The organism is Bartonella rochalimae ATCC BAA-1498 (genome assembly GCF_000706645.1).
GTDB classification, from domain to species: domain Bacteria; phylum Pseudomonadota; class Alphaproteobacteria; order Rhizobiales; family Rhizobiaceae; genus Bartonella; species Bartonella rochalimae.
This window is the reverse complement of sequence record NZ_KL407338.1, coordinates 130,748-188,418: the sequence shown is the minus strand read 5'-3', so window position 1 is coordinate 188,418 and position 57,671 is coordinate 130,748. Positions and strand designations below refer to the sequence as shown.

46 protein-coding genes, 1 tRNA gene and 2 pseudogenes (2 of these 49 running past the window's edge) are annotated in these 57,671 nt (G+C 34.9%); 25 read left to right on the top strand and 24 right to left on the bottom strand.

Annotation, left to right across the window (positions count from 1 at the left end; translation table 11 throughout):
* Positions 1-958, top strand: partial view of a phosphoribosylamine--glycine ligase gene (purD, locus tag O99_RS05555; protein ID WP_035007075.1) — the 3' portion only. 317 nt of this gene lie to the left of the window's left edge; the window shows 958 of its 1,275 coding nt (coding positions 318-1,275); its start codon lies off the left edge, out of view; its stop codon occupies positions 956-958.
* A gap of 4 nt (positions 959-962) precedes the next feature.
* Here purD and O99_RS05550 read toward each other — a convergent pair whose 3' ends face one another.
* The 6 genes from O99_RS05550 to O99_RS05525 all read right to left on the bottom strand — a co-directional run bounded on the left by O99_RS05550 (position 963) and on the right by O99_RS05525 (position 6,742).
* The gene (locus O99_RS05550; protein ID WP_148664927.1) at positions 963-1,502 is read right to left on the bottom strand and encodes a YcxB family protein; all 540 of its coding nucleotides are present in this window, start codon (positions 1,500-1,502) and stop codon (positions 963-965) included.
* Positions 1,503-1,653: 151 nt separating this feature from the next.
* Positions 1,654-2,181, bottom strand: a complete 528-nt coding sequence (locus O99_RS05545; RefSeq protein ID WP_035007073.1) for a DUF6101 family protein — start codon at positions 2,179-2,181, stop codon at positions 1,654-1,656.
* Between the two features lie 146 nt (positions 2,182-2,327).
* The gene (locus O99_RS05540; protein WP_035007071.1) at positions 2,328-3,737 is read right to left on the bottom strand and encodes an FAD-binding oxidoreductase; all 1,410 of its coding nucleotides are present in this window, start codon (positions 3,735-3,737) and stop codon (positions 2,328-2,330) included.
* Positions 3,738-3,739: 2 nt separating this feature from the next.
* Positions 3,740-4,702: an L-threonylcarbamoyladenylate synthase gene (locus O99_RS05535; RefSeq protein WP_035007069.1), complete on the bottom strand. Its 963-nt coding sequence runs from the start codon at positions 4,700-4,702 to the stop codon at positions 3,740-3,742.
* On the bottom strand, positions 4,702-5,340 hold the full coding sequence (locus tag O99_RS05530) for a ribonuclease HII (protein ID WP_035007067.1): 639 nt from the start codon (positions 5,338-5,340) through the stop codon (positions 4,702-4,704). Before O99_RS05530 ends, O99_RS05535 begins: the two co-directional genes overlap by 1 nt.
* 625 nt (positions 5,341-5,965) lie before the next feature.
* The gene (locus tag O99_RS05525) at positions 5,966-6,742 is read right to left on the bottom strand and encodes an energy transducer TonB family protein (protein ID WP_235692228.1); all 777 of its coding nucleotides are present in this window, start codon (positions 6,740-6,742) and stop codon (positions 5,966-5,968) included.
* A 244-nt stretch (positions 6,743-6,986) separates the two neighbouring features.
* Here O99_RS05525 and O99_RS05520 point away from each other — a divergent pair, with 244 nt between their 5' ends.
* The 8 genes and pseudogenes from O99_RS05520 (at position 6,987) to O99_RS05485 (ending at position 15,203) form a co-directional block, all read left to right on the top strand.
* Entirely contained in the window at positions 6,987-9,188 is a 2,202-nt protein-coding gene (locus O99_RS05520) for a TonB-dependent hemoglobin/transferrin/lactoferrin family receptor (RefSeq protein WP_035007064.1), read from the top strand.
* Positions 9,189-9,437: 249 nt separating this feature from the next.
* Positions 9,438-10,481 (top strand): hemin-degrading factor, encoded by a 1,044-nt coding sequence (locus O99_RS05515; RefSeq protein ID WP_035007061.1) that lies wholly within the window; start codon positions 9,438-9,440, stop codon positions 10,479-10,481.
* Between the two features lie 16 nt (positions 10,482-10,497).
* On the top strand, positions 10,498-11,400 hold the full coding sequence (locus tag O99_RS05510) for a heme/hemin ABC transporter substrate-binding protein (RefSeq protein ID WP_035007058.1): 903 nt from the start codon (positions 10,498-10,500) through the stop codon (positions 11,398-11,400).
* Positions 11,401-11,405: 5 nt separating this feature from the next.
* Entirely contained in the window at positions 11,406-12,503 is a 1,098-nt protein-coding gene (locus tag O99_RS05505; RefSeq protein WP_035007057.1) for a FecCD family ABC transporter permease, read from the top strand.
* Positions 12,500-13,294: a heme ABC transporter ATP-binding protein gene (locus O99_RS05500; protein ID WP_035007056.1), complete on the top strand. Its 795-nt coding sequence runs from the start codon at positions 12,500-12,502 to the stop codon at positions 13,292-13,294. The genes O99_RS05505 and O99_RS05500 overlap by 4 nt, the downstream gene beginning before the upstream one ends.
* Before the next feature lie 67 nt (positions 13,295-13,361).
* Positions 13,362-13,789, top strand: a pseudogene (locus O99_RS05495) (lambda exonuclease family protein); the annotation flags it as partial.
* Positions 13,790-13,905: 116 nt separating this feature from the next.
* The gene (locus O99_RS05490; protein ID WP_035007055.1) at positions 13,906-14,154 is read left to right on the top strand and encodes a hypothetical protein; all 249 of its coding nucleotides are present in this window, start codon (positions 13,906-13,908) and stop codon (positions 14,152-14,154) included.
* Between the two features lie 2 nt (positions 14,155-14,156).
* Positions 14,157-15,203: pseudogene (locus O99_RS05485) on the top strand (tyrosine-type recombinase/integrase).
* 76 nt (positions 15,204-15,279) lie between these two features.
* On the opposite strand, the gene O99_RS05480 reads toward O99_RS05485, so the two are convergent.
* Positions 15,280-15,370 (bottom strand) — tRNA-Ser (locus O99_RS05480).
* 338 nt (positions 15,371-15,708) lie between these two features.
* On the opposite strand from O99_RS05480, the gene O99_RS05475 reads away from it, so the two are divergent.
* From O99_RS05475 to O99_RS05430, 10 genes are all read left to right on the top strand, one after another.
* Positions 15,709-16,944 (top strand): porin, encoded by a 1,236-nt coding sequence (locus O99_RS05475; RefSeq protein ID WP_035007054.1) that lies wholly within the window; start codon positions 15,709-15,711, stop codon positions 16,942-16,944.
* 586 nt (positions 16,945-17,530) lie between these two features.
* On the top strand, positions 17,531-19,357 hold the full coding sequence (gene thiC / locus O99_RS05470; RefSeq protein WP_035007053.1) for a phosphomethylpyrimidine synthase ThiC: 1,827 nt from the start codon (positions 17,531-17,533) through the stop codon (positions 19,355-19,357).
* Positions 19,354-20,304 (top strand): FAD-dependent oxidoreductase, encoded by a 951-nt coding sequence (locus O99_RS05465; RefSeq protein WP_035007052.1) that lies wholly within the window; start codon positions 19,354-19,356, stop codon positions 20,302-20,304. Before thiC ends, O99_RS05465 begins: the two co-directional genes overlap by 4 nt.
* Positions 20,305-20,307: 3 nt before the next feature.
* Positions 20,308-20,505, top strand: a complete 198-nt coding sequence (gene thiS / locus O99_RS05460; RefSeq protein WP_035007049.1) for a sulfur carrier protein ThiS — start codon at positions 20,308-20,310, stop codon at positions 20,503-20,505.
* A 4-nt stretch (positions 20,506-20,509) separates the two neighbouring features.
* Complete coding sequence (locus O99_RS05455) at positions 20,510-21,283, top strand: thiazole synthase (protein ID WP_035007047.1); 774 nt, start codon at positions 20,510-20,512, stop codon at positions 21,281-21,283.
* A complete protein-coding gene (locus O99_RS05450) occupies positions 21,280-21,885 on the top strand; it encodes a thiamine phosphate synthase (RefSeq protein ID WP_035007045.1) in 606 nt (201 codons plus the stop codon). Before O99_RS05455 ends, O99_RS05450 begins: the two co-directional genes overlap by 4 nt.
* Positions 21,876-22,634: a hydroxymethylpyrimidine/phosphomethylpyrimidine kinase gene (locus O99_RS05445; protein WP_035007044.1), complete on the top strand. Its 759-nt coding sequence runs from the start codon at positions 21,876-21,878 to the stop codon at positions 22,632-22,634. The genes O99_RS05450 and O99_RS05445 overlap by 10 nt, the downstream gene beginning before the upstream one ends.
* Positions 22,635-22,761: 127 nt before the next feature.
* Complete coding sequence (locus O99_RS05440) at positions 22,762-23,583, top strand: uracil-DNA glycosylase (protein ID WP_035007043.1); 822 nt, start codon at positions 22,762-22,764, stop codon at positions 23,581-23,583.
* A gap of 83 nt (positions 23,584-23,666) precedes the next feature.
* Positions 23,667-26,294, top strand: coding sequence for an aminopeptidase N (pepN, locus tag O99_RS05435; RefSeq protein WP_035007042.1), 2,628 nt, complete (start codon positions 23,667-23,669; stop codon positions 26,292-26,294).
* Between the two features lie 293 nt (positions 26,295-26,587).
* Positions 26,588-28,897, top strand: coding sequence for an ATP-binding protein (locus O99_RS05430; protein ID WP_035007041.1), 2,310 nt, complete (start codon positions 26,588-26,590; stop codon positions 28,895-28,897).
* A 4-nt stretch (positions 28,898-28,901) separates the two neighbouring features.
* Here O99_RS05430 and O99_RS05425 read toward each other — a convergent pair whose 3' ends face one another.
* The 13 genes from O99_RS05425 to O99_RS05365 form a co-directional block, all read right to left on the bottom strand.
* Complete coding sequence (locus O99_RS05425) at positions 28,902-29,459, bottom strand: methylated-DNA--[protein]-cysteine S-methyltransferase (protein WP_078692419.1); 558 nt, start codon at positions 29,457-29,459, stop codon at positions 28,902-28,904.
* Between the two features lie 933 nt (positions 29,460-30,392).
* A complete protein-coding gene (locus O99_RS05420; RefSeq protein WP_035007040.1) occupies positions 30,393-33,317 on the bottom strand; it encodes a bifunctional [glutamine synthetase] adenylyltransferase/[glutamine synthetase]-adenylyl-L-tyrosine phosphorylase in 2,925 nt (974 codons plus the stop codon).
* A gap of 100 nt (positions 33,318-33,417) precedes the next feature.
* Positions 33,418-34,809: a sensor histidine kinase gene (locus O99_RS05415; protein ID WP_035007038.1), complete on the bottom strand. Its 1,392-nt coding sequence runs from the start codon at positions 34,807-34,809 to the stop codon at positions 33,418-33,420.
* Positions 34,806-35,492, bottom strand: a complete 687-nt coding sequence (locus O99_RS05410; RefSeq protein ID WP_035007037.1) for a response regulator transcription factor — start codon at positions 35,490-35,492, stop codon at positions 34,806-34,808. Before O99_RS05410 ends, O99_RS05415 begins: the two co-directional genes overlap by 4 nt.
* Before the next feature lie 78 nt (positions 35,493-35,570).
* Entirely contained in the window at positions 35,571-37,076 is a 1,506-nt protein-coding gene (locus O99_RS05405; RefSeq protein WP_035007035.1) for a Do family serine endopeptidase, read from the bottom strand.
* Positions 37,077-37,290: 214 nt separating this feature from the next.
* Positions 37,291-37,719: a cytochrome c-type biogenesis protein gene (locus O99_RS05400; protein ID WP_035007034.1), complete on the bottom strand. Its 429-nt coding sequence runs from the start codon at positions 37,717-37,719 to the stop codon at positions 37,291-37,293.
* Entirely contained in the window at positions 37,716-39,680 is a 1,965-nt protein-coding gene (locus tag O99_RS05395; RefSeq protein ID WP_035007032.1) for a heme lyase CcmF/NrfE family subunit, read from the bottom strand. Before O99_RS05395 ends, O99_RS05400 begins: the two co-directional genes overlap by 4 nt.
* A complete protein-coding gene (ccmE, locus tag O99_RS05390) occupies positions 39,670-40,167 on the bottom strand; it encodes a cytochrome c maturation protein CcmE (protein WP_035007030.1) in 498 nt (165 codons plus the stop codon). The genes O99_RS05395 and ccmE overlap by 11 nt, the downstream gene beginning before the upstream one ends.
* 153 nt (positions 40,168-40,320) lie before the next feature.
* Complete coding sequence (locus O99_RS05385; protein ID WP_371326051.1) at positions 40,321-41,010, bottom strand: tetratricopeptide repeat protein; 690 nt, start codon at positions 41,008-41,010, stop codon at positions 40,321-40,323.
* Positions 41,011-41,168: 158 nt separating this feature from the next.
* Positions 41,169-41,588: a hypothetical protein gene (locus O99_RS05380; protein ID WP_035007026.1), complete on the bottom strand. Its 420-nt coding sequence runs from the start codon at positions 41,586-41,588 to the stop codon at positions 41,169-41,171.
* Between the two features lie 205 nt (positions 41,589-41,793).
* Positions 41,794-43,203: an ATP-binding protein gene (locus tag O99_RS05375; RefSeq protein WP_035007024.1), complete on the bottom strand. Its 1,410-nt coding sequence runs from the start codon at positions 43,201-43,203 to the stop codon at positions 41,794-41,796.
* On the bottom strand, positions 43,200-43,868 hold the full coding sequence (locus tag O99_RS05370; protein ID WP_035007022.1) for a response regulator transcription factor: 669 nt from the start codon (positions 43,866-43,868) through the stop codon (positions 43,200-43,202). Before O99_RS05370 ends, O99_RS05375 begins: the two co-directional genes overlap by 4 nt.
* 18 nt (positions 43,869-43,886) lie before the next feature.
* Positions 43,887-44,123, bottom strand: a complete 237-nt coding sequence (locus O99_RS05365) for a hypothetical protein (RefSeq protein ID WP_035007020.1) — start codon at positions 44,121-44,123, stop codon at positions 43,887-43,889.
* Between the two features lie 332 nt (positions 44,124-44,455).
* Here O99_RS05365 and O99_RS05360 point away from each other — a divergent pair, with 332 nt between their 5' ends.
* The 3 genes from O99_RS05360 to O99_RS05350 are packed head-to-tail and all read left to right on the top strand — an operon-like array spanning position 44,456 to position 47,754.
* Positions 44,456-46,618 (top strand): transglycosylase domain-containing protein, encoded by a 2,163-nt coding sequence (locus O99_RS05360; protein WP_084155975.1) that lies wholly within the window; start codon positions 44,456-44,458, stop codon positions 46,616-46,618.
* 10 nt (positions 46,619-46,628) lie between these two features.
* Positions 46,629-47,222 carry a DUF1214 domain-containing protein gene (locus O99_RS05355; RefSeq protein ID WP_035007017.1) on the top strand — a complete coding sequence of 198 codons (594 nt, stop codon included), beginning with the start codon at positions 46,629-46,631 and terminating at the stop codon, positions 47,220-47,222.
* A complete protein-coding gene (locus O99_RS05350) occupies positions 47,215-47,754 on the top strand; it encodes a DUF1254 domain-containing protein (protein WP_035007015.1) in 540 nt (179 codons plus the stop codon). The genes O99_RS05355 and O99_RS05350 overlap by 8 nt, the downstream gene beginning before the upstream one ends.
* 482 nt (positions 47,755-48,236) lie before the next feature.
* On the opposite strand, the gene O99_RS05345 is transcribed toward O99_RS05350, so the two are convergent.
* Positions 48,237-48,527, bottom strand: coding sequence for a hypothetical protein (locus tag O99_RS05345; protein WP_035007398.1), 291 nt, complete (start codon positions 48,525-48,527; stop codon positions 48,237-48,239).
* 1,079 nt (positions 48,528-49,606) lie between these two features.
* Here O99_RS05345 and O99_RS05340 point away from each other — a divergent pair.
* The gene (locus O99_RS05340; protein WP_407636709.1) at positions 49,607-50,038 is read left to right on the top strand and encodes a DUF5330 domain-containing protein; all 432 of its coding nucleotides are present in this window, start codon (positions 49,607-49,609) and stop codon (positions 50,036-50,038) included.
* 113 nt (positions 50,039-50,151) lie between these two features.
* A complete protein-coding gene (locus O99_RS05335) occupies positions 50,152-50,562 on the top strand; it encodes a SufE family protein (RefSeq protein ID WP_035007009.1) in 411 nt (136 codons plus the stop codon).
* A gap of 105 nt (positions 50,563-50,667) precedes the next feature.
* Here the strand turns inward: O99_RS05335 and O99_RS05330 are convergent, their stop codons facing one another.
* Entirely contained in the window at positions 50,668-51,105 is a 438-nt protein-coding gene (locus O99_RS05330; RefSeq protein WP_035007008.1) for a MucR family transcriptional regulator, read from the bottom strand.
* A 520-nt stretch (positions 51,106-51,625) separates the two neighbouring features.
* Between O99_RS05330 and O99_RS05325 the strand changes: the two genes are divergently transcribed.
* Positions 51,626-53,719: a S9 family peptidase gene (locus O99_RS05325; protein WP_035007006.1), complete on the top strand. Its 2,094-nt coding sequence runs from the start codon at positions 51,626-51,628 to the stop codon at positions 53,717-53,719.
* A gap of 81 nt (positions 53,720-53,800) precedes the next feature.
* Here the strand turns inward: O99_RS05325 and O99_RS05320 are convergent, their stop codons facing one another.
* Together O99_RS05320 and O99_RS06655 are read right to left on the bottom strand one after the other, a co-directional pair.
* Positions 53,801-54,403: a superoxide dismutase gene (locus O99_RS05320; RefSeq protein WP_035007005.1), complete on the bottom strand. Its 603-nt coding sequence runs from the start codon at positions 54,401-54,403 to the stop codon at positions 53,801-53,803.
* A gap of 2,190 nt (positions 54,404-56,593) precedes the next feature.
* Positions 56,594-57,671 carry the 3' portion of an outer membrane protein gene (locus O99_RS06655; protein WP_051668869.1) on the bottom strand. Its footprint extends 38 nt past the window's final position, so the window shows 1,078 of its 1,116 coding nt (coding positions 39-1,116); its start codon lies beyond the right edge, outside the window — the gene reads right to left on this strand; the stop codon is at positions 56,594-56,596.

Here is a 57,671-nt window from a genome sequence, read left to right as displayed (position 1 = left end):
AAAAGACCTGTGTTACAAAAATAATATTCCTACAGCTCCTTATCAACGCTTTGATAATGCTTTGAAAGCTAAATCTTATATTCATCAACAAGGTATTCCTATCGTTATTAAAGCTGATGGTTTAGCTGCCGGTAAAGGCGTTGTAGTTGCTATGACAATGGAAGAAGCATTTGATGCAATTGATTCTTGTTTTGAAGGGACATTCGGCGATGCAGGAAAAGAAGTAGTTGTTGAAGCTTTCCTCGAAGGAGAAGAAACAAGTTTTTTCTGCCTTTGTGATGGCAAAATAGCTATCCCCTTTGGATCTGCACAAGATCATAAACGTATTGGTGATGGTGATACAGGTGTCAATACAGGTGGCATGGGAGCCTATTCACCAGCTCCTATCATGACGGAAGAAATGGTTAACCGTACTCTTCAAGAAATTGTTACACCAGCTCTACGCGGTCTAGCTGAAATGGATATATCTTTTAAGGGAATTCTCTTCGTTGGGTTGATGATAACACAAAAAGGTCCCCAATTAATTGAGTTTAATGTGCGATTTGGTGATCCTGAGTGCCAAGTTTTAATGATGCGTCTAAAAGATGATATTCTTCCACTTTTTCTTGCAGCGGCTCAAGGAAACCTTGAAAAGAAAAATCTTCAATGGTCTGAAGAAACTGCTTTAACAGTTGTTATGGCCGCTAATGGCTACCCTGTTTCTCCTCAAAAAGGGAGTGTAATTCGCAATATTGATAAAGTAAATTCTCTCCCTAATGTAAAAGTTTTTCAAGCTGGTACAGCCTTATGCAATGGAGAATTAATTGCGAATAGCGGACGTGTTTTAAATATAACAGCAACAGGAAAAACCATAAAAATCGCTCAAAAACGCGCTTACGAAGCGGTGGAATGTATTGATTGGCCAGAAGGTTTTGTACGCCGTGATATTGGATGGCGAGCTATCATGCGAGAAAATTAGATTTTTAAAGTCTTTTTTTAGGACTCGTAATTTCACGTGATAGAATAGTGCGTAAATCAGCTAACTGCTCTTTAGTCATGATAGCTTTAGGAAGAATGTTGAATTTTTCCTCTGAAATATAGAGTGCTAAAAAATTTGGATACTCATGCCAATCATAAAACAGACGAAAAGGATAAGTGCCCTGTATATAAGAGTTTCGAATCGCAAGCGCATGATCATCCCATTGCCATACTTGTTTAAGACCTATTTGCTGATTATTTTTTACTAAACGATACGCTTTATGCGTTACTAAAACATAATAATTCAGTGCCCAAATAACACAAATAATTGCAGCATAAATGCAAGCCGTTTTGATAAGAGACTTTCCCCAATAATGCGTCCAATTTTGTCCCTCAATCATGATGAGAAAACCACAATAAACAGAAACACAAATCAGCCACAATATTAATAAATGTAAAAATGTCTTCAATCTTCTGGTATAACGACGACAATGCGCTTTTTGCGCTTCTATTGCCTTCTTTTGATCAAGTTCGAAGACAAGCATACGCCTTTTAATTTTTTCTGAATGTTTCAAATACTTACAATTCTTTTCTATTTTTATTAGATAGGAATTCAATTATCATGAATAAAAAGTCAAAACGCAAATGAAATAAATATACATGACTGCACAACATATAAAAATGAACGTATATTTTCTACAATGCAGTCTGATTGTTAATCATCAAACGTAAACCTAATGAATTATGCCCACGAAGTAAAAAACGCTTCTGTGCAGAATTAGGTGATACCATATGAAAAAATTGATGCATAATAGAACGATCTTGAACCTTGACAATATTGCTATACTCATCAATCATAAGCATAGGAAGATTGTAAATCTGCGTCCACAATCGCCAATCCAGAAAAACATTATTTAATTTTCTAGAAACTAACAGTGGAATACAAATCTCCTCATCTACATGAAATAGCTCTAATGTTATGGCTTTCTCACCTGAGAGAGTATCAACTATACGGGCTACAACCCCTCTAAAATGGTGAGCTGGGATCAAACGTGACAGTCTTGAAGAAGCCCCCAATTTAAAAAAAACACCACATTTATTTAACGAACAAACTATTTGATTACCCGTTTTTGATACAAAATATGTCGTTATTTGTGGCAAATGATACGGATCTAGTCGAAACTCAAGCACCGCCTTTGCCTGATTAAAGCATTGATTAGCCATACATAATATTCCCAATTTTTTCAATAAGCCACACAATCTAGCAGATTTTCTTCATTAGATTATTAACAAAGTTATATAAAAAACTTAGTTTCTTTTTGGTTATTAAATTCTAAATAAAAATACAAAAAATATTTATTCTTCTGAAATTATAATATTTTTCCAGGATTCATAATTCCTAAAGGATCAAATATCTTCTTAATCTCTTGCATAATTTCTAATGAAACAGATGACTTAAAAGTACGTAGTTCTTCTCGTTTAAGCTGACCAATTCCATGTTCAGCAGAAAATGTGCCATGATATTGTATTGCTAAACAATGAATACGATGGTTTATTTTCGGCCATAATTTTAAAAATGCTGCAGTATCCGCTCCAACTGGTTGTGTAATATTATAATGAAGATTCCCATCACCCACATGTCCGAAACAAACTACTTGTGCACCTGGAATTATTTCTTCAACAATAAGAGCAGCCTCAGTAATAAAATCAGAAATGGAAGCAATAGGTACAGCAATATCATGTTTTATAGATCCTCCTGCTAATTTCTGTGCAGGTGATATACTTTCACGCAATTGCCAAAAAAAATCTTGCTGTTTTAATGATTGAGCAACAACTGCATCGTCAATAATAGAATTCTTTAAAGCCATTTCTAAAACAATATGCAATGCTGATAATGCATCGTTGTCACTTCGTGATGATGACATATTAATCAAAACATACCATTCATGCTCACGATCAAAAGGAGATCGGGAACACATCTTATAATTTAAAGCCATTTGAAAACTAAGTTTTCCCATGAGCTCAAAACCAGTCAATAATGTCCCCCCGTGGCATTGAGCAAGAGATAAAAGCTCTACAACTTTCGCTGGACTATCTAAACCTACAAGAGCAACTTCTTTCCCCTTTGGTTTTGGAAAAAGCTTTAAAACTGCTGCGGTAATAACTCCTAAAGTCCCTTCCGCACCAATAAAAAGATCTTTCAAATTGTAGCCGCTATTATCTTTCTTCACAAATCGCAAATCATCCAAAATACGTCCATCAGGTAAAACGACTTCTAAACCAAGACACAAATCACGCATATTACCATAAGCTAATCCCCCCGTTCCTCCAGCATTAGAAGATAGGTTACCTCCTATCTGACACGATTCTTCAGAAGCCAAAGAAAGAGGAAAAAAACGATTCATTTTATCAGCTTTTTTTTGTAACGTTTTTAGAATAACTCCAGCCTCTACTATAGCGAAATTATCCTTAAGATCCAATGATCGAATCTTATTCAAACGTTCCATAGATAAAATAACACTGTGCCCACTATCATCTGGCAACTGAGCACCTACAAGACCAGTATTTCCTCCTTGAGGAACAATCGGCGTACACGTTTGACTAGCCAAATGCATAATCAATGATACTTCTTTTGTAGAAGATGGCCGTAAAAGTAATGGCGATTTACCATGAAAAAGTCGACGATTTTCAAATAAATAAGGTGCAATCAGTGCCTGATCTGTTATAGCATATTCAGAACCGACAATGCTTTTAAAAGACTCAATTAAACCTTGCTCCATTTTTATTTCCCTTTTGGAGCCGCAGCGCGTATTAAACGATCATTAATAGCTTCCCCTAATCCGTAGAATGGAATAGGCTCCACTGCAATGCACTTCACTTCAAGTGAATCCAATTGCTGCATATATTGAAATAAATGGAATGCAGCTTCTTCTAATCGACCACTTGTACTCAGGTTCAGAACAGCAACGGCATTTTCAACACCTTCAATACGTTTAGGTCCAAATGCTAAAAGTGCTTCACCGCTTTTCACCTTTTTTACATTTAAACGCATAGAAGTATTAGGTGCATAATGTGATTTTAACATCCCTGGAGCTTCAATTGCAGTTTGCTGCTCCAAACGTTTTACAGACTTCTTTGCCACTTTTTCAATTTCTTCAATAGCTAATCCTCCTGGACGCAATAAATAAATATTTTCATCACAAATTTTAATAATCGTTGATTCAATCCCTATTTTTGAAGCTCCACCATCAATAATTAAAGGCACTGATGTTCCTAAAGATGTAAACACAGATAAAGCTGAAGTAGGACTCAATTTTCCTGATTGATTAGCACTAGGCGCTGCTAAAGGACGTCCAAAATGACGAATAACTTCTGCAAAGCCTCCCTTTGGAGAGCGAATAGCCAATGTATTAAGGCCAGCAGTTGTTAAAGGGTGAATATTATGATGAGCCTTTAATGGCAAAACTACAGTTAAAGGACCTGGCCAAAATGCTTCCATTAATCGACGTGAAAGCAAATCAATTTTCACATAACATTCTGCCATAACTATGTCACTTACATGAACGATAAGAGGGTTAAAGAGTGGTCGTGCCTTTGTAGAAAAAATAGACGCCACAGCCTTTCCATTTGTCGCGTCTCCAGCTAATCCATAAACAGTTTCTGTCGGCAAAGCTACTAATTGTCCTTGTTGAAAAATCGCAACTGCTTGGTTTATTGCAGCATTATTAAATGGTAAGATCGTCATTAAATACTATCCTTATAGCGTTCTTTAAGAGGAGAAAAACTATAACGATGTAATCTTACAATAGGCCCATACTTATCGATAGCTGCTCGATGTGCTACTGTTCCATAACCTACGTGCTTCTCTAAACCATAATTTTGATAAATCCGCCCAGCATATTGCATCATCCTATCACGAATTACTTTAGCAATAATAGACGCTGCCGCAATTGAAACTGAAGACTGATCACCTTTAATCAAAGCAACTGCAGGACAGGGCAGATCAAAAGGAATATCACGCCCATCAATCAACGCATAATGCGCTGAAATAGCAAGCCCTGTAATACAATGCCGCATTGCCTCTAAAGTCGCTTTTCTAATATTAGACTTATCAATTGTCCGAGCACAAAGACTAGCAACCGAAATCGCTAATGCATTTCGCAAAATTTCATAATAAAGTCTATTACGCTGTTGGCTAGAGAGTTTTTTTGAGTCATTCAAGCCTTCAGGAATACGGTCTTTATCTAAAATAACTGCTGCCGTCACTACAGGCCCAGCTAAAGGTCCACGACCAACTTCATCAACGCCTGCTATATAAAAGAAACCTTTTTTTTGCAAATCAAGTTCATATGAAAAATTTGGCTGAAATGGTACATCAAACATATCTAACAATCGCGAATATAAAAAAACATGCACCCATTTTTACATCACTACCTATTTTCTGCAAGCGCTATAGTAAGTAGTGTAAACTATTACCACATAGCGTAACAGTTAAATAATTTACCTTAGTTATATAAATGCATTGCTCATTTTCTATGTACAATAAAATAGTTTTACTTTTAAAAGGAATGATTTTCTTCTTTGCTCACCTTTTCTATTTCTTTCAATTGAGTATCTAAAAGGAGTATCCACATAAATTTCAGTTTCTCCTTTTAGTGTTTATTGAATAACATACATTCTTTTCAAAGACATAATTCAAAGTAATCTCAATTTCGTAAATCTCGCAAAGTTCGTTTTGTCATAAGGTTAAGCGTTTTTAATAATCTTCTCTTCCCTACCCCCTACATAATTACAACTGTATCTTTGTCATAAGCGTAAACATTTTTAGTCCCGTAGATAGGTAGTTAGACATACTAATAATGCTATAAACTTTTCTATCTCTATAAATCTAACAGAAACCATCTCAGTTATTCCCTCCCGATAACCAAGAATATCATAAGTTTCAATATATTACCCTTCTGAAAAATCCAAATACGATATATGATTTTATATAGTCATTTTACTTTCTTTACTCGAACACCAAAGATACTCTAATAGTTTTATTCACCATTTCACGTGGTGGTGGAGGAAACATGTCAATACGTTTAAGTGCTGTCATAGCCAACCAATCAAGTTCCCGATTACCAGAAGAAAGCATAATACGGCTGGCAAAAATATCTCCTTGTTCATGCACTTTAAATTCTAACTGCACGACTCCTTGTGCACTACTAATACGCTGTCCTATAATGTAACTTTTTTGTTTTTCTAACTGTATTTGTACCTTTGCTAACCAACGTTCTGATAATGCACTGTCAAATGCCATTATATGATTATCCCTACTTTCAGAAAATGAATGTGCTTTTTTTTCATTACTTTTCTTCGCTGTAACATTCAGTGTTGATGATCGCTTTTTTATAAAAACTTTACGATTTATTTCTGATGGAGAAGATTTTTCCAAAGGTTTCAACACTTTCAAATCATTTTTTTCTGCGATAGACTGCAACTCTTCCGTAATCTGCCCCTCTTTTGATAGAGAATTTTCTGATTGAACTTTACTGAATTCTGATTTTGATATTTCTTCTTGTTTTAAAATATCAAACTCTACTATTTCTGTATCTAAATTAACATCGGAGTGCATAATCTCTGGTACAACAATTAACATAGCCATCGGTGAGAACATAAAATCATTCATATAAATACTTTTAAAATAAAATCGTGCTCCTATTCCAATATGTAAAGCAAAAGAACACAAAAAAGCACCTATCCAAAGAGCTAATACTCGCCCAATACTTACACTCTTCATCATCTCATCTACCACCATTCTAAGCTAAATAATCGAAGCTCAGTTCTATTAAAACATGTCATCTTTAAAGCACAACTTTTTTCTTGACGATTTTTATCATGTTTAATATGATTATATTAGTAATTAAGTGTTTAGCTTACCAATTATGTGATTACAGTGTGTAATTAGTAAGATGAATATTTTTTGTGTGTGTTTTATATACGAAAGCTTAAGTAGGGGGTGTTTTTAAGAAAAATGATGGTGAACTATGCGAATAAAGCGAAATATCTATAAAAAGTATATGATTTCAGGTATGCTCTCAGTTTGTATACCTTCATTTGTTTTTGCACAAAATGGTAATAATAAGGATTCTATAACTAAACTTAAACCAATCGTAATTGAAAAAAAAATAGAAAATTCTTTGAATAAAGCGACGGTTTTGACTGATCGTGAAACTACCCAAAATATTGATAAAAAACAAATAAATGATATTCACGATATTAGCCATCTTAATCCCTCTATAAACTATAATACAGATAATAACAGTTTCGTAATTCGTGGTTTAAATGCCAATCGTGTTTTAACAACAATAGATGGTGTTCCTCTCCCATGGCTGAATGATGGAGTACGTGGTATTAAAGGTGGAAGTTCTGCATTTGCTTTTAATGCGCTTTCTACAATTGATATTATTCGTGGTTCAGATTCTAGTTTTTATGGTTCTGGTGCATTAGGTGGAATTATTGCCTTGCGTACTCTTAATCCTGAAGACCTCCTTACAAAAGAAAAGAATTGGGGAGCCCTTACAAAAGGCAGCTACAATTCTGCTGATAAAAGTTGGCATGTAAATCAAGCTTTTGCAGTGCGTGCTAACCAAACCTTGCTTCTTTTTCAGGGCTCTCGTGCAGAAGGTCATCAACGTAAGAATATGGGTACTGTAGAGGTTGATGGAGATAAACGCACACGCGAAAATCCTGCTGATTTTGACAAAAATAATCTGCTCTTTAAAGTCCATCAATATCTTAATGATAATCATCGATTTGGCTTTACAGCAGAACGTTTTTCTTACAACAAAGACACTCATTCATTGAATGCTTCAACTGAAATATTTTCTCCAAAATCTGTTTATAATGAGAGGAATACACGTCGTAAACGTTTTTCTGTTTCTTATGATTATAACGGCAATGGAGATGCTGTTTTTGATGCATTTCATGGGCAACTTTATTGGCAAAAGCAATCAAATAATCATATCTTAAATGGATATCGCATACAAATGCCCAAAGGAGATTATTTAAGAGATAACTTTATGCGCAATACGGATTATGGCTTTAACACTTATAGCTTTAAAAAAGTGGATATTGGTTCTATGAGTCATAAGTTAAAGTTTGCTGCAAATGTTTTTGCATCTAAATTTCATCAATATGCATCAGGTAAAGATAATTGTCATTTAAGAGGCAATGAGCGTGGGTGTGTATTCCTAGGTACAAATAAATCAGATGCACCTGACACAAATAGCCAAGGTTTTGGTCTGACTCTCGAAAACGAAATAGGTTTTTCTAATAATAACCTTCGTTTTATCCCCGGAATACGTTATGATTGGTATAAACATATCCCTCAAAGAACACCTGCTTTTGAAAAAGCATTAGGTTCCAGGATAATGCCTGAAGAAAGTAGCGGCTCACATTTTTCTCCTAAAATGCGGATAGAATGGAATGCTAATAATCAAGTGTTATTTTATACTCAGTGGGCGCAAGCTTTTCGCGCGCCGAGCGTTTCAGAGCTTTACTTAACCTTTGTCAAATCTCCTTTTTACTATATGATTGGAAATCCTGATCTTAAACCAGAAACCAGTAATGGATATGATATTGGTGTACAATACAATAACATGCATTTAAATGGTTCTTTCAGTGTTTTCACCAATGAATATAAAAACTTTATTGATGTTATAGATAAAGGACCTTCAAAAGAATTTATGTATGCGCGCAAACATTATGTAAACCGTGCGCATGTGCGTATTTCTGGTGTCGAAACGAAAGCACATTTCACCTTGATGAATGGCCTTTATAGTAATTTTGCCCTTGCTTATACACAAGGAAAAGATCTCGATAAAGATGAATATCTCAATTCAATTCCAGCTTTTAAAACAGTCTTTGGATTGGGATATGAAAAAGAACTTTGGGGAACAGATATTATACTGACTTTGGCTGCTAAGCGTGATAAAGTAGAAGGAAATTCTGATTACAACAAAGTTCCAGGCTATGGTGTCGTTGATATATTGGGTTGGTGGAAACCTTTCGGTGAGAAAGGCCCAATTATAAGAGCTGGTGTTTATAATCTTTTTGACCAAAAATACTGGAATGCAGCTGATCTACCTTCCCCTTCTCCTATTCCTAGACGCCAATCGTTACCACCAAAAGATTATTTTAGTCAGCCTGGTCGTAACTTTAAGATATCTTATGTACAAGAATTTTAATTATTGTTGTCAGTCTTTAAACTATTGAGGAAATTATAATTGATAAAAAGGTATGTTATTGCATTTTAATCCTTACTTTATTCTAACCCAAAATTTGGGAAAAGGATTGTAAATATTTTTAATTTATCAGATTCAATTTTTATTATTGATAGGGGCAATTGATTGACAAGCTGAGCCATTGTTTACAATGGCTCAGCATAATTTTTTAAAATGAAGTAAAATTGACTCTAAATAAAGTAAGGAAAGCCTATGTCTTATACAGCTGAAATGATTATAAAAATGCGTGAAGAAAAAAAAGATATGCGTAATCGTGATTTTGCTAATTCGATTGGTATATCTGAAGCGGAATTCATAGCAGCATATCGTACAATTGGAAAAGCAAAAAGATTAAAAGTTGATATTCCTACTCTCCTTGAAAATGCTCCTAAAATTGAAACCGTTATGGCATTAACACGCAATGAATATGCTGTTCATGAAAAAACAGGATGTTTTGAAAAAATTGTTCTGAATGAACATATCCCTATGACATTTGGAGAAATTGATTTGCGGATTTTTCCCCAAAAATGGGAATTTGGTTTTGAATATGAAATGATGGTTTTTGGAAAGCCGACAAAAAGTTTACAATTTTTTGATCAATATGGTACCGCTATTTTTAAAGTCTATTCTAAAGACATGACAAATATGGAACAATGGAATATACTTGTTGAAAAATTACTTCATGAAGATCAATCATCTGCTCTTCATATTCCTCCAACTCCTGCACCTATACAACACAATACAGAAAATTTAGACATTGAGAAATTTCGTGATCGTTGGAGAAACATGACTGATGTGCATCAGCTCCATGAAATTACTTCCGAATTTAAAATTGGTCGGCATGATGCTGTAAAACATGCTAGCAACGAGTTTACTAATGAATTAAGTGCAGAATCCATTGAAATGATGCTGAATAAAGCCGTTGAACAAGAAATACCAATTATGTGTTTTGTTGGTAATAAAGGCTGCATTCAAATTTTCAGCGGTCCAATTAAAAATATTAAACAAATGGGACCTTGGCTCAATATTCTTGATGACAACTTTCATTTACATATGCTTATTTCTGGTGTTAACAAAGTATGGCATGTTCGCAAACCTATAAGTGAGGGTTATGTTAGTTCTCTTGAAGTTTTTGATCAAAATGGTGAAATGATTGTCCAATTCTTTGGTCTAAGAAAAGAGGGTCAAAAAGAATGCGAAAAATGGCGCTCTTTACTAAATGATTTGCCTTTGTACCAAGAGACAAATATTACTTAAAGGATAAGACCTAGATATGTTGAGACCTTTTTTGCATAAACTATCAGGCCTTTCTCTTTTATATTTGTTGTTGTTCTTTACTTGTTTCTCTAAACAAGTAATGGCTGAACTGACAACAAGTTTTCCTGAAAATGCCCGAATTATTTCCATTGGTGGTGCTCTTACAGAAACTGTTTATGCATTAGGGGCTCAAGATCAACTTGTTGCTCGTGACAGCACAAGCATCTATCCACAAGCTGCACTCAAACTTCCTGAACTTGGGTACATGCGCCATCTTTCTCCTGAAGGTATTTTATCTCTTTCTCCAGAAGGTATATTACTTATTGAAGGAAGCGGTCCTCCTTCAACAATTGAGATTCTCAAAAAAACATCAATACCTCTCGTAATCATACCAGAAAACTTTTCACGTGAAAGTGTCATAGAAAAAATTCGCCTTGTTGGTAAAGCTCTACATCGAGAAGTTCAAGCAGCTGAACTGATTAAAAAATTGAACAATAACTTTATAAACAATGATATGCTTTTAACAAAAATAACTAAACCAAAACGCGTTCTTTTTATTTTTTCATTACAAAACGGAGGTGTTATGGTATCTGGAACAGATACTGCAGCTGATGGTATGATCAAACTTTCAGGAGGTATAAATGCCATTTCTGATTATAAAGGATATAAGCTTTTAAATAATGAAGCTTTATTAAATTCAAATCCTGATTTCATATTGTTTGTCAATCACAATGGAAATTCAACTAAAATTGATACAATTTTAGCTATACCAGCAATTCAAGCAACACCTGCAGCTAAAAATCATGCTATTAAACAAATAGATGCCATGTATTTTTTAGGTTTTGGTCCACGCACTGCAGAAGCATCAAAAGAGCTAATTAATATGCTTTATGGCACAGAACAAAATGGCAAGAGTTGATAGAAATGGTTAAGCATATTTCTACAACGCACATCTCTGAAATAATAGACAATACAAAAGTACCCCCCACAAATCGAGGAAAAATTGCGCTATTAATTTTAATAGTAATTCTTATCTTCAGTATTTTTAGTGGACTATTCAGTGGTGCATCAAATGCTTCTCTCATTAATCTCATTCATGTAATTCTTACGCAAAATTTTTCAGCAGCTAGCAAGACGTATGACTACCTTATCCTCATTGAGATCAGATTACCTCGTATTATCTTAAGCTCATTGGTCGGAGCCGCTCTCGCTGTTTCTGGTGTTCTTATGCAGGGACTCTTTCGTAATCCTCTCGCAGATCCTGGAATCGTAGGTGTATCAGCAGGTGCAAGTCTCGGCGCTGTATTAACCATTGTTATTGGTATTTCCTTCCCACCTTTCTTTATTCCTTTTCTAGAATCTTACAAAATTGTCATAGGTGCATTTCTTGGTGGACTTTTATCAACAATGATTCTCTATGTAATAGCAACACGACACAGTTTTACCTCTATTGCAACGATGCTTCTTGCAGGCATTGCTCTTAGTGCTTTCAGCAGCGCTATTGTTGGAAGTTTAATTTTTACTGCTAATGATCAACAATTGCGTGACATTACTTTTTGGAATCTTGGTTCCCTTTCGGGTGCTACGTGGTTAAAAGTTTGTCTCATTTTACCTATTGTTTGGATTGGCTTGCTTTTTTCTCCCTTTTTATCACGTGCACTTAATGCACTCGCACTCGGAGAAGCTGTCGCTCAACATATTGGTTTTCATATTCAACGGATTAAAAACATTGCTGTTTTACTTGTTGCTCTAATGTGCGGAGGAGCAGTTGCTGTCAGTGGTGGAATTGGTTTTATTGGTATTGTTGTTCCACATATTCTACGTCTGCTTATTGGTCCTGATCACCGCTATCTCATCCCTTGTTCAGCTCTCTTAGGAGCAGTATTACTGACTTTTTCTGATACCTTTGCACGTTGTATTATTGCTCCAGCAGAATTACCCATTGGAATTGTCACAGCACTTTTTGGTGCACCTTTTTTTCTTTGGATCCTTATATACCAACGAGGAATAAATTTTTCATGATTGAAGCGATCAATGTCTGTATTCAACGCAGAAAAACAAATATTCTGAAGCATATTCACTTTCAAGCTAAAAGTGGCACCCTCACCATCATTATTGGTCCAAATGGCTCTGGAAAAAGTACCTTTATACAAGCGCTTAGTGGAGAAATTCCTTATAATGGTAAAATGACCCTAAATGGCCATGATATTAAACAAACAAAAGCAAATAAAATGGCAATGATGCGTGCAGTTTTGCCTCAATCAACAACACTAGCATTTCCATTTTTCGTTCATGAAGTAGTAAGACTTGGTCTTTCTATCAACCAGATTAACATCACAAAAGCTCAATTTAAAAACCTCCCTCAAAAAGCTTTAAAACGTGTTGGTCTGGCAGACTATGAAAACCGATATTATCACCAATTATCTGGTGGTGAACAAGCTAGAGTCCAGCTTGCCCGTGTTCTTTGCCAAGTATGGGAGCCTATTTATAATGGAGTTGCTCGTTGGCTGATATTAGATGAACCCATTGCCAACCTTGATATACAACATCAGCTTATTGTCATGAATATTATAAAAAATTTTGTTCGTTGTGGTGGTGGCGTTCTTGCTGTTCTACATGATCTCAATCTTGCCGCTCACTATGCCGATAAAATCATACTATTAAAACAAGGAGAAATTTGTTGTGAAGGAGATGCCTCCACTGTTTTAACAACAGAAAATCTGCGTAAAGCTTATAATTGCTCGCTCACAGTTTCCGAAATACCTAAAAAAAACATCCCTTTTATATTACCACAAACAGCATCTCATTTATAACATATATAATACAACGGCTTTTCCTGATGACTTTATTGTCTGAAAAGCGAAACTGCCTTTCAACAGGGGCATTGAACATGAAGAGGATGCCCTCAAAGAATATAGCTTTATCTATGATAGAGAAGTTACATGTGGTTTCATCCCATATCCTACAATCGAAATGGCCAGTGCAAGCCCTGATGGTCTCATAGGTGAGAATGGGCTCATAGAGATTAAATGTCCCCAATCTGTAAACCACCTTCGTTTCTGGATGACAGAAAAAATCAAACCAGAATATTTAGCATAAATGCAATTTCAAATGGCTTGTACAGGACGTCAGTAGTGTGATTTTTGAGCTATGATCCCGGGTTTTCAGGACAATCTGCTCACTTACGTCTCAAGGTTCAGCGGATCCATCGCAATGATGAACAGATAGAATCCATCAATCAAGCAGTGGAAGCATTTTTAAAAGAAATCGAACAAGATATCAAAAAGATTACAGCTCAAGCGGCTTAAAGTTATGGGGACGCTCCAGCCATCCCCCTCCAGCGTCCCTGCCCTTTCCTAACAACTTTAAAAACATGCGTGCTTCACGCCACAGGCGAATTGCATCTCAATTGAAGGAGAAAAACATGGCACACCGCCTTCCCACCATAACTCAACCCGCTATTGCTCGCGCCTTGCAAGAAGCAAAAAAACAAGGATGTGAACTCATAGAAATTAAACCATCTGGAGAGTTATTAATTCATATCAATAAAACTGTAGTATCACCAACAATAAATGATGTGTATAGCATCAATAATTTTCCTTCACTTGAAAACGAGCAAGAAGAATTTCGTACTAACCCATCTTGCCTTTCTGTTGATGGCATAAAATTCTAACCATGCCAAAGCGTCGTCCACCACATCTTGTGCGTGAACGTACACGCCATGGTAAAATCATATGGTATGTCCGTATTGATCATGGACAACGTCGCAGAGTGCACGGAACCTATGGAACACAAGAATTTGTTGACAATTATACGCTTGCTCTGAAAGACGCGCAAAATGGCTCCTTAAAAACAATAAGACGCACAAGACTTACGGAAGGGTCTTTTGATTGGTTGTTGCATCAATATTTACAAAGCATATCATGGCACAACCAATCAGAATCCACTAAAAAAGTTAAGCACAGGATTCTGAACAATGTGTATAAACATATTGGTGATCGCACGTATACGCATATAAAAGTATAGAAAAACATCATATTCTTGATGCTGTAGAAAGAAGATGTGCAACACCTGCAGCAACAAAACATTTCTTAACGGCTTTGAATGGTCTTTTTAATTGGGCGGTTGAGAATGCTCTGTTAAACAGAAATCCTGCTCTGAATATTAAAGCACCAAAATCCTTGAACGCAGAAGGTTTCGCTCCACGGCTAGAAGAAGACATTGAAAAATACTACTATTGCTAGACAAGAGGAACACATGAAGGTGTCTGGATTGATGTTCTTTTACAGGCTTACGCCGTGGTGATGCCGTTCGGATTAGGTGGAAAGATGTAACAGATAATATTATTCATCTCAAAATAGAAAAGAGCCAATTTAAAACAGATGTTTTTCTTCTGATTTTACTAGAACTTGCAGAAACTCTTAAAATTGGTCCCGTAGGTGATGAAACATTCATTTGCGAAAAGGGTGGAAATAAACTTGTAAAAGAAAACTTTGGCAACTTATTTCATGAAGCGTGTAATCAAGCGGAAATCAAAAATCAGCCTATGGATTAAGAAAACTAACAGCAACACGTGCTGCCAATGCTGGTGCTACAGCTTCACAACTCAAGGCAATTTTTGGCTAGACAGAAAATAGCATGGCATCCCTCTATACTAAAACAGCGGATAGGAAGCACCTCGCAATAGAAGCAATAAAAAAGCTTCAAAAAGATTCAGGATAAAACAGAAAAAACATAATAAAATCAATGGAGTCAAAAACCCTTAGCTTTTAGATAACCCATTGATTTTATTGATACTTGGCGGAGAGGAAGAGATTCGAACTCTCGAGAGCCTTTTGAGCCCTACTCCCTTAGCAGGGGAGCGCCTTCGACCACTCGGCCACCTCTCCAATTAAGGTGCATAAACAGTATCAATAAAAAATTCAAGATATTTTCGATTTTTTTCAAAATATCTGAAATTTTAGTTCTAATTGATTGGATTAAATTAAAAAATAATGAATGTTTGTGTCTTTTTTATCACACAAGAATAAATAGTACATAAATTACTTTTGACAAGGTTAATTTATATTTGTATCTCAAAATAAAGGTTCGTATAGTTAACATTATGTAATGTTTGGCTTAGTTCTCGCGTATTTTTTTAGCAAGCGGACATAATATATAACCTTTATACACTCTATAAATAAACCCAATACACACTCTTATAATTAAAACCGACTGGAGATCATTTATGAATATTAAAACCTTCCTTCTAAGTTCTACATTAGCTCTTTCTGCAGTTTCTGGATCTCAAGCGGCTTCAACTGTCCCAGCAAAACCTGAACCTATAGAATATGTACGTGCTTGTGATGCGTACGGTCCGGGATATTTCTATATTCCTGGAACAGAAACATGTATTCGCGTATCTGGTAATGTCCGCGCAGATTTTACAGGTGGTGACAATGTTAATGCAATAACCGATGCGGATTTAGCAAATGGTAAAAAAACTTATCGCACAAATTCACGTTTAACCCTTATTTTCCAAGCTGCTTCTGAAACAGAATTAGGAACGCTTCGCTCATATGCGGAAATTCGCTCACAATGGAGCAAAGGAAAGGATAGTTCTGGTGGTCAACTTCGTGCTGCTTATATAGAAATTGGTGGCTTTCGTGTAGGTCTTGATAGCACAATTTTCGACAGTTGGACCGGTGGTTATGGTAAAGTTATCAATAGCGATAGCATAGCACCAGCAGGTGATATACGCACGAATACTATTTCTTACACTTTTAATGCTGATTCTGGTTTTTCCGCTATTGTTGGAGTTGAATTGGGTAATGCGTCAGGTCCTGCTCTTAAAACAAACGCTGGTAACAGTATCGAATACTATTACATCGATAAAGATAGCAAAATTGTTCGTGTTGATGAAACAGATCTCCCAAGTAAACAAACAAAAGACTATAACCCTAATATCTTATTTGGTATGAAATTTATGCAAAAATGGGGTGGAGCCTCAACTGTTGTCGCTTATGATGCTTATTACAAAAAATGGGCTGCTAAAGCACGTGTAGATTTGAATATCAATGATAATTTAAATCTTTGGGCAATGGGAGGCTATAAAAATAACCTAGATTACTATAGAGTAGATACTGTAGAGGATTCTAATAATGTATTGTCGCGTCAGAATACCACCATTTATGCAAACTGGGGTGGTAAATGGGCAGCGTGGGCTGGTGCAACTTACAAAATCAATCCAAAAGCAAATTTGAATGCTCAAGTGTCTTATAGTGCTATAAAAACTTTCGCAACATCCGTTAATGTTGCATATAAACTGATTCCAGGATTTGTTATTACACCTGAACTAACCTACATTTCTTGGAACGATGACCGTACTTTCAAAGGTAAAGCGAATAGTGATGCAAACTATAGTAATGCTTTGAATGGAAAAAGTGCTTTGCAAAGTATGATTCGTTTCCAACGTTCATTCTAATTTCTTAAAAAGAAAGCTTATAGACACTGGTAACCTAGGTTACCGGTGTCTTTTTTACTAATAATATTTGTAATAATCATAAATCTCTTGCGATCTTGCATTCATTGATAGTCCTCAATAAAAGAACAATTTTATTATATATATTAAAGGCGCTCTACTAATAATAGAGCTATACTTTTTGCATCAATAAATTATTTATGAAGTAAATCATAAGAATATACTTTCTACCTATACTATTTTGCTAATATTGTATGTTAATGACTTATAATTTTTCTTGATTCTATTCAAAAAACATTTCAAAATTATTCAAAATACATCTTTGCAATTGACAATATAGGTATTTCAGCTGATCATAATTGCACAAATAAATGCTCTGATTAGGAGTGGAGTACATATATAGATACTACAAAAAATATTGTTCTTGATTTCCTCAAAATAAAATTTTATGAATTTTGTCGGATGTGTATTGATACAAAAAATGATATTGTGCGTAATCTTATTAAAGAGACCTGATTTATTGAGCTGAACGCATTCCTAATAACCTTGCAAGGCATTTTTTCACTACGAATCTATAAGGAAAAAGTTTGTGCAAAAAAACACTCCATCAATTAGTTTTTCTCCTTTCCCTGCGTCACGCAAAATTTATCGACAGAGCCTTCTCTTTCCTAATGTACACGTACCATTCCGTGAAATTTCTCTGACAGATAATAGTCATGAAGAAACTTTGACGATTTATGATACTTCAGGTCCTTATACCGATGAAAATGCGACTATTGATATTACAAAAGGATTACCTGCCATTAGCACACCCTGGCTATCTGAGCGTTCTGACATTGAATCCTATCCAGCACGATTAATTCAACCTGCAGATAATGGTTTTACTCATGATAAAAATCTTGCACCAACTTTTGAACAAACTCGTCCCGTTTTTCGCGCAAAAAATAATAAAGCAGTCACACAAATGGCTTATGCACGTGCAGGTATTATTACTGCAGAAATGGAATATGTTGCTATACGTGAAAATGAAGGTTTGGTAGCAAAAGATCAAAAAAAAATATCGGGAGAAACATTCGGCGCATCAATACCAGAAATCTATACTGCAGAATTTGTTCGCAATGAAATTGCCTGCGGACGAGCTATTATTCCTCACAATATCAATCATCCAGAATGCGAACCAATGATTATTGGTCGTAATTTTCGTGTTAAAATTAATGCTAATATTGGTAATTCAGCAGTTACTTCATCCATGGCAGAAGAAGTTGAAAAGATGGTTTGGGCCATTCGTTGGGGCGCAGATACAGTTATGGATCTTTCAACAGGTCGTAATATTCATAATATTCGTGAATGGATTATTCGCAATTCTCCTGTTCCTATTGGGACTGTCCCAATTTATCAAGCGCTTGAAAAAGTACATGGTATTGCTGAAAATTTAACATGGGATGTTTTTCGCGATACCTTAATTGAACAAGCAGAACAGGGTGTTGATTATTTTACTATTCACGCAGGATTAAGATTGCCCTTCATCCCCTTAACGATTAATCGCGTAACAGGTATTGTTTCACGAGGTGGTTCTATTATGGCTAAGTGGTGTCTGCATCACCATAAAGAAAATTTTTTATATGAACATTTCGATGAAATTTGTGACATTGCACGCATGTATGATGTCTCTCTTTCATTAGGAGATGGATTGCGTCCAGGCTCTCTTGCGGATGCAAACGATGAAGCCCAATTTGCTGAACTTGAAACTTTGGGAGAACTAACAAAAGTTGCATGGGAAAAAGATGTACAGGTTATGATTGAAGGACCTGGTCATGTACCAATGCATAAAATTAAAGAAAATATGGAAAAACAACTAACCCTCTGCCACGAAGCACCCTTTTATACTTTAGGCCCTCTTACAACTGACATTGCTCCTGGATATGACCATATCACATCGGCTATTGGTGCCGCTATGATTGGTTGGTTTGGTACTGCCATGCTTTGCTATGTAACACCTAAAGAACATCTAGGACTACCAGATAAAAATGATGTAAAAACCGGGGTGATTACTTATAAAATCGCAGCTCATGCTGCTGATCTTGCTAAAGGCTTGCCTGGAGTGCAATTACGCGATAATGCCCTCTCACGTGCACGATTTGATTTTCGGTGGCGTGATCAATTTAATCTTTCCCTTGATCCAGATACCGCATGCTCCTTTCACGATGAAACAATGCCTAAAGAGGCCCATAAATTAGTGCATTTTTGCTCTATGTGTGGACCTAAATTCTGTTCAATTCGTATTTCCCATGATATCCGTGATGCAGCAACAAAAAGAAAAGAAGAAGGTATGATTGCTATGGCTGAAAAATATAAAAAAAGCGGTGATCTCTACATAGAAAATGCTCACTCTAGAAAAGAGAAAGCAAACAATTGAAAAATATTCTTATCAAAGGCGCAGGTGTAGGGGGCTTAACAGTTGCTTTTATGCTACAACAAAAAGGTATCCCTATCACTGTATCTGCGCCTCCCCATTCTCCTATAGGAACTGCAAGCTGGTATGCAGGAGGTATGTTAGCACCTCACTGTGAAAAAGAAAGTTCTGAACAAATTATCGAAGATCTTGGTATACAAGCTATGCAATGGTGGAAAGAAACACTTCCTAATATTGTAGAACAAAAAGGTACTTTGGTCGTTGCTCCTACGCGAGATATAGCAGAGCTCGAACGATTTTCAATGCGTACAAATAATCATAAAATCATAGATAATACAGAAATAACACATATTGAACCCGATCTTGCTGGACGTTTTAACCGTGCACTTTTTTATGAAACTGAAGCACACATTGATCCACGCAAAGCACTGATCACTTTAAAAGAAATTCTTATAAAAAATGGAGCCTGTTTTGTTGATATAGGAATATCCGAAGAGAATTTTAATACTATCATTGATGCAACAGGAATAGCACGTTTAGGAAAAGATAAAAATATACGAGGAGTTCGCGGTGAGATGCTTCTAGTGCGCAGCACAGATATTAAAATTTCTCGTCCCATTCGTCTTCTCCACCCACGTATTCCACTCTATGTAGTCCCTAGACCAAATAATATCTTTATGATTGGAGCAACAATGATTGAAAGTGACTTTAGTGGTGCTATCTCGGCAAGATCAATGATGGAATTTCTCAACGCAGCTTATACTCTCCATCCTGCCTTTGCTGAAGCAGAAATTATTGAATCCGGCGTTGGCGTTCGTCCCTGCTATCCTAATAATTTACCTTATGTTCATAAACATGATAATCATATCTTTATTAATGGATTTTATAGACATGGTTTTCTTTTATCTCCAGAAATGGCAAAACAAGGGGTAAAATTAGCGTTGGAATAAAGCATGAAAATATCTGTTAACGGTGAAATAATTGAAACAAAAGCAACCTATCTTAATTTACTTCTTGATGAATTAGGTTATGAAGGTAATTGGCTAGCAACGGCTGTTAATTCTGAAGTTGTTTCTCTTGATGAACGAAGCCAATTTGTTTTGCATGAAGGAGATAGAATTGAAATTCTAAGCCCAATGCAAGGAGGCTAAAACGATGTTGAATTTTTATGGACGTGAATTTTCTTCCCGCCTTTTGTTAGGTACAGCTCAATATCCCTCACTAGAAGTTCTCCGTAAAGCTATTCATAAATCTGGTACAGAAATTGTAACAATTTCATTACGCCGAGAAACTGCAGGGGGAAAACAGAGTGGACAATTTTGGCAATTTCTTAAAGAACTTGACATAACTGTACTTCCCAATACTGCCGGCTGTTATACTGTTAAGGAAGCTGTCACAACAGCTCAATTATCACGAGATCTCTTTAAAACACCTTGGATTAAACTGGAAGTTATTGGTAATTCAGATACATTACAGCCAAATGTTTTTTCTTTAGTTGAAGCAGCACAAATTTTAAATAATGAAGGCTTTCAAATTTTTGCCTATACAACAGATGATCTTATTGTTGCTGAAAAACTCTTTGAAGTTGGCTGCCGTGTCATTATGCCTTGGTGTGCGCCTATTGGATCTGCTAAAGGTCCTCGTGATACTGATGGATTACGTTCTATCCGTGCGTATCTTCCTGATCTTACTCTTGTTATCGATGCTGGCATTGGACGTCCATCGCATGCTGCCATTGCTATGGAACTTGGCTATGATGCAGTACTCCTCAATACAGCTGTTGCTAAAGCGGGTGATCCTGTATTAATGGCTGAAGCATTTTCTAAAGCTATTATAGCAGGACATATCGGTTACAAAGCAGGACTCCTTAAAGCACGCAATGTAGCAGTGCCTTCAACACCAGTTATCGGCAAAGCAATATTCTCATGAAACTTGACCCATTTTATCCCATTGTTGATAGTGCAGATTGGGTTGAACGTTTAGTTCCCTTTGGAATTAAGCTGATACAACTACGCATAAAAGATAAAGATACAGAAACAATCATTCAACATATAAAACGAGCAAAGAATATATGTGATAAATTTAAAGTCCAATTAGTCATTAACGATTATTGGAAAATAGCCATTGACGAAAAATGTGATTTTATTCACCTTGGACAAGAAGATTTAAAAAGTGCTGACATTTTGGCAATCCGTAAAAGTGGTATAAAATTTGGTCTTAGCACTCATGATGAACACGAACTAGATATCAGTTTATCTATCTCTCCCGAATATATTGCACTTGGTCCCATTTATCCAACAATTTTAAAAAAAATGAAATGGGCTCCACAAGGACTAGAAAAAATCAAGCAATGGAGAAAGAAAATTGGTTCTTTGCCTTTAATAGGTATTGGTGGTTTAACACCAGAACGCGCAATAAGTATTTTAAAAATTGGAGCAAATAGCGCTGCTGTTGTCACTGATATTATTTTAAATAAAAAGCCCGAAGAACGTGTCCAACAGTGGATAAAGGTGACTCAAGCATGGCGCTAATGCCTTCTATACTTATTGTTGCAGGTACCGATCCAACAGGAGGAGCCGGTATTGCTCGTGATATAGAAACAGCAACACATTTTCAAACAAAAGCAAGTTTAGCAATCACAGCTGTCAACGTACAAGATAACAACCATGTTGCTGAAATTGTACCCATGAGTAAAGAAACTATTTCTGCACAAATGCGTATTGCCCTTAAAAATAACTCAATACATGCAATCAAAATCGGTATGACAGGAACCCAAGCAATTATAGAAGGAATCTGTGATATCTTAAAAGATTATCATCATATTCCAACCATTCTTGATCCTGTACTCATCGCCTCATCAGGGGGGCAGCTTACCACAGAAACAATCACAGATATTATGCTCAATAAACTGCTTCCTCATATTGATCTTTTAACACCCAATATGGCAGAGCTTTCTCTTCTCAGTAAAAGCCCTTTGGCTTCTAATCATGAAGAAGCAATCCACCAAGCACAAAGACTTCTTTCATTTGGTCCACGCCATATATTAATAAAAGGCGGACATACCGAAGGTAATTTTGCAACAGACAGCTTAATTAATAAAACTGAAATTATAAATATTTCCTCTCCGCGTTTAAAAGGAACGATGCGTGGAACAGGTTGCATCCTTTCAAGTGCTATTGCTGCAAATCTAGCATTAAAACAATCGATGATTGAAGCCATAAAAAATGCTAAAGCGTACACTTACACATTGCTTCTAAAGCATTGTAAAAAGGATCATTAAAAATCTAATACCATTCCATTTTCTGAGAGTATACTGAACTTCTATTTACAATAAACATATTATAAATCTTGAAGAATAATTCTTCTTAGTTTATTGATTGATAGATCAGTATAAAGCAAAAAGCAAAATGTCAGAAAAAAATAAAGATGTAATCTCCAATGAAGATCTACTCAGCTTCTACAAAGAAAGTGGTGTTGATGCTGCGCTTACTGACGTTCCTATTGATCACTTTAATCAAGCTGCCTCTTTAGAACCGCAATTAAACCAAGCACACGATATCCCCTATTATAAAAAAATATCTCCAACCATAAAATCGCATACTCTTGCACCTGATAATCCAGACAAAACACAACCTGTACTCTCAGCTGTAGAGATAGCAAAAAGTGCTCAAACTCTTGATGAGTTGAAATCCGCCCTTCTTTCTTTTAATGGTTGCTCATTAAAACTAACAGCCAAAAATACCTGTTTTTCTGATGGAACAGCAGGAAGTCCTCTTATGCTCATAGGTGAAGCTCCAGGACGAGAAGAAGATATACAAGGAATTCCATTTGTAGGAAAAGCAGGCATACTACTCAACAAAATACTCGCATCAATTGGTCTCTCAAGACAAAATGTTTACATAGCAAATACTATTCCCTGGCGTCCACCAGGAAACCGCACACCAACACCACGCGAAGTTACATTATGTCGCCCTTTTATTGAACGTCAAATTTTATTAGCCAAGCCTCGTATTCTTATAGCACTAGGAAGCACTGCCGCACAATTCTTTACGGGAATTCAGAGTGGCATTATTCGAATAAGAGGAAAATGGCTTACTTATGAAAATGAAGATCTTCAAATCCCTGTTATGCCAACTTTTCATCCCGCTTATCTTTTAAGGACGCCTAGTCAAAAAAAGCTTACATGGATGGACTTTTTAGAAGTAAAAAACCGTTTAAATAATCTTTAGTCATTTTTAAATTCTGCCTTTTCTTAAGCAATAAGCAGCCTTTCAACAAATTATACTCTCCAAATATAGCAAGGGAAACAATTATGCAGCAAGAAACAATTCCTGTTTATCATTTAGAAGATTACCAACCAACACCCTATGCTATACCTAAAACACAACTTAATTTTTGTCTGAATCCAACAAAAACTGTCGTTAAAGCGACATTGTCTATTGAACCGCGTCAACATACAAAAGAATTAACACCTCTCGTACTTTCTGGTGACGAACTGACATTAATTTCTGTTGCTATCAATGGCGAAGAATTAGCTAAAAATGCTTATAAAAGCACTCCTTCGAACCTAGAAATTATTGCTCCTCCTGCAACTTCTTTCATATTACAAATAGTGACAGAATTAAACCCCGAAAGTAATCGTCAACTTATGGGACTTTATCTTTCAAACGGTGTTTATTGCACACAATGCGAAGCAGAAGGTTTTCGTCGCATAACTTATTTTTATGACCGTCCTGATATTCTTTCTACCTATTCAGTAAAAATTACAGCAGATTCTCAGACGATTCCAATCTTGCTTTCTAATGGTAATCTCATTGAAACAGGCATCCTTGAAAATAATCGGCATTTTGCTGTTTGGGAGGATCCTTATCCAAAACCATCTTATCTTTTTGCTTTAGTTGGTGGAAATCTTGACCAACTTGAAGATCATTTTATCACAGCATCTGGACGGCCTGTTAAACTTGGTATCTATGTAGAAAAAGGTAAAGCTAAACAAGCAACCTATGCCATGGATGCCCTCAAACGTTCCATGCGTTGGGATGAACAATGTTTTGGCCGTGAATATGATCTAGATGTTTTTAATATTGTTGCTGTCTCTGATTTCAATATGGGCGCAATGGAAAACAAAGGTCTTAACATCTTTAATGATAAATATATCCTTGCAGATCCTGAAACAGCAACAGACAAAGACTATAGAAATATTGAACGTATCATTGCACATGAATATTTTCACAATTGGACTGGTAATCGTATTACCTGTCGTGACTGGTTTCAACTTTGTTTAAAAGAGGGATTAACTGTCTACCGTGATCAGGAATTTTCTGCAGATCAAAATATACGCAGTCTGCAAAGGATTGAAAACATAAAAATGTTGAAAGCTACACAATTTCCTGAAGACGCTGGTCCTCTTTCTCATCCTGTACGTCCTCGTCAATATAGTCAAATCAATAATTTTTATACTACAACTATCTATGAAAAAGGTGCAGAAGTAGTGCGTATGATACGGACTATCTTAGGTCCTGTGCTCTTTCGTAAAGGTATGGATCTCTATTTTCAACGCCATGATGAACAAGCGTGTACTATTGAAGATTTTATCGCTTGTTTTGCTGAAGTATCGGATCAAGATTTCTCACAATTTATGCTATGGTACGAACAAGCAGGTACTCCTCATGTGAAAATTGATAGCCATTATAATGAAGGTACTTTAACAATTCATGCACAGCAACATATTCCACCAACGCCACAACAAAATAATAAAAAACCCATGCTGATCCCTATTGCCTTTGGTCTATTAGGAAGTGAGGGACAATCACTCATCTACGAAAGTGATACAACTATTCAATCAGATATTATGTTGCTTTCTAAGGAATCTCAAACCTTTCAATTAAAAGGACTACCTAATAAACCTATTTTATCACTCCTACGAGATTTTTCTGCTCCCATTATTTTACAAACTCCATTTAACGAAAACGAACTGATTTTTCTTGCTCAAAATGATAGCAATCAAGTCAATCGTTGGCAGTCACTGAATATTCTCATAACCCAAGCTCTTATTCAAGTCATTCAAGATAAAACAGCTGAAAAAGCAACCATGCCCTCTAATTTACTAGAGCTGATTAAAACCATCATCAAAGATGAAAACCTAGAACCGGAATTTCGAGCATTTTGTTTAAATTTACCAAGCGAAAGTGAACTTGCACATACAATCGGTCAAAATGTTGATCCAGATCGAATACACTATGTACGTAATCAATTTTTAGCTTCTATTGCACACACCCATCAAGAACTTTTCACAGAATTCTACGTACAAATGCAGGTACAAGAATCTTATTCACCAAATGCTGAGCAAACTGGAAAAAGAGCATTACGCAATATCATCTTAGACTATCTCTCTATTGCTGAAGCTAATCCAGAGCGCGCTGCCACACAATATGCCACATCTGATAATATGACAGATCGCATTGCCAGCATAACGATTTTAGTACAACGCTTTAACACAAGCAAACAAGCACAAAATGCTTTAAATGATTTTGAAAATCGATATTATCATAATCCTTTAGTCATGGATAAATGGTTTGCAATTCAAGCAATGGTTGCAGGAGCATCAACACTTGACTGCGTTCAAAAACTCACAAAACATCCGCTTTTTTCACAAGATAATCCTAATAGAGTACGTGCTTTGATTGGCACTTTTGCTTCTGGGAACCAAACAGGTTTTAACAGGATTGATGGAGCATCTTATCATTTTCTATGCCAAACTATTTTAGAAATTGACCCTAAAAATTCACAACTTGCTTCACGGTTATTAACAATTATGCGCTCTTGGAGACAATTGGAACCTATTCGACAGAAAAAACTCGAATCTGCATTAAAAACAATTGCAGCAGCAGAAAAATTATCAAGCGATGTAACAGATATCATCAATCGTACACTTGCTTAAAATAAAAATATTTATAATTAAATTATTGTAATATTGCTCTATTAATTAATCAAATTTAGTTCTTCTGCAGCTCTCATAACAATAAGCCTATAAATAGCTATTTTAGCCTATTTATAGGTAATATTAAAGTTCTTTTAATTTTCATAATTTATACTCATCAGAGTAAAATTATTCTTTTTTTTAAAAAAAGACTAGACAGAAGACTCTTGTTTTGATTCATTAGGCTTACTGAATTGTTATGAGTACCAAAACAGTTTTCTAGTTACATTATTCATGATTAGAGGATCCCAGAAATGGCTAAATTGGACGTGTATAACGCGGCCACAAGAATGCATTCTGATTCAAAACCAAGCGCTTCAAATCGCAGGGTAGGAGTAACACGTATTTCTAATTCAATTTACCAAAAACTCCTCTTTATCGAACCTTGGTTGCGACGTTCTATTCCATTCGCCATTATTATATCTTTGATTGTGTTAGCAACAATACGCTTTGCGTCACTTTATGACTGGCGCCATACAATTGATAAGAATGCGCGTTCCATACTTTCTCTTTTATCTTCCTCTATAGTAAATAAAATCGATCATGATTTACTGGCTTTTACTCAGCAAAAAAAAGTAGCCTCTCTTTCTCCTAATCATTTACAAAATATTCTAATAACCTTTCATCATCACAGCTCTACTCATATCAATCCTATGATAGCTATCCTTGATCGCAATGGAAATATACTAGCTTCGTCTAATTCAGAAATAATTTCAGGGGAGTCTTTACAGGATTTTATTTCTGGGAATATCATTTCATGGCCTCTCAAAAAAAACACTGGCATCATACCAATTACAATAGAACAAGAACCTGCTCTCGCTTCATTCAGCCAAACAGACAGTGGCCAATATGGAGTATTCATTAGTGCAACAAAAAAACATATCTATACGGAATGGGAAAAAAAGTTCTCATTAAATATAACTTTACTGATAGGAACAGTGAGTATTATTTTAGTTCTTCTCTATGCCTATTATAATCAAGTCACACGAGCACGTAATACAGATTTGATTTCAGAAAAAATTCAAAATCGCATTGATATAGCTATGATGCGGGGACGTTGTGGATTATGGGATTGGAATATGGCGAGTGGACGGGTTTATTGGTCACGAGCAATGTATGAAATGCTTGGCTATGAACCTCAAAATGCACTCCTATCAATTTCTCAAATTACTGCTATCATTGATCCAAAAGATGCAAATTTTTTTGAACTCGCTCAAGAATTAATGGAGAGTAAAAAAAAACATATCGATATTAATGTACCTATGCGTCACGCTGAAGGTCATTATGTATGGATGCGCATTCGCGCCGAAGTAACCGATGAAGAAGAACCTCACTTAGTTGGTATTTCCTTTGATATTAGTGAACAACATCAATTTGCTGAACAAACTGCACAAGCTGACCTTCGTATCCGTGATGCGATTGAAAATATTTCTGAATCTTTTGTCTTATGGGATTCAGAAGGACGTCTAGTTATGTCTAACAGCAAATTTTGTGAATATGCTGCTATCCCTAAACAAATGCTACAATCAGGAATTGAACGTGCAACTGTTGAAGCCATGTCACGTCCTGCTATCAGTGAATATCCTCTTAAGATAGATGAATCTGGTAACTTAACGAGTATTCGTCAAACTGCAAATGGCTACTGGCTTAAAATTAATGAAAGACGCACACAAGATGGAGGGCTTGTTTGTGTTGGCACTGATATCTCTGAACTTAAACAACAACAAGAAAAATTTGAAGATAGTGAAAGACGACTTTTTTCATTCATTCAAGAGCTGAAACGTGCTCGAGGCAATGCTCAACAACGTGCTACAGAAGTTGAAAAGCTTAATAAAAGCCTGCAAGAAGAAAAAGAGCGAGCCGAAAGTGCTAACAAAGCTAAATCAGAATTTTTAGCCAATATATCCCATGAATTGCGTACTCCTCTTAATGCTATTCTTGGTTTTTCAGAAATCATGTTACAATCTACCTTTGGTCCTCTCGGTTCACAACGCTATAAAGAATATATGCACGATATTCATAATTCAGGAACCCATCTTCTTACTCTTATCAATGATATTCTTGATATGTCAAAAATCGAAGCTGGAAGATTTACCCTTGACCGTAAAAATATCAACCTTGAGCCAATCATCAGTGAAACAATTCGTACACTAACGCCACAAGCACAAGCGAAAAAGATTTCTCTTACAACAAATATTGAACAAAAACTTCATGCTGATGTTGATTGTCGCGCTATGAAACAAATTTTTCTTAATCTTATCTCAAATGCTGTTAAATTCACACCTTCTGGTGGCAGCATTGATATCCGTGCTTTCCAGAAAAATAACAACCTTATCTTTAGTATTAAAGATACAGGTGTTGGTATTCCCCAAGAAGCAATCAAAAAACTTGGACAACCTTTTGAACAAGTTGAAAATCAATTTACCAAAACCCACCCTGGTTCAGGTCTTGGACTAGCTATATCTCGTTCTTTATTAGAACTACATAAAGGAAAACTAGAAATCACTTCTAAAGAAGGAAAAGGCACAATTGTAACGATTATAATGCCAATTCAACAAAATTAAATCTTTAATATCGTTCACGTTGTAGCAAAATTTGTTTGCGCTGAATACCCCAACGATAACCAGAAAGAGCACCATTCTTTCGGATTACACGATGGCAGGGGATCACTAATGCCAATTCATTACATGCACATGCATTAGCAACAGCACGGTACGCTTTTGGCATACCAATACTTTGCGCTAACTCTTTATAAGAAATTGTTTCTCCACATCGTATTTCACATAATGCAGTCCAAATTTTTTTTTGAAAAACTGTGCCATTGATATCGAATAGTAAATTGTGATGTTTTACCAACTTAGGAGTTTCAACCATCGCTACAATACATGCTATTTCTTGATTCAACACATTATCATTAATATTGTATTTTATATTGGTAAAACGCGTTCCTAATTCCTGTAATAATTGTTCAGTTGAATCACCTAAAGCAATATAACAAATACCCTTATGAGATTTAGCTACCAAAAGACTCCCTATAGATGTCTTTCTTGCCGTCACAATAATCGTATCTTGCCTACTCTTGTTTTTACGCTTTTCCATTATACTTTGTGACATCTTTAAATTCATAGGAATCTCCTACAAATTAAATCTTCACCCATAAAAAATGACCTTATTCCAATGAACTCTAAACTTCTCGTATGAAAATCTAATGTAAACCCAAATATTTAATCCTAGGAATAAAGTTTGTCATTAACTTATAATGAAAGATAAACTTCTCTACTTTAGTAAGGGCACTAAACCTCATCTCAATCTTATTGCAGATAAATACGGATGCAATAAGTAAAAAGAAAATCATAATCTTACTTATTATACTTAAAAGTATTGTACGTTAAAATGATAAACATATTTAATATATTGAGCATACTTCTCAGAAAAATAAATACTATAACAGCATATAATTTGATAAAATTTACTTTTTCTCCCTTTTCTCCTTATTACAGATCTATTTTCTTCTGAAGCAATTTAAACACGCATAACACGTCTACATCTATAGTCTTATTTTAACTTTTTTTGCATCACAATAGGATATAGAAGAGATCCCTGAAAATTTGCCTCTTTCAACATTTGCATGAATCTCTATTTTGCATGAATCTCTATAATGTGTAAGGTACATAGTCATCATAAAATATACAACGATTATATATCTTCAGCATAGCTTACTTATTTCTTGTATTGTATCAATTCTCACCATACGTGTAATACTATAACTCTTTGAGCTAAAATTTTACATATAAAATGATGCATATATTAAATTGAACAGAGAAATAAATTATAAAAATATTATTAGTGATCACTTTCTGTGAGTAGAAAATAATTGCTTAAAAGGAAGCTTATCCGTGTAATAAACTCACCTGCTTTATTGATTGACAATCAAAAAAGCTTTTCTGAGTTTATTAATCAAAAAAATAAAGCATAGTATAATATTCATAGTTTATTTTAACATACATTCATTTGTATACTAAAAAATCAACGTATGATTTTACTTAAGAAACATTCTATCTAGCGTCCCATAACTTGTGTAAAAATTGTACGCACTGATTGTCCTATTTCTTCAATTAATTTTTCAACACGTGGCAAATCAGGCTCGCCAATACTACGTAGCAAAAGATCGCTCAACCCAGGTGGCATATCATCAGGATTAAGAGCCTCATTTAAGCAAAGACGTATAATCTGACTTAAATTGTTATAAAGACAATAAGCGTAATGTAAATCAGCAATCAATGATTGACTTAGAAAATCGAGTGGTAAACGAGAAAGAATATCAGCTGTAGTCGCTCCAATTTGAAAATCAATGACATGAGTTATAAGAGCAAATTGAGCAATAAATTCAAGATCCATAATACCACCAGGTAGAGTTTTTAAATCCCATCGATTTGCCGGTGGTTTTTCTTTTTCAATTAAAGCACGCATTTCAAGCACTTCTTTTGCAACCTTTTTTTTATCACAAGGAAGTGCAATAATTTCCCTTACTTCATTTTCCAATTTTTGCAAAAAATCAGCATCTCCAGCTATACCCCTTGCACGGGTTAAGGCAAGATGTTCCCATATCCAAGCTTCCTGGCGTTGATATTTTCTAAAAACCTGAAAGGGAACAGCTATAGGCCCTTTATTGCCCAATGGCCGTAGTCTTAAATCAACAGTATAAAGAACTCCTTGATTTGTAGAAGTAGATAAAGCAGAAACAAAACGTTGTGTTAAACGGGTATAATATTGAGAAACATAGAGTGGCTTTTCTCCATCAGACATTTCTACATTTTCGTCATGCTCATACAGTAAAATAAGATCGACATCTGATCCTGCTGTTAATTCACAGCTTCCCAGCTTACCCATACCCAATATGCCAATACGTCCCCCTTTGATATGGCCATGATGACGAAAAAATTCTTCTTGAACAGCAGTAAGCGTTTTTGCAATCATGAGATCAGCGAGCGCAGTAAAAGCAAAACCTGCTCTATCTCCATTAATTGTACCATTCAAAAGCCGAATACCAATCAAAAAACGCTGTTCACCAGCAAAAATCCTTAGATGATCAAGAATTTCTTCATAAGAAGTGACACCTTCAAGAAAATATTGCAAACGATTTTCTAAATAATCTTTTGTTGGCAATTCTGAAAAAATTTTAGGATCCAGCATCCCATCAAAAACGTGTGGTGTACGTGTAATAATCTCGGCAAGCCGTGGTGCAGCACCCATAATACAAACCAACATATCTAAAAGGGGCGGATTTGACTGCAATAAGCTAAAAAGCTGTATCCCTGAAGGCAAGCCTTGCAAAAAACTATCAAAACGCAACATTGCCTCATCTGCTCTTTTGGTCGCACCAAAAGCCTTTAAAAGTGCTGGTGTAAGCTCTGTTAATCTTTCACGCGCTTCAGCAGATTGAGTGGCCCTATAACGCCCACAATGCAACGTACGCATAATACGACAAATATCGCTTGCCCTTTTAAAACCTAAACGACTTAATGTAATAAGTGTTTCAGGGTCATCCTCCTCACCTGTGAAAACCAAGTTACCCATTTCCAAGCCAAGTTCTTGCTCGTGCTCAAACAACGCAGCATAATGTTCTTCCACTATCAGAAGTGTTTCTAACAAATCACGAATAAAACAGTGACTCTCTTGATATCCCATCAAATACGCAACGCTCGTAAATCGCGTAACTTCTTCTGGCAAAACATGCGTTTGTTCATCTGCAATCATTTGAATACAGTGTTCAACATTACGTAAAAAAGCATAGCTTTTTATAAGGCTATCTTTAATTTCCTCTCCGATCCAACCAAGATTGCAAAGCTCTGCTAACATTTCAACTGTTTTACGTCCACGTAATTGAGGTAAGCGTCCTCCAGCAATTAACTGTTGTGTTTGCACGAAAAATTCAATTTCACGAATACCCCCTCGTCCCAATTTGATATTATGACCATAAACAGCAATTTGCCCATAATTTTTATAAGCATGGATTTGGCGTTTAATAGAATGAATATCAGCAATAGCTGCATAGTCTAAATATTTGCGCCATACATAAGGAGAAAGTTCTTTAAGAAAATTAAAACCTGCATCAATGTCGCCCGCTACTGGACGTGCTTTAATCATAGCTGCACGTTCCCAATTTTGACCATGCCCTTCATAATAACGCAGAGCAGCTCTAATAGGTAACGCCAAAGGTGTTGAACCTGGATCTGGTCGGAGTCGCAAATCGAGCCGAAAAACATATCCTTCGGCAGTACGCTCTTGAATGATACGGATTAATCGGCGCACCATTTTTGAAAATATATCAACACTTTCATAGGAATCTCCCACATGAGATGACATTTCATCAATTAAAATAATCAGATCAATGTCAGAGGAATAATTAAGTTCTTCAGCGCCAAATTTCCCCATCCCTAAAACAATTAAACCACAATCTTTCTCTGGTATATCACGATTAGCTAAACGTATTTTTCCACAATCATGAGCTTCCCTCAAAAGAAAACGTAAAGCTGCACCTAATGCTGCTTCACCAAGACGTGTCAGCCATGCGCAAGAAACCTCATAAGTAAAAACACGACTTAAATCAGCTAAAGCAATCAGAGTGTGCGCTTCTCTTTTCTTGCACCTTAAAGCCGCCATTAATGAAGTTTCATGAATCATTTCAGCTCTATCAACGGCAGCAATATCTTCTACAATTTCACTGAGCCTTGTTTCTATATCTGTAGTCAATAAAGGACTAAGATAAGAGGGATTTGCAATCAAAACTCCACGTAAAAAAGGAGATAAAGTCATGACTGCGCAGATAAAATCAACTTGCTCTCCTCCACCTACAATATAGGAAACCAATGGTTCTAAATTTTCTTTTCTTGCTTGTTCTTCAATATCTTTCAACCATTGTGAACCACTCTCATCAAGAGGACGTAAAGGAAAAAGCCGTGTTTTTAAAAAAGCTGTCTTCATCTGCATTCCATCAAGAAAGCATTTTAGTTTTCATTCTATTTTATTGCATAACAAAATTAGAAAAAGGCAATATCTATAAAATAAACAAGCAATAACAATATTAAGGAAATAATAAAACAGCTTTCAATCCTGGATTTGCGTTTTCAAGTAACAATTCGCCCCCATGAAGTTTCATAACAGCTTTTGTTATACTTAAACCAATACCAAAACCAGGTTGTGTGCGGCTTTCTTCAAGACGAACAAACCGTTCTATCACTTTTTCACGTTTATCTTCTGCTATTCCTGGACCATTATCACTAACTACAACGCGCAAACGTCCTCCATCATCCTCCATTGACAAAGAAACCTCTGCCTTTTTTTCACCTATAGATGCATATTTGATTGCGTTATCAATAAGATTTAAAATTGATTGTGTAATAAGTTCACGATTCAGCTTGAGCTCTTTATCAAAAGTATGTCCCAATCGAAGCGAAACACCAGCTTCTTCAGCAAAAGGTTCATAAAATTCAACCGCATTTTCAAGAATCAATTTTATATTCGTTATTTCAAGATTCTCAATTGAGCTACCTGCTTCAATACGTGAAATCATTAAAATAGCACTAAAAGTACGAATAAGATAATCTGATTCAGCAATAACATCATCCAGAGCCTGCCGATATTCAAACTCTGTTTTCTTTCCTACAAGTGCTTCTTCGGCACGATTTCTGAGACGAGTTAGTGGTGTCTTAAGATCATGAGCAATATTATCTGACACCTGACGCAAACCAGTATTTAATTCTTCAATACGATCTAACATAACGTTAAGATTAACTGACAATCGATCAAACTCATCACCGGCTCCAGAAACGGGTAAGCGCCCACTAAAATCACCATTCATCAAACGCTGTGATGCAGCTGTTACACGATCAATCCTTTGTAATGCGCGCCGACCAATAAAAAACCATATTAACAAAGCACCTCCAACCATTGCTGCAAGAGCAATCATAACGGCTTTACGAATAACTGTTACAAAACGTTCCGGTTCATCTAAATCTCGCCCAACAAGAAGTTTCATAGCATTGGGTAAATCAATAATAGCCGCTAAAGCACGATGTTTATTTTGTTCATTTATCTGGCCATTTTCTCCAAAGCGTGAATACAAAAAAGAATGAGAAAGAAAGCCATTAGATTGAAGAATCCCAGGTTCTATGTGCGCAACATTCCCTGCCAAAATACGACCCGTTGGATCAGTGACAAGATAAAGAAAAGCCCCTGGTTGACGTGAACGATAATCAATAGTACGCATTAATATAGGCAGCCCACCATAATTATAAGCACTCTCGATATACCTTAATTCTTCACGTAAAGCTTGTTCCGTTTGGTCTGTCAGTAATGAAATAGCGAATGCTGTCATATAAAGAGAAAGTCCCGCCGCAACTAATCCAAAAAGCAAAATATAAAGCGCAGAAAGCCTCACTGCAGTCGTACGCATCATGTTGATTAAACGGTTCATATTTTCTTTTCTGGTGCCTTTAGCATATATCCTGCTCCACGAACTGTATGCAAAAGGGGAACATCAAAATCTTTTTCAATCTTTGCTCTTAAACGAGATATATGAACATCAATAACATTTGTTTGCGGATCAAAATGGTAATCCCAAACATTTTCTAAAAGCATCGTACGAGTAACGACCTGTCCAGAGTATCGCATTAAATACTCCAGTAAACGAAATTCACGCGGTTGCAATATAATGTTCTTGTCACCACGCTTCACTATATGTGCTAATCGATCAAGTTCGAGATCGCCAACACAATAAACAGTTTCTGCTTCCTTCGGATTTTTTCGCCTTCGTAAAACTTCAACACGCGCAAGCAGTTCAGAAAAAGCAAAGGGTTTTGTCAGATAATCATCTCCACCCGCACGCAAACCAGTTACACGATCATCAACCTGACCTAAAGCAGAAAGAATAAGAACTGGTGTTTCGATGCCTTTTGCACGCAACTCAGTAACAATAGAAAGACCGTCACGATATGGAAGCATGCGATCAATAACCATCACATCATAATTTACCGTCTCAGCAAAAGTATACCCCGTATCTCCATCATAAGCAATGTCAGCTGTATGTCCTGCCTCCAAAAAGGCTTTCTCGAGATAACGCCCTGTCTCACGATCATCTTCGATAATGAGTATCTTCATAAACGCATCTCCATTATTTTATTCAATGATTGATGAAACAGAAACCTTAGTCAGTTTCTGTTTCACTTCTTATAAATGTTATTTTTTTAGAATTGGAAGGGCAATAAAACGATTCTGATCATTTGTTCGCACTTGTAACAATATCGCATTTCTCCCTAGTTTTTTTGCATCTTTGATTGCATCAGTAATATCAGATGCTTTTTTGACAGGCCTATTATTAACCGTTACGATGACATCACCAGGACGTACTCCCCTATCAGCTGCATCTGCATCTGAGTCCACATCCGTTACAACCAATCCTACACCATCATCAGAAGGAGCTACAATCAAACCATAATCTTCTAACGTTTCATCTGAATTACCATGTTCACTTGAATATTTTCCTTTTTCTCGCTGTCCCTCATCTGCTGGCATGGAATCAAGCTTAACCTTAATACTTTCCTCTTTACCCGATCTCCAAATTCCTAAAGTAACAGTTTCTCCAGGCTTAGTATTTGCAATACGCTTTGCTAGATCACGTGCATCATTAATTTTTTCGCCATTAACTGCAATAATTACATCCCCTGCTTTAACGCCAGCCTTTGCTGCTGGCCCTTTGAGCGGATCAGTAATTAAAGCACCTTTAGATTCTTTGAGACCAATTGAATCAGAAATTTCTTTTGTAACAGCCTGAATTTGCACACCGATCCAACCTCGCTGAACAGAACCTTTTTCCATAAGTTGTTTCACAACCTGTTTTGCTGTTGCTGAAGGAATAGCAAAAGCAATCCCAACATTCCCACCAGAGGGAGAATAAATTGCTGTATTAATTCCAACAACTTGTCCATTAAGATTAAACGTTGGCCCCCCAGAATTACCACGATTAACAGCAGCATCAATCTGAATAAAATCGTCATAAACACCAGCACCAATATCACGTCCACGCGCAGAAACTATACCCGCTGTTACAGTTCCACCAAGGCCAAATGGATTCCCGACAGCCACTACCCAATCTCCCACATGGATTGTCGAATCATCTGCAAAATCAACGTATGGAAACTTCCGTTTATCATTTACTTTTAATACCGCAAGATCAGTTCGGGGATCTGCTCCAATAAGTTTTGCCTCAAGTTCTGTACCGTCATCGAGAATGACAGCATAGCTCGTTCCCTCCGCAATGACGTGATGATTGGTAACAATATAACCATCAGAAGAGGTAAAAAAGCCAGATCCAAAGGCAATAGGACGAAATTTACGCGAACGATTCAAAGGCTTATTATTAGGAAGAGCATGATTATAAAAATCTTTAAAAAATCTTTTCAAAGGATGTTGATCTGGCAACTGATCAATCCCTGGACTGCTAAAAAAATTACTAAAGAAACGCTCTTCTTTCTTAGCATTACTCTTCACTTGCACAGAAACAACAGCTGCTTTTACTTTAGATACAACATCTGCAAATCCTTGTTGTTGTACTGAAGGAACAAATACAGGATTCGCATAGGTATTTGTCACCCAAAAGCTTGATCCGGTAAAAAACATCGTACTTGCTAAAAATACAGAACAACTTACTGCTGTTAACATCATACGAAAATTTGATCTGATCATTTTTATGCTCCTACTCAGTAATATTTTAACCATACTGTAATTAACAATAAAACAGTAAATATTACTGTTTTCTGTCTAAATTATTAAAGTTTTGTAAAGTTGATGATAAATAACATTCAGATGAAATAAATCTAAACTATCCGTTTAAATCCCTCACTTTTCTTTATCCATATAATATCCATTTTAATTTCAACAATATTATGAATCGCTTCTATTAATGAGCATCAAAAGAAATGGGTGTTTTTCTGCTTGCCCACCTTATTCGAAATAAAATGAAACTTACACCAATAATAATGATGATCAGAGGTGATAACCATAAAAACCATGTTGTTTTATTAAATGGGGGTGTTAGTAAAATAAATTCACCATATTGTTCAACAAGAAAATCAATAACCTGCTGATTATTATCACCTGCTTTCAAGCGCTCACGAACTAAAAGACGTAAATCACGTGCTAAGGAGGAATTTGAATCATCAATTGTTTGATTTTGACAAACTGGACAACGCAAATAGGATGAAATATCACGCGCGCGCCCTTCGAGTATTGGATCCATTAAAATCTCATCTGGCTCTACCGCTCCCACTAATTGCATAGAAAAAATGAGAATAAAGAATGTAAAAATCCAAAAGAAAAGCTTCCTCATCTTGATCCCTTTATAATCGATTGCACCCAACCTACACGCATCCAATGATTTAAAAGAGAAAAGCCTCCTCCTATCGCCATCATGAACGCACCAAACCAAATACATATCACATACGGTTTCCACCATATATGCACGACAAGCCCTTGATCATTTATACGACCAGGAGCAATATAAAACTGAGAAAAGCCATGATTTTGAATACCAACTTCCGTCGTCGATCTATTTTGGCTTGAATAAAAACGTTTCGATGCTGTCACATTACTTATCACATTTTTATTCTCGTATATTTTAAAATCGAATTGTATCGCTGAATAATTCGAACCTGCAATATTATGAACTTCATCAAAACGAATAGTCTTATCAGCTATCGTAACTGTCTCTCCTACTTGCATAATTAAAATACGTTCTTGCCCAAAAGTTGCAACCCAAATAATGCCGAATAATGTAACTCCTAATCCCATATGGGCCAACGCTGCACCAAAAACAGATAATGGTAATCCTAAAAATCTCTTAACCCGAACCCTAAAAGACACCTTATGATAACCACTTTTGTTCCAAAGATCAGCCAAACCACCCAAAAAAACAAAAACTGCTAATCCAATCCCTAAAGCAGCAAAAATATCACGTAAAGAATCTACATAAAATGTTATAAAACACGCTACACAAGCCAGTGCAAAAACACACCACAATCGCTCAAAAACTGCAAAAAAATCGCTACGTTTCCAAGCCATCATCGTGCCAAATGGAACAAATAACAAAAGTACTATCATTAAAGATCCAAATGTAAGATTAAAAAAAAGAGCACCCACAGAGATTTTTTGCCCTGTTAATGCCTCGAAAAAATAAGGGTAGAGTGTACCAATTAAAACTGTGGCTGTTGCTGTTGTAAGAAGTAAATTATTTAAAATAATAAAACCTTCACGCGAAATTGGATGAAAAAGTCCCCCTGTTTTCAAAATAGGCATCCGTATAACAAAAAGAAGAAAAGCTCCTCCCGTGAAAAAAAACAAAATAGCAAGAATTGCCTTCCCACGTGCTGGATCAACAGCAAAACTATGCACAGACATCAAAAGACCTGAACGAACAAGAAAAGTTCCCATAAGAGAAAGAGAAAACGTAAGAATAGCTAAAAATAAGGTCCAGCTTCTCAATAAGTTTCGTTTTTCAAAAACAATCACCGAATGTAAAAGAGCAGTTCCCGAAAGCCAAGGCATTAATGAAACATTTTCAACTGAATCCCAAAACCAGTAACCACCCCAACCTAATTCATAGTAAGCCCAATAAGACCCAACGGTAATGCCAATTGTCAAAAAAATCCATGCAAGCAAAACCCATGGTCGTATCCAACAAGCCCAAATCTTATTAATATATCCTATAATCAATGCAGCTATTGCAAAAGAAAAACAAACCGAAAAACCAACATAGCCCAAATAAAGAAGTGGGGGATGAATTGCTAAAGAAATATCCTGTAACACAGGATTAAGATCATTTCCCTGCAATACCGGTGAATGAACACGTACAAATGGATTAGACATAAAGAGAATAAACAAAAGAAAAGCACTTATGATCCAACTTTGGCAACTTAAAACTAATGCTTTAAACTGTTCTTGTAATTGTGGAGAAAATAATGCAATCAATGTACTAAAAAAGGCTAAAAGCAAAACCCATAATAACATTGATCCTTCATGGTTACCCCACACACCAACGATTTTATAAAGCATTGGCTTTTCTGAATGAGAATTCTCAACAACATTAAGAACAGAAAAATCAGATACAATATAAGCGTAAACAATAATCAAAAAAGATAAGAGCAATAATATAAAAATGATATATGTTAGCGGTACTGCTAATTGCATCAATAAACGCTTTTTTTGTAAAACCCCAAAAGTTGGTAAAAATGCCTGCAACAAACTAACTGCCAATGCTGCCGCTAAAAAAAGATGACCCAATTCAACGAGCACAATCGAATTGTCCCTTCATATTCTGACATTTATTTACGCGATCAGCCATTTCTTTAGACATATAAGTCTCATCATGTTTTGCCAAAATACGCGTACCTATAAAAATTCTTTGTTTATTGAAATATCCTTCCACAATAACGCCTTGTCCTTCGCGAAAAAGATCCGGTAATATACCAGTAAAAATAACCTTTTCATGTTTTAGATTATCAGTTACAAAAAAGGTAACTTGCATATTTCCACTGTATTCAACAGTTCCTTTTTCAACAAAACCACCTAAACGTAAGGAACGACCCGTTAAAATATCTTCTCTTGTAATTTCAGATGGCATTCGAAAAAAATTGACTGTATTACGGATCATATACAACATGAAACCGGTAACAATTGCTATAATAAAAAGACATGATAAAACCATAAGTAGTCTATTTTTTTTTTGCGTCTTCAAAACAAGCTCAAGTGAAAAAGAATCCTTTAAAGGTGCACTGTTCATGGCCTACTCATGAAAAATATTTTCATTAATGTGTATTGTATACATGCCCTATTGTGTACTGAAAGAGTTTTGCACATTCTTTTATATAAGTAAAACTGATTATAAGTATTTTGTCTATTTCTGAACAAATTCACCCAATTATGCAATTATAAATTAATCTAAATCTTGCTCATCAGAAACACTACGCAACTGAATAATCATTTCTTCAATACGTGATCTTCCTTTAATATTCTTAGGTGTCTGATTAAGGAAGTTTTGTAAAAGCTGAACCGCTTGAGAAGATTGACCTGATTGATGAAAAGCACTTGCTAAAAGTAAATGAGGATAAAAATCTTTTGGTGCTAAATTAACAGCCTTCTGAAAAATATCCTGTGCTTCTTGCGTAATTATTCCTCCTTCATAATTAACTAACGCTAAACCATATCCTAACAGCCTTGGAGCTGTTTCTCCATTTAAATGAAGTGCATATAAGTAGGTATTCACAGCATCTTGAAAACGACCAGCCTCAAGATACGCTACTGCCAATGCATCTGCTACCTTTCCATCATGAGGCATACGAAAAAAAAGCACTTCTAAACGAATAAGTTTTTCATGCTCATTTAACGTATTGGGATCTTTCTCCATCAATTCACTAAAAAAATAACTTTTGACTCCTGGATTACCCGTCAGACTATAAACACCCCATGTTACAAAAAAAATAAATAGAACACTTAGCACCATAAGTGCGCAAAAACTTTTTGAATATTTATAAAGTCTTCGCACACCTCCTGCATCAAAAGTACAACGTTGAAAATTAGTTTCACTCTCACAGTTTTGAGTTTGATCAAGGTTGAAAGAAGACATTTTCTTTTGTTTTGTTCCACAATAAAAAAACAAAAAAAGAATAATTGTTAAAAAAATTAAAAAAAATGCAACCAAGACTGATAATAGCATATCACTTTAACACCTATGTGGAAATCAAAAAACTACAACCAATTTCCTTCATGCTTTTATTGTGGCACTTATATAAGAGGCACCCAACTTCCATCAGCATTGCGGCATGCACTACCATAAACTATTTCAGATACACTATTAAGAGTAAAAGAGTGACTATACTGACGACAATTTTGTGAACCAACCTGATAAAATTGCCCTGCACTTACTTCACCAAAAATACCTCTTTTTTTAGATACCCAGCTTACTTTTTTTCCAGCACCAGCATATTCTAGCGCATTATATTCTGCTTGCAAAACTTTATAACGATCATCCATAGATAATAGCGTAAAAGAAGATCCAAGGAGACCAGTCCCCATGCTATTAATCTTATCAAAATGAACTTCTTCTACATTGAGATCCTTTGTATCTAATTTCAACGTATGACTACACCCCGATAAACTGACAATCAACATACCAATTAATGATAAAAAGACTTTCTGCATCATGACACCATAAAACTCATCATCAATTTTTCTGACATCTATAAAACCATAAAAACAAAATTTTCATTTATATCCTCCATGACATATAAATATAACAATTAAGGTACGAAAATATTTTTACTTACTACCTTAAGCTGTATACAAAATATCGCTTTTTATTACAGATATTATCTTTGGTATAGACACCAAGAAAAAGAAAACATATTTATCACCTTGGTAATACAATTTTTGTATATAATCCACCCAGTTTAGAACGCGACAAAGAAAAGCTTCCACCATATTCACTAACCATATCTGAGACAATTGCTAATCCCAATCCTGTTCCTGGCTTACTTTCATCAAAACGTTGACCTCTTTTTAAAGCTTTATCAATTTGCTCTTCTGTCAAACCAGGACCATCATCTTCAATAACAATACTAAAGAATGCTATTTCTTCAAAACTTTCTTCTAAAGAACAACAGATTAAGATTTTAGTGCGAGACCACTGAGCAGCGTTCTCAAGCAAATTACCCACAATTTCCTCTAGATCTTCTTTTTCACCAGAAAAAATAATATCATCAACATCCATAGTAAATTGAATATGTTTATCAGGATTGAGTTTTTTTATGACCCTAATCAAACGATTAAGTGTTTCCCAAACAGACGTATGAGAAATAATACTATCGCGCTGTGCTGCAATCCGCGCACGTCGTAAATAATGATTAATTTGTGCATGCATTATTTTAGCTTGCTCGCGCAATAAAAGGGCTGCTTCCCCTGTCATGCCATCAACTTCATTAATGATAACTGATAAAGGTGTCTTTAATGAATGAGCAAGATTACCAACCTGAGTTCGAAATCTTTCAATAATACGTTGATTATTATCAATAAGAGCATTCATTTCTTGTGCCAATGGCATAACTTCACTTAATAAATCCATACTTATATAATCAGTCTTTCCCGTACGAATATCATTCAATGTTTGTTGAATTCGTCTTAATGGCTGCAAACTAAAAAAAATAAGAGTCAAATTGATAAGAACACTCCCTATACCAAAACTCCACAGAAAAATTTGTAAAGTCTGTTCAAATTCTTTTACCTGTCCATGCACTTCATCAATATTTCCAATAAGGCGAAAACGAGCAACACGATTCTGATTATCAAGAATAACATCACTTTCAATAACTTTTAGGTTTTCCCCATCTATACCCTTTATTCGATAAGAACGAAAAAATTCACTATTAAAAGGAATATCAACAATGCTCGGTGAAAAAATTTCTTTAGTTCCTAATGATTGTGATACCAATCTTCCATATAGATTAGATGATACAGGCAATACCTCCCAATACCATCCAGACGTTGGATCTGAATAACGAATATCACCAAATCTAGGATTCCCTCTCAAATATCCTTCAGGTGTGACAGTTACAGCTGTAATCAGACTATAAAGCTGAGAAGAAAGAATACGATCCAAACTTTGTTCACTTGAACGCTGATAGAATAAAATGCTGACTGCTGAAATAAATGAAAGTGAAATAATAGCCCATAATGTTGATAAAATCATAACACGCAGACTGAGAGATTTTCCAACAAAAAAAAATAACCGTTTCAACCGATTATTATTCTTCAAAGCCCTCATTTATCACCTAACATTTTTATTCTATAGCCTAGTCCACGAACAGTCTCAATCGAATCTACCCCAAGTTTTTTACGCAACCGCCTTACAAACACTTCAATTGTATTCGAATCTTTATCAAAATCCTGATCATAAAGATGCTCAATAAGCTCTGTCTTTGAAACTACTTTATCACTATGATGCATAAGATAAGAAAGAAGCCGAAATTCATATGATGTTAATTTAATTAACTGTCCATCAATAAAAACACGAGAAGTTTTAGTATCTAATAACACCTCCCCACAAGATAACGTATTTGTTGCATGTCCCGTCGAGCGGCGAATTAAAGCACGCAACCGTGCCATTACTTCCTCTAAATGGAATGGCTTAACAACATAATCATCAGCACCGGCATCAATACCACGTACCTTATCAGACCAACGATCACATACTGTTAACATTAAAACAGGCATAGAATATCCCTCTTTACGCCATTTTTTAACGACTTGAATTCCATCCATACCTGACAAACCGATATCAAGAATTACAGCATCATAAGACTCTGTGCTTCCTAAAAAATAAGCGTATTCACCATTAAAAGCGCTATCAAAAACATATCCAGCATCTTTTATTGCTTTTGCTAATTGATGATTAAGATCGCGATCATCTTCAACAATCAAAATACGCATCACTACACCTGAAAAAAGTTAATCGGCAGCAATAACAACCTCAACACGTCGTGATTTATCCCCATTATGCGCAGGAACAACAATCACAACCACACACATATTTTTGCCACCTTGAATACTCGGTGTTGAACGAGTTAGTGTCCCTTTTTGTTGCATAGCAACTTTTTTTCCTACTTCAATACAATCAGCTGCTAAAACAAAATCTAAACCGATAAGGCCTATGAATATCGCAAAAAAGAAAATTTTTCCCATCATAGATTTTTTATAAGTTATTTTATGTGAATAAACAATGAATAAAGAAATTAATTCATTTCCCCAATTTAAATGACATAAAGAAAAATATAACTTTATATATATATATCATCATATTAAAATTTTAGTAATTATAAGTTCATTTTTTTTAATGGCATGCGAAATTTAAATAACAAAAATTTTTAAAATATAAAACTAAATATATATTTCAGATAAATTAAGTATCATAATCTCAAATACATTCTTTTTTTGCCATGCCTATAGCAAAAAAGTTCTTATACTCCATATAATTATTATCAGATTATTTAATTGTATTACTTTAGCATAGGCTTTTTATGTTTGATTTTTTGAAAAAAAAGAAAATCCAACAAAATAAACCATTCCATAGCCCTAAACTTATTGAATTAGATGCGTGGCTAGACACAACACTTTACAATATCCGTATTTGTCACAATTTCTTCTGGAATAGAACAGCCCTTATTTCGCAACGTTTTCGTGTACGAGGATGGAAACGATGTATCGTTGAAATTCTCGATGAAACATTAACATTAGGGGTGATTGCTTTTACTTTATTCACCATCATCGGTATTTCTGTTTTTGAATTAACAAAAAAAGATTGGTATTCATCGAAGAATTTTTCCATTCTTTTTCTGGACCGCTATGGAAATTCTATTGGACACCGTGGAGCTTTACCAGCTCTATCCGTCCCTGTAGAGGAAATGCCTGATTATCTTATCAAAGCAGTTCTTGCAACAGAAGATCGACGTTTTTTTCATCATTGGGGAATTGATTTTTACGGTCTTATACGAGCAATTACACAAAATATACAAGCTAAAATTATCGTTCAAGGTGGTTCAACCCTTACACAACAACTCGCTAAAAATTTATTTTTAACACATGAAAGAACCATAACACGTAAAATTAAAGAAGCTTATCTTGCTCTATGGCTAGAAGCAAATCTTAGCAAAAAACAAATTTTGCAACTCTATCTCGATCGCGTATATATGGGAGGAAACAATTTCGGTATTGCAGCGGCATCAAAATTTTATTTCGATAAAAATATACGCAACATATCCTTAGCAGAATCCGCTATATTAGCTGGTCTTTTCAAAGCACCAACCAAATATGCTCCTCATAGCAATTTACCTGCTGCACAAGCACGTGCAAATATAGTTCTATCTAATCTTGTTGACAGTAATTTTATGATGGATAGCCAAATTATCAAAGCATACCGCCAACCTGCCAAAATTATTACAAAAGCCCAAAACAGTCAGCCTAATTATTTTCTTGATTGGGCATTTGATGAAATACGTCAAATCAGCAGTCAATTACCAAGCCGCACCTTAATTGTTCAAACAACCCTTGATCCAAATATTCAACGAGCAGCAGAAGAAGCAATCGAATATTATCTATACCAATATGGCCAACAATATCACGCAACACAAGCAGCCACCGTTATTCTTGACAATAACGGAGCTGTACGTGCAATTGTTGGGGGACTTGATTATGAAAAAAGCCAATTTAATAGAGCAACACAAGGTGGTCGACAACCTGGTTCTTCGTTCAAACCATATGTTTATGCAACTGCCATGGAGGAACATGGATTATCCCCCGATACTATAGTATCTGATAAACCTATCCATTGGGATGGTTGGTCGCCAAGAAATAACTCTGGCCGTTATATCGGCAATGTCGATTTAGCAACTGCTTTAGCCTTTTCTATTAATACAATACCCGTCTATATTACTTACAAATATCTTAATCGTAATACTGAACCAATCAGAAATTTGATTAAAAATATGGGTATTAATTCTCATATTTTATCACACAAAACCATGGTATTAGGAACATCCAATATGACACCAATGGATCAAGCAATTGGTTTTAATGTCTTCGCTAATAGAGGCATAGCTGGAAATCGCCACGGCTTTACACGAATTAGCACAATAGATGGTCATGTCATATGGGATTGGACACGGAACGGTAACAAACCATATCAAGTTATCAGTGAACAATCCGCTGCTTATATGAATCAAATGCTTGTTGGTGTTACCACACGAGGATCTGGTAAACGCGCAGCGCTGCCCATGTCACTTGTTGCCGGAAAAACTGGAACATCACAAGCCTACCGTGATGCTTGGTTTGTTGGCTTTACTGGTAATTATACTGGTGCTGTATGGATGGGAAATGATAATTTTTCACCCATGAATCGCGCTTTTGGTGGTGTTATTCCCGCCATGATATGGCATCGCATTATGCTCTGTGCACACCAAAATACAGTTCTTCAACCACTCTATGGTGTAAAAAATTCTATTTTACCTTATCAATCACCAATGAATCCTTCCCATGATAATTCTTATATAATTTCTAAATTGCCTAAAATACTCTCACCAGAAACATTAAACGCTATACGTTCTATCAACAAAGACTTACAAAAATTACCAAATATGACCTTATCAAATACGAAAACTATTTTTTCTTCAACGAATGCAATTTGAGTATCCTACAGTGTTTTTTAATATCATTTTTACTTTTTTAATCTTCGTTTTTTCCATTATATCTGGAATATTCAGCGTTAATTATATGCTTAATACTGCCATAGATTTTGATAGTTTAAAGATTAGAGAATGGAAGAGCTATTTACACATAGGAACACCTAAAGCTGATCCTTACACCCGCGCACGCACTGCAAAGCGTGGTGATATTTCTCTTGGATATCCAGAAAATCTTATTTTCCAACTTTGGACAGACAACCAGGGACATCCGCTACGTCCCAACTGCCATTATTTACTTACAGGACACATTCCTGAAACGCGTCTCTTTACTCTGTATCTAGCTGACAAATTCCTTAAACCTTACACTTCAACAAATAATATTCCTTCTGCACTCCACACTTACAACGTAATTTATGAAAATGATGGTTCATTACGGATACATATCTCACCAACACCGCAAACAGGAAATTGGCTTGCATCAACGAGTAAAAAAGAATTTGGAATTATTCTGAACTTATATGACACTTCAATTATTTCTACAACAGAACTACGAAAACCTATGATGCCCTCCGTAGAACGAATTCCAGCAGGAGAAAAATGTGTTTAAATTCATCCATACAATTCTTCTTATAGGCACCAGTACGATCATTGTTCATATTTGTATTTTACTGTTCATTCCTCATTACACACGAAATAATATATGGACACGACTTGAAAAAATAGGACCTCCTTATCAATTTGCCGACCTGAATTCGGATAATCCTATTCGCCAATCAATGGATCCTTTATTTCTTCTTAAAGTCTGCAAATTTAATCTAGACAATGGTCCTGTTCACTTAACCACTCCACAAACAACACAATTTTGGTCATTATCAGCTTATACAAACGACGGAATTATTTTCTACAATCTCAATGATAAAACAGCCCCAAATGCTAAGCTCAATCTCATTATCGGAAGCCCTCTACAAATAACAAAACTCAAACAATCAAAAATTGAACATACCCTTCATTCAGTTTTAGTCTCTCAAAAATTAAATGAGGGTTTTGCTATTTTACGTGTATTCACTCCATCGCTACTTGAAAAAAAAGAAAGTGAATCTTTTCTTGCAAAAGCAACTTGTCGTATATTCAATGAATGATAAGTGTCCTAATCTTTAACTGAACAAATCAACTTCAGTATTTTAATCAAAATCTTATGATTAATTTTTCTATTCTGAACAAATGTAAATATTTTTGACTATTTAAAATCATTTTCAGCCTTTTAATCTTCTACACAAATAATGATTTCTCTAAAAGCTGAAAGAATATAAAGTTTCTTTTCTCTAAATAATATCAAAATAGAACATTTAAAATAGTTTCTTTAGTAAAGTATTCAATATCGTTATTGAAGCACTTGCTATCTTTAATACACTATACCTAATAAATAAAAACTATAACTCTCTAATTCTTTATAACAAAATATTTCTTGATAAATGACCATGGATCATTTTAATTTTGCTAATTTCTGTTGCGTATCCAATAGGCTTTCTAATATAATTCTTTACAGTCAGCGCAAAGATAAATCTTAAGTAAACTACTTGCAATAGAAACAGGAATGAGCATCGACTTAAATTTTTGTTGGTTATTTAGATAAAATAGTATCTTCTGATACAACTGAAACCAATGCTAAATTAATATCAGTCAATACATCCTGGTGTGTTTTTATTTGTGAAAACAATGCATTAATTAAAAAAAAACCAAAACTTATAATAAAAATAAACAAGCCTATAACTAAACAAGCATTTGCACATACACGGCGATAAAATTGTTTTATTAACCAAAGAATAAAGCGGAACATTACTGCCAAAAATGCTATGGTAATACTCCATTGTTTTATAGATTTCTTTTTTCGTTTCTTTCGTTTATTTACCATAATAGAACTTAACATATATTATTTCGATTTTCAGTTAGTGAAAAACATGTTTATATTATAATTCTATATCCGTTGATCTTACATTCAACAGAACTTCATACGAATAAAAATCCCTACTCTACAGAATTTTATTCCATACTAAGCTATTACCTCATACAATTATTTCTCTATCGCTATCTCATTAGCATTGTAGAATTAATTTAATTATATTCATTTTGTACATATATTTGATGACATTTAAAATCAAATTAAGCTGTATCATAAAACACAGAATACGCTTTATAACAGACATTTTTAAAAGATAGTATGATAATAAATTTACATCTTTGTATAATACTAAATGAATACAATTTATTTCAGATATAATATAGTACGCAAATGCCAACCCATACCGTTAATATTTAATAACTCCCTAAACTTCATCTATAGCTGTATTTGAAATTTACAAGATAATAATAAAAACACTCAACCTTTTTAAAGCAAATTGCATTATTTTTAATTGCATTATTTTTTTGCCATAAAAATAAAATTTCACTCGAAAAAATATGAAAATCTCATGGATCATTTGAGCAGTGAGAAAAATAACCCAAAAAGACCACGGCTAAGTCAGCCTCTTATCTGGTTTTAAGCTATCATTTAATACTAACTTACGCTATAATATTAAAAAATGTACTGTATTTACTAAAAATTTCTATATCTCTTCCGATTAATTTCAAAAGCCTAAAATTTCACCTAATCATTTTAGAAGAGAGTGATTATAAAGTACTTTTCTGTTTAAAACCATCTATAAAAAACAGCACAATGCAAAAAATTACACAGCATTCTACACATTAATCTAAAAATCATTAGAGCTCACTGTTCATATCTCTTATATCGTATTTATATTCTAATTTAAATACATATGATATATATTCTCAATGCTTCCTATCTAAAGACAAATTTAATGTTAAATTTTTAATAAAACAATGATAAGATACCACTTATATACAATACAAAAATATATATTTTATAATATCATTCACGATGTAAATCATTCAAAATGAATGCCCAATTTCATAAAATGTTAAGCATTATGAATATTGCATCAAAAATATTATAAGTTACCCTCATATTCATTTATAATAGCAGCATATTGGTCTAATATGATACGTTTTTTAATAAAATCAGCATTTTTTTTATTTTTTATTTTTATAATCATCTCGTTTTTTACAACAAAGCAAAACAATAATAATCCCTCCTCCTCTCAAGAAACTGATGCAACAACACGAGATATGATTGTCGCTCTTAAGGAAACTATAAATGATTTAGGAATGTTTTGTGAACGAAACATAGAGGCTTGTAAAATCGGAAAATCCTTTTTAGAATCAATGGGTGAACGTGCACGTAATGGTTCAAAAATTATCTATGAATATCTTGACCATACATTGAGCAATAAAAACATGAAACCTTCCCAAGAAGATCACTCCAGCACAGGTATGAAAAACCCGAAAGAAAATAAAATGACCTTGTAAAAAATACTCTTATTTCTTTCAGTACTTTTCATTAACTTTATTAAAAATAAGGTCATTATCTATCAACAAGAAGCATCATAAAAATATTCCAGAAAACAAGAAAGCAGTTTATTATGACAAAAACGATCGATGATATTATAGAGAACTTTTCTCAACTTGATGACTGGGAAGATCGTTATCGCTATGTCATTGAGCTTGGCTATGAATTGCCCCCTTTTCCAGAAAGCGAACGAAACGACACTAACAAAGTGCACGGTTGTGTTAGTCAAGTATGGCTTTTCTCCTCACGAGATAACTCAGAAAATCCAGTATTAACATTCCAAGGAGATTCCGATGCCCATATTGTACGTGGTCTAATCTATATCCTTCTTGCTTTCTATTCAGGCAAGAAAGCTTCTGAAATCCGTGTAGCTAATGCTGAGGAACTGCTTGTAAAGCTGGGCTTAAATGAAAATTTAACACCACAAAGATCTAATGGCCTTAAAGCAATGATTAAACGAATTCGTGCCGAAAGCTTTCTATAACAACAAGACTCTTTTCCCAAAAGTACGTTAATTCCTTATCACTAAGACGTTTTCTAAAAAACACTTCTAGATTTCAAATTAGATAATACCCTTGAAATAACGTAACTACTTGATTTTCTTTTTTTCGCTTTTACGTCCAAGTCCCATTTCTTTAGCCAAAGCTGAACGTGCTTTTGCATAATTAGGCGCAACCATGGGATAAGAGCTATCTAATTGCCATTTTTCACGATATTCCTCGGGCAACATCCCGTAATGCGTCATAAGATGACGCTTTAAAGATTTAAATTTCTTTCCATCTTCAAGGCAGATAAGATAATCAGGAAAGATTGAACGTTTTGGATTGACAGCTGGCCTTTGTTTTTCGACTTCAACTTCCGCTAATGTCATACTCCCCGCTTTTAGAAAAGCAGCATGAACATCAGCAATCAAACTTGGCACTTCCACCGGCCGTATTGAATTATTACTCACATAAGCAGCAACAATATCGGCAACCAACGTAATAACTAAGTTGCTTTCAGTCTCCAGGACTGGACGATGTTCCATTCTTATTTCCTTTAATTTTAACCGAGACATCATTGTATTTCCACTCGTAATAACGAGATTATACACATATAAGTTTCATATTGTACAAAAATCTTTTTTGTCAATTCAATTATTTTATAAAATTGCATTAACACAAAAAAATCAAATAAACTTCTCTTTGTTGTCATATTATATAATAAAGAAGCATAAACTTAGAACTAGAAATATCGAATGCAAATTTATAATATAAAAATAGCTTTTTATTTTAAACAATAACATTATACCTTATATTTAGTTCTATCAATTTTAATTTTGGTATCAAAAATTAGTTTTTCTTAATAAAAAAATAATTTAAGAAATTATTTTTAATTTCAATAATAAAAAACAAATGTCATGAATAAAAATATAGTACATAAATTGTAAACTCTATCTAAGTTATATTTTTACAAATAAATAATGGCCTATTAGGCATGGAATTTAATTACTTCAATAACTTTGATTTAACACATAGAAAATCTTCACTCCTTTTATAGGATTATGCATGACTCGTTCGTCTATACTCCCTCCAAAAGCACCCCAAATTATTCATAAAGAAATTCATCACGGTATTTACCGCGAAGATCCTTATCATTGGCTGCGTGCCTCAAACTGGCAAGATGTTTTAAAAAAAACCAGCTGTCTTGACAAAAATATCCGACACCATCTTGAAACAGAAAACGCCTATCAGGCAGATCAAATGGCTGATACAAAATCATTACAAGATTTACTTTTTTCAGAAATGAAAAGCCGTATTCAAGAAAATGACAGTTCTGTTCCTATAAAACATGGTCCTTTTTCCTATGGTTTTTCTTATGTGATCGGAGGCCAACAACCACATTATTTTCGTACACCAAGAAATGGTGGAGAAAAAGACGTTTACCTTAATGGTGATGTTTTGGCCAACGGTAAAGATTATTTTAAACTTGGTTCAGTCCAAATATCTCCTAATCATGCATATGCTGCATGGACTTACGATGATAAAGGTTCTGAATATTACACAGCTAAAATTCATAATTTTAAAGTACTATCTCACTATACTGACACAATCACTGACATATCTGAACAAATCGTGTGGGATGCAAATTCTGAAGGCTTTTTTTATACTAAAATGGATAAGAATCATCGCCCATCAGAGCTTTACTATCACCGATTAAATACCGATCAAACTCAAGATAAGCTCATTTTTTGTGAAAATGATCCTGGCTTTTTTTTACATGTAAGCGGTTCTAAGCTGAATGACTTTATTTATATCAATATTCATGATCATGAAACATCAGAAATCTGGCTTATTCCTGCCAATGCTCCCTTCACATCTCCCCAATGTGTGCGAAAAAGAGAAAAAGGCATTGAATACTCACTCACAGAAGGAGATGATGTCTTTTACATTCTCACCAATCGAGATAATGCAAAAGACTTTAAAATTATGGTAGCACCATGTATATCACCGCAATCAGAACACTGGTCTGAGATTGTGCCACATCAACTTGGGCGTCTCATCCTATTCCATGACGCCTATCAAGAATTTCTCATTTGGCTTGAACAATTTGAAGGACTTCCTCGTATACAAATCATGGATCGTGCCACTAAACAGACGCACTCCATTGCCTTTACAGAGGAAGCTTATTCTTTAGATTTGCAAGGTGCAGCAGAATACAACAGCCAAACTATTCGATTTTCTTATTCATCTATGACAACTCCTAATCAGATTTTTGATTATGAAATAACAAGTCGCAAGAAAATCCTTTTAAAAACGCAAAAAATTCCTTCTGGGCATAATCAAGATAATTATATAATACAACGTATTATGGCAACTGCACATGATGGAGAAAAAATCCCTATCTCCCTTTTTTATCATAAAACCACCGATCTTAATGGTAAAGCGCCTTGCCTCCTTTACGGCTATGGTGCATATGGGATCTCTATTCCTGCAAATTTCAATAGCAATATACTTTCGCTAGTCAATAGAGGCTTTATTTATGCTATCGCCCATATTCGCGGAGGAAAAGAAAAAGGAACGGAATGGTACGAAAAAGGAAAACATTTCTTTAAAAAAAATACATTTAACGACTTTATTGCTTGTGGACGTCATCTCGTCAATCATAAATTCACTTCTCATGATCGGCTAATTGCCTATGGCGGCTCAGCAGGAGGAATGTTAATGGGTGCTATAGCCAATATAGCCCCACAAGATTTTGCTGGTATTATTGCAAACGTTCCTTTTGTTGATGTCCTCACAACAATGCTTGATGCTTCGTTGCCCCTAACCCCCCCAGAATGGCCAGAATGGGGTAATCCTCTTGAATCTGAAGAAGATTATAATCTTATTGCCTCTTATTCGCCCTATGATAATATCAAGGCTCAACAATATCCTCCTATTCTTGCTATTGCAGGATTAACAGACCCTCGTGTAACGTACTGGGAACCAGCAAAATGGGTAGCGAAATTACGTGATTTAAAAACAGATGATAATGCAGTTTTATTGCGTATCAATATGGATACAGGTCATGCCGGTGCAGCTGGGCGTTTTGCAAAATTAGAAGAAATTGCATATATATATGCATACATTCTAAAAATAGTAGGAAAAAACAACTGCTAACTTCAATATTTTACCCTGTAAAAGGCTTCAGAAATTATAAATTTGAAGCCTTTATTAATAATAATGGATTATACACTCCTCCTATAACCCATAGCTTTCATAAAGTTCTAAAACATAATCCCAATTAATTAAATGATCCACAAATGCCTCTAAATATTTTGGACGAGCGTTACGGTAATCAATATAATAGGAGTGCTCCCACACATCAACGCCTAAAATAGGTTGCGCATTATGAATTAAAGGATTCTCACCATTGGGTGTTTTCATAATTTCTAATTTACCATCTTTAAGAGCAACCCACGCCCAACCAGACCCAAATTGAGCAACGCCAGCTGCCATAAAATCTGCACGGAATTTATCATAACCACCTAGATCAGACTCGATAGCTTTGGCTAATTTTGCAGGAAGCTTTTGTCCCCCTCCACCTTTTTTCATCCAATGCCAAAAATGGTTGTGATTATAATACTGAGCTGCATTATTAAATAAACCAGGATTTTTTCCAAAGCTTTCTTTAATAAGATCTGTAAGATTCTTATTCCCTAAGCCTAAATCTTTTACAAAATTATTAGTGTTTGTCAGATAAGCAAGGTGGTGTTTATCATGATGATATTCAAGTGTCTCGCGTGACATATAAGGCGAAAGGTCATCATAATCATAAGGTAACTCAACTAATTCAAAAGTCATTTAAAAATCTCCTCGATTCTAATTATTAATCTCACTCCCAAATCTAATTTGATACTTATAATATTTTTTAAGAGCAAATATCGAATAATGTTTGATATCAATTGAATAATATACATTATAATAATTTTTTAAAGATATCTGATCACTCGTCAAAATACTACCTTGAATACAATCATATTCTGACAAATATTCCTAATTCACTCAGCGCCCAAAATATTAAATTACTTTTAAATGATAAAAAGAAGAATAGTTAACAGCTCTCAATCTTACGTTTTCGACCGTAAAATATTGTCTAACATCCCATGCAAATATTCTGTACCTGCCTTTACCAAAACTCTTCCTAGTGTGTTTTTATCATTGAACTCGGAATTACTTTATTACAGCATCCAAAATAGATTGCTAATGACTACTTTAGGAATTAAAGTTTTCTTCTCTCTAAATCTTAATCATATCTCATAAGCTGAATCATAATGGATACCCTATTCATACTGATTCCAAATAGAACTAGAAGCAATAAATGTCTCACTTTTTTCTGTATTACTAGCCCACTTTATGAATATGAAAAATGAATTAATATACGTTGCACAACCGATGGAACTGCTCCTTTTTCTAAATTAAATAAGCGCTTCTCCTATAAAACTATCCTATTACCTTCATTATATCGAACTACGGATTAGCACAAAAAGATGAGGAAGCATTCTTAACTGGCTTAACTTCACATGAAATATAAGTACATACTGAAGACAATTCCCAAGCTAAGTTAAAATAATTTCTAGAATATCAGTGAATTCTGTAAAATAAATTAAGTCACAACGCCTTTTGAAAAAATTAAACAAAAAACCTATTCAATTTTCTTCACTATTAATAACTTAAATGTCTTCACTCAAAGAAAAATTAAATACAATTTTTCTAGATCACCAATTTCTGCAAATTATTCAAAAAGTTTTGACAATAACCATAAAGAAATATTGAATAAAATTTGGAATAAGACATTATTTATCTTCTGCTGCAATATTAAGACTTCCTGTTCACGAATTGGCATACGCATAATATTAGAAAATTCTAGAATAGATTCACCCAAAAAGTAATTTCTACCCTGCATTTCTAAAATAAAACGCTGTCATTTATGGCTCCAACGAATAATGTAGATAATTTCCATAACGAGCTAACAACTGAAAAAAAACAATCTGCGCTATAAACAAGTATAGATTGCAGATCTTTCAAGCCAATAAGACAAAAACTTCATCAGCAGAAATACACAAGACAATACTTAGTACACCTTCCTGTATGTACTAGGATTCATTAAATCAACGCAATAAAAACAGCAGTCTCATATCTGCCATTGTTGTACAAATCGGGTGCTCTTGTTCTCACTATAAATCCAAGAAAATAAAGAGATTATTGCTCATTTCTATCGTTTTTAGACCAATTTAAACAGATTTATCTTTTTATTTTGTCATTCATTACCACAGCTTTTGCTATCCTAGGTAAACCACCTTTAATATCGGTATAAAATGGGATACCTTCCACTAAAAACTCTGCTACAACCCTCTCCTACCTGCTATTACCATAACTAAACCATAACAGTTTGCATCCTGAAACCAAATTGCATAAACTAAAATCTATTATTCTCTTTTGATAGTAAGCACAAAAAAATAACCCGATTTCCGCATCAATATATTCTTATCCCCCTATCACTTGAGAATATTTCAGATAATTACTGCAAGAATAGATCAAATCAAGAACAAAAATATAAGAAATAAAAAATCAAAGCTTCCAAACTCTTTATCTTTTTTTCTTATTCAAAGAGCTCATATCTCCACATCTAAAAATATAGATACACTTCTCATAAATCAGCTGAAATTTAATAAAAACTTACATTTTTAAAATCATTCTTGTATTTTTTTTATCTATAATAACAGTAAAAATACAAAAATTTCATTTTTTAAATTTATTTAAATTATGAAACACTCATTGTTAATATTTACAGATCCAGTTTTAATAAGCTTATTGTATCCTAAAAATTAACCATCCTACACTAGACAGACCTCTAAAACTGTCTATATCAGAATAGCAAATCTGTACATTATAACACTTTATTGCATTATATTTTTTATTATTAGAAACCTGATAAAGAGAGTTTCCATATCGCAAAAATATAACTTCTAAGTAGTTTTATGCTTCAACAAATTAAAATTTATAAGCTAAACCAATACGAAAATCATTAACCTTATAGTATTTTAGGTCTACTTTTTTGAATTTCTCTGCACCAAAATCTGAGTAACGATACTCTGCGCGTAGCAAAATACGATCAGTCATCGCAAAATCAAAACCACCACCAAGAGTATAACCAACCATTACTTCTACTTCGGCACTATCGAGCGAACTCATAGGAACAGTGTTTTTACTTGCACCTATATTAACTGTTTTTGAAGAAATAAACTGAACCTTCGCATAAGCAATACCACCAGCAATATAAGGCATAACACGACCAGCCGACAAACCTAAACGCATCCGCGTAGCACCAAGCCATTTCCGTTTTAAAGTATGAGTATACACTTCAAAAGGCAATGGCAATATACCTGCAGAAGAAGCACCAGAGGAATCACCCCCTGTTTGTCCTCCATCATACACCACTGTTTTTCCCAAACTTGGATAAGTTACCCATGATGTTACTAATGGTTGCTCACCATTACTTCCGGAAACTCTGACTCGCAGTGCAGCATCTCCATCATACACTACTGTTCTTCCCTCATTTGGATAATTTAGCACCGTTCTTATAAGTGGATCTGCTCCGCTACGACCCCCACTGCTACTACTTACTATCTGCGAACCATCCTCGTTACGAATTATCATCATCCGAGGTTCACTTGATCTTTGCCGTGTGGATTGCTGTGTCGCTTGCTGTATTGAATCTTGTGACCGAACAAGATTTTCAAATTTTTCGTCAACAAAAACTTTTTCAGCCTTTTTATTAGAGAAAACAATGTCTGTATCAACGCCTAAAACAAAGCGATTACTATACTCAAAGTTCACACCTGCATAAAAACCACCCGTAATCCCAGAAACTTCAGATGAAAATACATCTTTAAAATTCCGCTCGTCAGTTTTATCAGTATTATTATGCAACAAAGACATAGAACTAGAAAAGCTGCCCACCTGTCCTCCAAGATAAAAACCATCCCAAGAATAAAAAGGAGAAGCAATTGATTTCAAACCTGAAGGAACTGCAGTATCGCTAGCCTGCGCTCCAAAAGGCAAATTCAAA

Coding starts and splice junctions, on each gene's coding strand:
- O99_RS05550 (WP_148664927.1), bottom strand. CDS start 1,502: ATGCTTGTCTTCGAACTTGATCAAAAGAAGGCAATAGAAGCGCAAAAA.
- O99_RS05545 (WP_035007073.1), bottom strand. CDS start 2,181: ATGGCTAATCAATGCTTTAATCAGGCAAAGGCGGTGCTTGAGTTTCGA.
- O99_RS05540 (WP_035007071.1), bottom strand. CDS start 3,737: ATGGAGCAAGGTTTAATTGAGTCTTTTAAAAGCATTGTCGGTTCTGAA.
- O99_RS05535 (WP_035007069.1), bottom strand. CDS start 4,702: ATGACGATCTTACCATTTAATAATGCTGCAATAAACCAAGCAGTTGCG.
- O99_RS05530 (WP_035007067.1), bottom strand. CDS start 5,340: ATGTTTGATGTACCATTTCAGCCAAATTTTTCATATGAACTTGATTTG.
- O99_RS05525 (WP_235692228.1), bottom strand. CDS start 6,742: ATGATGAAGAGTGTAAGTATTGGGCGAGTATTAGCTCTTTGGATAGGT.
- O99_RS05520 (WP_035007064.1), top strand. CDS start 6,987: ATGCGAATAAAGCGAAATATCTATAAAAAGTATATGATTTCAGGTATG.
- O99_RS05515 (WP_035007061.1), top strand. CDS start 9,438: ATGTCTTATACAGCTGAAATGATTATAAAAATGCGTGAAGAAAAAAAA.
- O99_RS05510 (WP_035007058.1), top strand. CDS start 10,498: ATGTTGAGACCTTTTTTGCATAAACTATCAGGCCTTTCTCTTTTATAT.
- O99_RS05505 (WP_035007057.1), top strand. CDS start 11,406: ATGGTTAAGCATATTTCTACAACGCACATCTCTGAAATAATAGACAAT.
- O99_RS05500 (WP_035007056.1), top strand. CDS start 12,500: ATGATTGAAGCGATCAATGTCTGTATTCAACGCAGAAAAACAAATATT.
- O99_RS05490 (WP_035007055.1), top strand. CDS start 13,906: ATGGCACACCGCCTTCCCACCATAACTCAACCCGCTATTGCTCGCGCC.
- O99_RS05475 (WP_035007054.1), top strand. CDS start 15,709: ATGAATATTAAAACCTTCCTTCTAAGTTCTACATTAGCTCTTTCTGCA.
- thiS (WP_035007049.1), top strand. CDS start 20,308: ATGAAAATATCTGTTAACGGTGAAATAATTGAAACAAAAGCAACCTAT.
- O99_RS05455 (WP_035007047.1), top strand. CDS start 20,510: ATGTTGAATTTTTATGGACGTGAATTTTCTTCCCGCCTTTTGTTAGGT.
- O99_RS05450 (WP_035007045.1), top strand. CDS start 21,280: ATGAAACTTGACCCATTTTATCCCATTGTTGATAGTGCAGATTGGGTT.
- O99_RS05445 (WP_035007044.1), top strand. CDS start 21,876: ATGGCGCTAATGCCTTCTATACTTATTGTTGCAGGTACCGATCCAACA.
- O99_RS05440 (WP_035007043.1), top strand. CDS start 22,762: ATGTCAGAAAAAAATAAAGATGTAATCTCCAATGAAGATCTACTCAGC.
- pepN (WP_035007042.1), top strand. CDS start 23,667: ATGCAGCAAGAAACAATTCCTGTTTATCATTTAGAAGATTACCAACCA.
- O99_RS05430 (WP_035007041.1), top strand. CDS start 26,588: ATGGCTAAATTGGACGTGTATAACGCGGCCACAAGAATGCATTCTGAT.
- O99_RS05425 (WP_078692419.1), bottom strand. CDS start 29,459: ATGAATTTAAAGATGTCACAAAGTATAATGGAAAAGCGTAAAAACAAG.
- O99_RS05420 (WP_035007040.1), bottom strand. CDS start 33,317: ATGAAGACAGCTTTTTTAAAAACACGGCTTTTTCCTTTACGTCCTCTT.
- O99_RS05415 (WP_035007038.1), bottom strand. CDS start 34,809: ATGAACCGTTTAATCAACATGATGCGTACGACTGCAGTGAGGCTTTCT.
- O99_RS05410 (WP_035007037.1), bottom strand. CDS start 35,492: ATGAAGATACTCATTATCGAAGATGATCGTGAGACAGGGCGTTATCTC.
- O99_RS05405 (WP_035007035.1), bottom strand. CDS start 37,076: ATGATCAGATCAAATTTTCGTATGATGTTAACAGCAGTAAGTTGTTCT.
- O99_RS05400 (WP_035007034.1), bottom strand. CDS start 37,719: ATGAGGAAGCTTTTCTTTTGGATTTTTACATTCTTTATTCTCATTTTT.
- ccmE (WP_035007030.1), bottom strand. CDS start 40,167: ATGAACAGTGCACCTTTAAAGGATTCTTTTTCACTTGAGCTTGTTTTG.
- O99_RS05385 (WP_371326051.1), bottom strand. CDS start 41,010: ATGTCTTCTTTCAACCTTGATCAAACTCAAAACTGTGAGAGTGAAACT.
- O99_RS05380 (WP_035007026.1), bottom strand. CDS start 41,588: ATGATGCAGAAAGTCTTTTTATCATTAATTGGTATGTTGATTGTCAGT.
- O99_RS05375 (WP_035007024.1), bottom strand. CDS start 43,203: ATGAGGGCTTTGAAGAATAATAATCGGTTGAAACGGTTATTTTTTTTT.
- O99_RS05370 (WP_035007022.1), bottom strand. CDS start 43,868: ATGCGTATTTTGATTGTTGAAGATGATCGCGATCTTAATCATCAATTA.
- O99_RS05365 (WP_035007020.1), bottom strand. CDS start 44,123: ATGATGGGAAAAATTTTCTTTTTTGCGATATTCATAGGCCTTATCGGT.
- O99_RS05360 (WP_084155975.1), top strand. CDS start 44,456: ATGTTTGATTTTTTGAAAAAAAAGAAAATCCAACAAAATAAACCATTC.
- O99_RS05345 (WP_035007398.1), bottom strand. CDS start 48,527: ATGGTAAATAAACGAAAGAAACGAAAAAAGAAATCTATAAAACAATGG.
- O99_RS05335 (WP_035007009.1), top strand. CDS start 50,152: ATGACAAAAACGATCGATGATATTATAGAGAACTTTTCTCAACTTGAT.
- O99_RS05330 (WP_035007008.1), bottom strand. CDS start 51,105: ATGGAACATCGTCCAGTCCTGGAGACTGAAAGCAACTTAGTTATTACG.
- O99_RS05325 (WP_035007006.1), top strand. CDS start 51,626: ATGACTCGTTCGTCTATACTCCCTCCAAAAGCACCCCAAATTATTCAT.
- O99_RS05320 (WP_035007005.1), bottom strand. CDS start 54,403: ATGACTTTTGAATTAGTTGAGTTACCTTATGATTATGATGACCTTTCG.